At 43.4% G+C, this 57,671-nt stretch carries 44 protein-coding genes, 1 tRNA gene and 1 other RNA gene (1 of these 46 cut by a window edge); 9 read left to right on the top strand and 37 right to left on the bottom strand.

Features of this window, described 5'->3' with window-relative positions; all coding sequences use genetic code 11:
- The 9 genes from EPB74_RS04880 to coaD all read right to left on the bottom strand — a co-directional run.
- Positions 1 to 118 carry the 5' end (the start) of a DUF4845 domain-containing protein gene (locus EPB74_RS04880; RefSeq protein WP_274903083.1) on the bottom strand. The gene continues 278 nt to the left of window position 1, outside the view, so the window shows 118 of its 396 coding nt (coding positions 1-118); it begins with the start codon at positions 116 to 118; the stop codon falls past the left edge of the window.
- 160 nt (positions 119 to 278) lie between these two features.
- Positions 279 to 1,181 carry a signal peptidase I gene (lepB, locus tag EPB74_RS04875; protein ID WP_274903082.1) on the bottom strand — a complete coding sequence of 301 codons (903 nt, stop codon included), beginning with the start codon at positions 1,179 to 1,181 and terminating at the stop codon, positions 279 to 281.
- 80 nt (positions 1,182 to 1,261) lie between these two features.
- On the bottom strand, positions 1,262 to 3,058 hold the full coding sequence (gene lepA, locus EPB74_RS04870; RefSeq protein ID WP_274903081.1) for a translation elongation factor 4: 1,797 nt from the start codon (positions 3,056 to 3,058) through the stop codon (positions 1,262 to 1,264).
- Between the two features lie 417 nt (positions 3,059 to 3,475).
- Positions 3,476 to 3,552, bottom strand: a tRNA-Met gene (locus tag EPB74_RS04865).
- A 175-nt stretch (positions 3,553 to 3,727) separates the two neighbouring features.
- Positions 3,728 to 4,110: RNase P RNA component class A (gene rnpB / locus EPB74_RS04860), an RNA gene on the bottom strand.
- Positions 4,111 to 4,176: 66 nt separating this feature from the next.
- On the bottom strand, positions 4,177 to 4,896 hold the full coding sequence (gene bioD / locus EPB74_RS04855) for a dethiobiotin synthase (protein WP_274903079.1): 720 nt from the start codon (positions 4,894 to 4,896) through the stop codon (positions 4,177 to 4,179).
- Positions 4,897 to 4,898: 2 nt separating this feature from the next.
- Positions 4,899 to 6,230 carry an adenosylmethionine--8-amino-7-oxononanoate transaminase gene (gene bioA, locus EPB74_RS04850; RefSeq protein WP_274903078.1) on the bottom strand — a complete coding sequence of 444 codons (1,332 nt, stop codon included), beginning with the start codon at positions 6,228 to 6,230 and terminating at the stop codon, positions 4,899 to 4,901.
- Between the two features lie 3 nt (positions 6,231 to 6,233).
- Positions 6,234 to 6,482, bottom strand: a complete 249-nt coding sequence (locus tag EPB74_RS04845) for a YfhL family 4Fe-4S dicluster ferredoxin (RefSeq protein WP_011279634.1) — start codon at positions 6,480 to 6,482, stop codon at positions 6,234 to 6,236.
- An 81-nt stretch (positions 6,483 to 6,563) separates the two neighbouring features.
- A complete protein-coding gene (coaD, locus tag EPB74_RS04840; RefSeq protein WP_079690860.1) occupies positions 6,564 to 7,073 on the bottom strand; it encodes a pantetheine-phosphate adenylyltransferase in 510 nt (169 codons plus the stop codon).
- A gap of 252 nt (positions 7,074 to 7,325) precedes the next feature.
- On the opposite strand from coaD, the gene smpB reads away from it, so the two are divergent.
- Positions 7,326 to 7,799: an SsrA-binding protein SmpB gene (smpB, locus tag EPB74_RS04835; protein ID WP_079690859.1), complete on the top strand. Its 474-nt coding sequence runs from the start codon at positions 7,326 to 7,328 to the stop codon at positions 7,797 to 7,799.
- 122 nt (positions 7,800 to 7,921) lie between these two features.
- On the opposite strand, the gene rarD is transcribed toward smpB, so the two are convergent.
- Positions 7,922 to 8,944: an EamA family transporter RarD gene (gene rarD / locus EPB74_RS04830; RefSeq protein ID WP_274903075.1), complete on the bottom strand. Its 1,023-nt coding sequence runs from the start codon at positions 8,942 to 8,944 to the stop codon at positions 7,922 to 7,924.
- A gap of 243 nt (positions 8,945 to 9,187) precedes the next feature.
- Between rarD and EPB74_RS04825 the strand changes: the two genes are divergently transcribed.
- The 5 genes from EPB74_RS04825 (at position 9,188) to EPB74_RS04805 (ending at position 14,828) form a co-directional block, all read left to right on the top strand.
- On the top strand, positions 9,188 to 9,655 hold the full coding sequence (locus EPB74_RS04825) for an Lrp/AsnC family transcriptional regulator (protein WP_274903074.1): 468 nt from the start codon (positions 9,188 to 9,190) through the stop codon (positions 9,653 to 9,655).
- A 179-nt stretch (positions 9,656 to 9,834) separates the two neighbouring features.
- On the top strand, positions 9,835 to 10,593 hold the full coding sequence (locus EPB74_RS04820) for a hypothetical protein (RefSeq protein ID WP_079690856.1): 759 nt from the start codon (positions 9,835 to 9,837) through the stop codon (positions 10,591 to 10,593).
- Between the two features lie 231 nt (positions 10,594 to 10,824).
- Positions 10,825 to 13,266 (top strand): YgiQ family radical SAM protein, encoded by a 2,442-nt coding sequence (locus tag EPB74_RS04815; protein ID WP_274903072.1) that lies wholly within the window; start codon positions 10,825 to 10,827, stop codon positions 13,264 to 13,266.
- A 360-nt stretch (positions 13,267 to 13,626) separates the two neighbouring features.
- On the top strand, positions 13,627 to 14,037 hold the full coding sequence (locus EPB74_RS04810) for a hypothetical protein (RefSeq protein WP_274903070.1): 411 nt from the start codon (positions 13,627 to 13,629) through the stop codon (positions 14,035 to 14,037).
- Positions 14,038 to 14,297: 260 nt separating this feature from the next.
- Positions 14,298 to 14,828 (top strand): hypothetical protein, encoded by a 531-nt coding sequence (locus EPB74_RS04805; RefSeq protein WP_274903069.1) that lies wholly within the window; start codon positions 14,298 to 14,300, stop codon positions 14,826 to 14,828.
- A gap of 97 nt (positions 14,829 to 14,925) precedes the next feature.
- Here EPB74_RS04805 and EPB74_RS04800 read toward each other — a convergent pair whose 3' ends face one another.
- The 6 genes from EPB74_RS04800 to EPB74_RS04775 form a co-directional block, all read right to left on the bottom strand.
- Positions 14,926 to 17,190, bottom strand: coding sequence for a tetratricopeptide repeat protein (locus EPB74_RS04800; RefSeq protein WP_274903068.1), 2,265 nt, complete (start codon positions 17,188 to 17,190; stop codon positions 14,926 to 14,928).
- Between the two features lie 6 nt (positions 17,191 to 17,196).
- Positions 17,197 to 19,302 (bottom strand): NAD-dependent DNA ligase LigA, encoded by a 2,106-nt coding sequence (gene ligA, locus EPB74_RS04795; protein WP_274903066.1) that lies wholly within the window; start codon positions 19,300 to 19,302, stop codon positions 17,197 to 17,199.
- A 359-nt stretch (positions 19,303 to 19,661) separates the two neighbouring features.
- Positions 19,662 to 20,687, bottom strand: coding sequence for a cell division protein ZipA C-terminal FtsZ-binding domain-containing protein (locus tag EPB74_RS04790; RefSeq protein WP_274903065.1), 1,026 nt, complete (start codon positions 20,685 to 20,687; stop codon positions 19,662 to 19,664).
- A gap of 190 nt (positions 20,688 to 20,877) precedes the next feature.
- Positions 20,878 to 24,831 carry an AAA family ATPase gene (locus tag EPB74_RS04785; RefSeq protein ID WP_274903063.1) on the bottom strand — a complete coding sequence of 1,318 codons (3,954 nt, stop codon included), beginning with the start codon at positions 24,829 to 24,831 and terminating at the stop codon, positions 20,878 to 20,880.
- Between the two features lie 187 nt (positions 24,832 to 25,018).
- On the bottom strand, positions 25,019 to 26,989 hold the full coding sequence (locus EPB74_RS04780) for an alkaline phosphatase D family protein (RefSeq protein WP_274903062.1): 1,971 nt from the start codon (positions 26,987 to 26,989) through the stop codon (positions 25,019 to 25,021).
- Between the two features lie 317 nt (positions 26,990 to 27,306).
- Positions 27,307 to 28,110, bottom strand: coding sequence for a sulfite exporter TauE/SafE family protein (locus EPB74_RS04775; protein WP_274903165.1), 804 nt, complete (start codon positions 28,108 to 28,110; stop codon positions 27,307 to 27,309).
- A 204-nt stretch (positions 28,111 to 28,314) separates the two neighbouring features.
- Here EPB74_RS04775 and EPB74_RS04770 point away from each other — a divergent pair, with 204 nt between their 5' ends.
- A complete protein-coding gene (locus tag EPB74_RS04770; protein WP_274903061.1) occupies positions 28,315 to 29,292 on the top strand; it encodes a biotin--[acetyl-CoA-carboxylase] ligase in 978 nt (325 codons plus the stop codon).
- A 37-nt stretch (positions 29,293 to 29,329) separates the two neighbouring features.
- Positions 29,330 to 30,058, top strand: coding sequence for a pantothenate kinase (locus EPB74_RS04765; protein WP_274903059.1), 729 nt, complete (start codon positions 29,330 to 29,332; stop codon positions 30,056 to 30,058).
- Positions 30,059 to 30,145: 87 nt separating this feature from the next.
- On the opposite strand, the gene EPB74_RS04760 is transcribed toward EPB74_RS04765, so the two are convergent.
- From EPB74_RS04760 to EPB74_RS04710, 11 genes are all read right to left on the bottom strand, one after another.
- Positions 30,146 to 31,333 carry an isovaleryl-CoA dehydrogenase gene (locus EPB74_RS04760; RefSeq protein ID WP_274903058.1) on the bottom strand — a complete coding sequence of 396 codons (1,188 nt, stop codon included), beginning with the start codon at positions 31,331 to 31,333 and terminating at the stop codon, positions 30,146 to 30,148.
- Between the two features lie 211 nt (positions 31,334 to 31,544).
- A complete protein-coding gene (locus tag EPB74_RS04755) occupies positions 31,545 to 32,465 on the bottom strand; it encodes a hydroxymethylglutaryl-CoA lyase (RefSeq protein WP_274903056.1) in 921 nt (306 codons plus the stop codon).
- An 80-nt stretch (positions 32,466 to 32,545) separates the two neighbouring features.
- The gene (locus EPB74_RS04750; RefSeq protein ID WP_274903055.1) at positions 32,546 to 34,699 is read right to left on the bottom strand and encodes an acetyl/propionyl/methylcrotonyl-CoA carboxylase subunit alpha; all 2,154 of its coding nucleotides are present in this window, start codon (positions 34,697 to 34,699) and stop codon (positions 32,546 to 32,548) included.
- A 187-nt stretch (positions 34,700 to 34,886) separates the two neighbouring features.
- Entirely contained in the window at positions 34,887 to 35,768 is an 882-nt protein-coding gene (locus tag EPB74_RS04745) for an enoyl-CoA hydratase/isomerase family protein (RefSeq protein WP_274903054.1), read from the bottom strand.
- A gap of 92 nt (positions 35,769 to 35,860) precedes the next feature.
- Positions 35,861 to 37,471, bottom strand: coding sequence for a carboxyl transferase domain-containing protein (locus EPB74_RS04740; protein WP_274903052.1), 1,611 nt, complete (start codon positions 37,469 to 37,471; stop codon positions 35,861 to 35,863).
- A gap of 126 nt (positions 37,472 to 37,597) precedes the next feature.
- Positions 37,598 to 39,355, bottom strand: coding sequence for an AMP-binding protein (locus EPB74_RS04735; protein WP_274903051.1), 1,758 nt, complete (start codon positions 39,353 to 39,355; stop codon positions 37,598 to 37,600).
- A 353-nt stretch (positions 39,356 to 39,708) separates the two neighbouring features.
- Positions 39,709 to 40,941 (bottom strand): FAD-dependent oxidoreductase, encoded by a 1,233-nt coding sequence (locus EPB74_RS04730; RefSeq protein ID WP_274903050.1) that lies wholly within the window; start codon positions 40,939 to 40,941, stop codon positions 39,709 to 39,711.
- 219 nt (positions 40,942 to 41,160) lie between these two features.
- Complete coding sequence (locus EPB74_RS04725) at positions 41,161 to 41,880, bottom strand: amino acid ABC transporter ATP-binding protein (RefSeq protein WP_274903164.1); 720 nt, start codon at positions 41,878 to 41,880, stop codon at positions 41,161 to 41,163.
- Between the two features lie 196 nt (positions 41,881 to 42,076).
- Positions 42,077 to 42,748 (bottom strand): ABC transporter permease subunit, encoded by a 672-nt coding sequence (locus EPB74_RS04720; protein WP_079690836.1) that lies wholly within the window; start codon positions 42,746 to 42,748, stop codon positions 42,077 to 42,079.
- Entirely contained in the window at positions 42,745 to 43,491 is a 747-nt protein-coding gene (locus EPB74_RS04715) for an amino acid ABC transporter permease (protein ID WP_079690835.1), read from the bottom strand. The genes EPB74_RS04720 and EPB74_RS04715 overlap by 4 nt, the downstream gene beginning before the upstream one ends.
- A 108-nt stretch (positions 43,492 to 43,599) precedes the next feature.
- The gene (locus EPB74_RS04710) at positions 43,600 to 44,541 is read right to left on the bottom strand and encodes a glutamate/aspartate ABC transporter substrate-binding protein (protein WP_413771836.1); all 942 of its coding nucleotides are present in this window, start codon (positions 44,539 to 44,541) and stop codon (positions 43,600 to 43,602) included.
- Positions 44,542 to 44,974: 433 nt separating this feature from the next.
- Here EPB74_RS04710 and hslO point away from each other — a divergent pair, with 433 nt between their 5' ends.
- Positions 44,975 to 45,955 carry an Hsp33 family molecular chaperone HslO gene (hslO, locus tag EPB74_RS04705; RefSeq protein WP_274903048.1) on the top strand — a complete coding sequence of 327 codons (981 nt, stop codon included), beginning with the start codon at positions 44,975 to 44,977 and terminating at the stop codon, positions 45,953 to 45,955.
- A gap of 116 nt (positions 45,956 to 46,071) precedes the next feature.
- Here the strand turns inward: hslO and EPB74_RS04700 are convergent, their stop codons facing one another.
- From EPB74_RS04700 to EPB74_RS04655, 10 genes are all read right to left on the bottom strand, one after another.
- Entirely contained in the window at positions 46,072 to 47,535 is a 1,464-nt protein-coding gene (locus EPB74_RS04700; protein WP_274903046.1) for an esterase/lipase family protein, read from the bottom strand.
- A 183-nt stretch (positions 47,536 to 47,718) separates the two neighbouring features.
- Positions 47,719 to 49,932, bottom strand: a complete 2,214-nt coding sequence (locus EPB74_RS04695; protein ID WP_274903045.1) for a PhoX family protein — start codon at positions 49,930 to 49,932, stop codon at positions 47,719 to 47,721.
- A gap of 264 nt (positions 49,933 to 50,196) precedes the next feature.
- The gene (locus EPB74_RS04690; protein ID WP_274903044.1) at positions 50,197 to 50,913 is read right to left on the bottom strand and encodes a fumarylacetoacetate hydrolase family protein; all 717 of its coding nucleotides are present in this window, start codon (positions 50,911 to 50,913) and stop codon (positions 50,197 to 50,199) included.
- A gap of 81 nt (positions 50,914 to 50,994) precedes the next feature.
- On the bottom strand, positions 50,995 to 51,720 hold the full coding sequence (locus EPB74_RS04685) for an ABC transporter permease (RefSeq protein ID WP_274903043.1): 726 nt from the start codon (positions 51,718 to 51,720) through the stop codon (positions 50,995 to 50,997).
- A gap of 13 nt (positions 51,721 to 51,733) precedes the next feature.
- Positions 51,734 to 52,468, bottom strand: coding sequence for an ABC transporter permease (locus EPB74_RS04680; RefSeq protein ID WP_079690827.1), 735 nt, complete (start codon positions 52,466 to 52,468; stop codon positions 51,734 to 51,736).
- A 415-nt stretch (positions 52,469 to 52,883) separates the two neighbouring features.
- Positions 52,884 to 53,885 carry an ABC transporter substrate-binding protein gene (locus EPB74_RS04675; RefSeq protein WP_274903042.1) on the bottom strand — a complete coding sequence of 334 codons (1,002 nt, stop codon included), beginning with the start codon at positions 53,883 to 53,885 and terminating at the stop codon, positions 52,884 to 52,886.
- Between the two features lie 90 nt (positions 53,886 to 53,975).
- Positions 53,976 to 54,923, bottom strand: a complete 948-nt coding sequence (locus tag EPB74_RS04670) for a transporter substrate-binding domain-containing protein (RefSeq protein ID WP_274903041.1) — start codon at positions 54,921 to 54,923, stop codon at positions 53,976 to 53,978.
- Positions 54,924 to 55,052: 129 nt separating this feature from the next.
- Entirely contained in the window at positions 55,053 to 55,850 is a 798-nt protein-coding gene (locus EPB74_RS04665; protein ID WP_446740017.1) for a transporter substrate-binding domain-containing protein, read from the bottom strand.
- Between the two features lie 337 nt (positions 55,851 to 56,187).
- Positions 56,188 to 56,985: an ABC transporter ATP-binding protein gene (locus EPB74_RS04660; RefSeq protein ID WP_274903039.1), complete on the bottom strand. Its 798-nt coding sequence runs from the start codon at positions 56,983 to 56,985 to the stop codon at positions 56,188 to 56,190.
- A gap of 197 nt (positions 56,986 to 57,182) precedes the next feature.
- Positions 57,183 to 57,533 carry a hypothetical protein gene (locus EPB74_RS04655; protein WP_274903037.1) on the bottom strand — a complete coding sequence of 117 codons (351 nt, stop codon included), beginning with the start codon at positions 57,531 to 57,533 and terminating at the stop codon, positions 57,183 to 57,185.
- Between the last annotated feature and the right edge of the window lie 138 nt (positions 57,534 to 57,671).

Here is a 57,671-nt window from a genome sequence, read left to right as displayed (position 1 = left end):
GTGCTGGTACAATAGCAACGATCAATTTGATAGCCACGCCTAAAGCGATGATAATAAAGACGATGCTAGTGACACTAGCGCCGCGCTGTGTAGACAAACCAGATAACTGTTGCACCATAATACCTCTCAACGGGAAAGTTGCTATATTGGTAATTTACCATGCTTATAAATTACCATGTTTTAGTCCCTATCTATCATCTAGATAGTAGTGCCTTAAATAGCCATGATATTATCACAAAACTATTATCGATAACTTAATCCGTCGAGTATTGATAATATTAATCGATAGCACCGTTACGTTTAAAGGTCGGTAAGTTAAGACCAGGCGGTTTATGCATCCAAATATAAACGGCTTTGCCCGCTAAATTATCATCAGGGACGAATCCCCAAAAACGGCCATCCGCACTACGATCGCGGTTATCACCCATCACAAAGTATTGACCTTCTGGCACCTTAATATGCCACTCATTACCTTCTGAGCTAACAACTTCGGGCGACTGTTGCTGCAAAAATGGTGCATATTGCGAGCTGTTCATGCCACTCAAATAGCGAACGATATATTCATGCTTCCCTTGGGTTTCTTTGAAATACTGCGCTTCGCCTTCTTCTTGCTGGCCCATTGCAGCGGCATTCTCTTCTGTGAGCATTTGACCTGGTGCCACTTGACCTGCCGAATACAGCTGTGATGTCAGCTCAGCATTAGCGTCAAAATCAACGGCGACAGTGTTCACAGGGACGTCGTTAATCGCAAGCGTACCTTGGTTATAACTGACGGTATCACCCGGCAGACCAATGACCCGCTTAATATAATAAATACTCGGGTTTTCTGGATAGCGAAAAACTGCCACGTCGCCATGCTCAGGCGCGCCCGTATCCAGCACTTTATTATAAGTTAATGGCAAACGCACACCATAAGCGTATTTATTGACGGCAATAAAATCGCCAGTATATAAGGTCGGTACCATAGAAGACGAAGGAATATTGAACGGCTCAATTAAGAACGAGCGTACAATAAGCACCACAGCTAACACAGGAAAAAAATCATACGCCCAGCGTACCAGCAAGCTCTCTTTACCGCGACCACGGGTTTTACGTTGTTTAAGCGTCAACTTATCTAATAGCCAAATAATACCCAAGCCGATGGTTAATGGCACTAAAATCAAATTAAAATCAAAATCCATACTTAATTGCCTATTAGCGAGCTACTTATCTGACTATTTTAATTTATAAGACTAGCGATGGTTATGCGTATATCAATCTCTTAATCTACTTGAAGTACTGCTAAGAAGGCTTCTTGTGGAATCTCCACATTACCGACTTGCTTCATGCGTTTTTTACCGGCTTTTTGCTTAGACAATAGCTTTTTCTTACGCGAGACATCACCGCCATAACATTTGGCTAAGACGTCTTTACGCATAGCTTTAACCGTACTACGTCCAATAATCTGGCTACCGATCGCCGCTTGAATCGCCACATCAAACATCTGGCGCGGGATCAGCTCTTTCATCTTCCCAACCAGCGCATTACCACGGTAGCGTGATTGGGTTTCATGCACAATCATGGCAAGCGCATCGACTTTATCACCATTAATTAATACGTCAACCTTAACCAATTTATCGACTTGATAACGCTCAAAATTATAATCAAGCGACGCAAAGCCGCGTGAGACTGATTTTAGACGGTCAAAGAAATCCATGACCACTTCACCCATCGGAATATCGAATATCAGCTGTACTTGACGACCCATAAAGCGCATGTCAACTTGCACACCACGGCGCTCGATACACAAGGTCATGACGTTACCCAAGTAATCTTGCGGTACTAAAATCTGACAGCGGGCTATTGGCTCACGAAACTCTTCGATATTATTCGGTTCAGGCAGCCGTGATGGGTTATCAACGTAAATAATCTCGCCATCTTTTTTCACAATCTCGTAAATGACCGAAGGCGCAGTGGTAATCAAATCCAAGTCATATTCACGCTCTAGACGCTCTTGAATAATCTCCATATGCAGCATACCGAGGAAGCCACAACGGAAACCAAAACCTAGTGCATCTGAAGTATCTGGCTCAAAAAATAACGACGCATCGTTAATCTGTAGCTTTTGCAGCGCTTCACGGAATTTTTCGAAATCAGTAGACTCAACAGGGAACATACCGGCATAAACTTGCGGGGTAATCTGTTTAAACCCAGGAATACGCTCAACATCAGGCGTACTGGCATGAGTAATCGTATCACCAACCGGCGCACCAGCAATGTCTTTAATACCGGCAATAATAAAGCCCACTTCACCCGCTTGTAAAATACCCGTCTCTACCGGCTTCGGGGTAAAGACACCAATTGAGCCGACTAGATGCGCATCTTTGGTAGATTTAATATAAAGTTTATCGCCTTTTTTTATCGTACCTTGGCGCACACGTACTAATGATACGACGCCCAAGTAATTATCAAACCACGAATCAATAATCAACGCTTGTAGCGGGGCGTCACGATCACCCGTTGGCGCAGGGATAAATTCAACCAACGCCTCAAGTAATTTATCAACGCCAAGACCAGATTTTGCTGAAACGCGTGGGGCATCAACGGCATCGATACCGATGATGTCTTCAATCTCTTGAATGACACGCTCAGGCTCAACTTGTGGTAAGTCAATCTTATTTAAGACTGCCATTACCTCCAAACCTTGATCAACTGCGGTATAACAGTTGGCAACCGATTGTGCTTCCACACCTTGCGCCGCATCAACGACCAATAGCGCGCCTTCACAAGCCGCTAGTGAACGCGATACTTCATAAGAAAAATCGACGTGTCCAGGCGTATCAATAAAGTTCAGCTGATAGCGCTCACCATTGGGATGGTCATAATACAGCGTCACCGATTGTGCTTTAATCGTGATACCGCGCTCACGCTCAATATCCATCGAATCGAGGACTTGCGCCTGCATCTCGCGATCTTGCAGCGCGCCACACATCTGAATAAAACGATCAGCAAGGGTCGACTTGCCATGATCAATGTGGGCAATAATAGAAAAGTTACGAATATTGGCTAATGCAGTCACAAAGCGCCTACTAAATAATGGAGGATGGAGTAATGAAAATAAATGCTGTTAGATGGAATCAATAGAATCTCCACTCATACTTAATATCAGCCAATACGCTAATACTACCGTATTAAGTTAAGAAACTATCTTATCAAATTAAAAGCCTATGGCGCTTATTACTAATTAATAGTACTTATTACTACGCGCAGGCATGTGAGAGTATTCTAGCAGTTTTCCACTGTAAAGTAAGGCGATTTTATCAGCAAGATTTTGATTAATAAATGAGTTTAATCAGACTGACTTCAAATACAGAACATTTACTAAGCTAGAACTGATAGATTCTGTGTATAGCCATTTATTATCAGCCATAAAACAGGCAAAAAAAAACCAATCATATAATGATTGGCTTTTTAAATTTGAGCAACTGCATATAAATGGTGGCGATGAAGAGACTTGAACTCTTGACCTCACGATTATGAGTCATGCGCTCTAACCAGCTGAGCTACATCGCCATTTAAGGCTCGGTATTATGCCGATATGAGTGACTTCCGTCAACCCCTAAAAAGCATTTTTTGCAAAAAACATTGAATTAAATTCAAAATAAGCGCAAATTTAAAATACCAAGCTGTACTGCCGTGTCTTTTTAAAGAAAAGATATTAAAAAGATACGTTGAACAAACTGCTAAAAAGGTTGGTAAACCGATAAGCCGGGTTCTGTCGTGGACAATCATTCCTCTAGGCGTATCATCGCTAATACGCTCAAGCAACCTACCCGCATCGAACGCGGGCCGCGCCATGCCGATGCCTATTTGGTCTTGCTACGCGTGGAGTTTACCATGCCGTGAACTGTTGCCAGCCACGCGGTGCGCTCTTACCGCACCCTTTCACCCTTACCGATGACATGAATATCTTGCGATACCCATATAAGCCAAAGGCGGTCTTCTCTCTGCTGCACTGGTCGTCAAGTTACCCTGCCCAGCCGTTAGCTGGCACGCTGCCCTATGTAGCCCGGACTTTCCTCCCCTGCATGTCTGTTGCCAGTGTGCAGCGGCGATTGCCTAGTCTACCAAGCGCGCTAGTATAGCAAAATTAATACTTATTTGGGAAAGTGTTTTTAGCTTATTTTTAGCGGTGATTTATATAAAGTCTTGAGGAAGTATATAATCTACATTATTAAAGCCATTATCCTCTTGCACAGGTAAAGACAACCAATGTGCACTTGGATAATGCTGCTGAAGATAACTTTGCAAAAATTCTATCGTACTAGCTGCTATCTGTTCATCCGTCTGAGCAGAATTATCATGAATGTGGTTGTAAATAACACTATGAACGTTTAAACCACGCGACTTTATCGCTTCCAAACTCAGCAAGGTATGATTGATACTACCCAAGCGGCCGGAAGTGACTAGAATGACCGCATAGCCTTGAGCAGCAACATAATCTAAGGTTAATAACTGCTCAGTGATTGGAACTAACAACCCGCCAGCCCCTTCTAATAACACCACGTCATACTTACTTTGCAAACGGCGTGTCGCGTTGGTAATCACTTCAGGGTCTAACACCTTATTAGCAAGTTTCGCGGATAAATGCGGTGACGCAGGCTTCTCATAACGATAAAGACAAGTGGTAAAATCAAGATCGCAAGGCTGTAGTGAAACGCCCATCAATTGGCGGTGAGTAATAATATCGTCGGCAATATCCATTTCGCCAGTATGTGGATTAACTGTCACGCCCTTTTGTACCAGCTTTTGGGTGATGACATTAATACCTTGCTGCATAAGCGCTTTAGCAATCGTCCCAGTAGCATAAGTCTTGCCAATATCGGTATCAATACCAGAGATAAATAGAACGCTCATAGCTAATCTTCTTCAGTCAAAAAATTTTGCGCTAAATAAATACTGACCACTTTTAATAACGCTTGGCAAAGGGTAATAAGTTCGTCATCTGTAATCACATAAGGCGGCATGATATAGACTAACTTACCAAACGGTCTAACCCAAATGCCATTTTCAATCAGCAAAGATTGGAAGGCCGGCATATCGACAGCGTCATATAACTCAATCACCGCTACCGCACCCAAACAACGCACTTCTTTAACACCTTCTAGCCTTGCAGCTGGGTTAAGTTGCTGTTCCATGACAGCTTGCATATTTGTGGTGCGCGCTTCGATATCATAAGACACTATCAAATCAATCGATGCACAAGCAACGGCACAAGCCAATGGATTGCCCATAAAAGTGGGGCCATGCATAAGGGCTGGATAATCACTTTGACTAATGGTATCAGCAATTTTTCGCGTACATAAAGTCGCGGCAAAGGTCATATAACCGCCAGTCAATGCTTTGCCTATCGTTATAATGTCGGGACTAATACCCGCATGCTCACAAGCGAATAATTTACCACTACGACCAAAGCCAGTGGCGATTTCATCGGCAATCAGTACTACGTCGTATTTATCACATAGCTGACGCAACAGTTGCAAATACTGAGGGCTATAAAAGCGCATACCGCCTGCGCCTTGAATAATCGGCTCAATAATAAAACCTGCCAGCTTATCGCTATTTTTAGCAAAGAACGCCGTTAATTCATCACGCTCGCTTTGGATCAGCTCACGCTCAAAACCCAATGGCGGCGCTGCTACAAAATGCTGCATCGGCAATTGATTGCCATACAAACTATGCATGCCTGCTACTGGATCGCAGACACTCATCGCATGCCAGGTATCGCCATAATAACCTGAATGAGTCGAGGTAAATTGCTGTTTAGCTGGGCGCTTGGCGGCAATTTGATATTGCAATGCCATTTTTAGTGCCACTTCTACCGCAATGCTGCCACTATCGGCATAAAAGATAGCATCAAGTCCAGCCGGAACGATTGACAGTAGTTTTTTACCCAAGTCTATCGCGGGCTGATGGGTCAAACCGCCAAACATGACATGCGCCATTTTGCCCAATTGTTCAATAATCGCAGCGTTTAGCTTAGGATGATTATAGCCATGCACGCTTGCCCACCATGACGACATGCCATCAATCAGGCGCGTGCCATCTTCAGTGACGATATAAATACCTTCAGCGTGGTCAATCATGATATTGGGATAACTGGGCGGCAAGCTGGCATAAGGATGCCAGAGATGTTGCTGGTCAAAACTGTTGGCAGATGAAAGTTTCGTAGATAATAGTGATGTTGTCATGTTTTATTTACCGGTAATACGCTTATACTTTGACATCAAATCGCTTTCGGTTTCGACATGATTAGGGTCGTGAGGGATACAATCGACGGGGCAAATGACCACGCATTGCGGCTCATCAAAGTGTCCGACACATTCGGTGCATAAATCAGGGTCAATCACATAAATATCATCGCCTTCTGAGATGGCTTCGTTTGGGCAGGCAGGCTCACACACATCACAGTTGATGCATTCATCCGTAATTAATAACGCCATAAACTGCTCCTTTTTTTTCCATAAGGCATTTGTATCTATTATTTGTATAAAAAACCACGCAATCTAACACAGCTACGCGATCTACTTACTACCGAGCTTTTGAATAAAAGCTTCAGAAACACAAGGTGGCACAAATTTAGTCACATCACCGCCAAGCTTAGCAATTTCACGAATCATAGTAGACGAGATAAAAGAGTAATTTTGCGATGGTGTTAAAAACACCGCTTCAAAGTTTTCATCGAGCTCACGGTTCATATTCGCCAATTGAAATTCATACTCAAAATCTGACATCGCACGCAAACCACGCAATACTGCTGTGGCATTTTTTTCACGCATAAAGTCAACGAGTAAGCCTTCAAAGCCAATTACTGATACTTGCGGTAAATCGGCAAATACCGTTTCGACCAAAGTAACGCGCTCTTCAAAGTTAAATAATGGCTTTTTATGATGTCCTGAGGCAACAGCAATCACCACCTCATCAAACAATTTGGTCGCACGCGTGACTAAGTCCACATGACCATTAGTAATGGGGTCAAAGGTGCCAGGATATAAAATTTTGGTATGCAATTTTGAAGAAGTAGGAAGGCTCATAGCAGGACCAATATGGTTGGTGATAACGTGGTTGGTAATAATAAGGTATATGCTAGCAAATTTTGCCCAAACTTAATACTTATCTGCTACATTTGTCCTAACAGCCGACTTACCTTTACACCGACTGCTTTGCTACAATAGTCGGTTCGACTCATCCCTCTTATTACTTAATAAAAGACAATCCATATTAAAGGGTTCGGATGAGGACTGTTAGACAAGGGCAATATATTTTGAAGTCCTTATGGAGAAATTATGTCAAAAAAATCAAAAAAACCGGAAAATCAAATATGTGCCAATAAAAAGGCTCGTCATGAGTACTTTATTGAAGAGACTTTTGAGGCAGGACTGTCGTTACAAGGCTGGGAAGTGAAAGCCATTCGCGCGGGTAAAATGACCATTACCGAAGCTTATATTATCTTTCGTAATAATGAAGCTTTCATATTTGGCGCGCATATTCAGCCGTTGCTGAGTAGCTCAACGCATGTCAGCCCTGATAGTATCCGTACGCGTAAGCTATTACTTAATCGCCGCGAAATCGAAAAGTTAATGGGTGCAGTCAATCAAAAAGGTTATGCTTGCGTGCCGTTATCCTGCTACTGGAAAAACTCGCTGGTGAAATGTCAGATTGCTTTAGCATTAGGTAAAAAGCAGCACGATAAACGCAAAACGCTTAAAGACCGTGATTGGGAACGTGATAAGCAGCGTGGCTTTAAAAATGCCGACTAAATTTATTGGTTTAATACTACTGTCTTAAATTGATTATTTTTAGCGCGATAAAAAAGGACGATTCAACCAATTGGCTGAATCGTCCTTTTTTTATTTGGTTTACTCATCGTTTGTATAAACGCTTAAGCCGCGTGAGAAGCTTTTGTCATTTTCGACTGTTTATGAGAACGGCGCGATTGACGTACACCATGAACAATCAAACAAACAATCCCAAGCCAAATTAACCCATAACTATAGATCATCGCTGACTCAAATGGATTACCTAATACAGTGATTGCCAAAATAAATAATAACGCCGGCTCTATATAGCTCATCATGCCATAGACGTTCATCGGCAGCATCTGACTGGCATCGACGTTGGTTTTCATTGCCAATACACTTAAGATACCCAAACCTATTAGCATCATGATAAAAAACCCTGAACCACCAACTAAGCTTAAGCTACTTGGCGCGACGAAAACTAAATACGCCAAGGCAAACGGTGCAAAAATAGTTAAATCGACCAATAAGCCAGTAATCGCACTGATACCTTGCAGACGACGTAAAATATAATAAATAGGATAGGTTCCGCAGACCCAAAGTGTTGCCCATGAAACGCTTTGCGTGCGCACAATCTCGCTGCCCACCCCTAATGCGGCAAAGCCCACTGCCAACCATTGCAAACGACTTAACTTTTCGCCAAATAGCACGCAACCAAATACCACCATCATCAGTGGGAATAAAAAATAACCCATTGCTGTCTGTACACCTTGACCATTTACTGGCGCCCACATAAATAGCCAAAACTGACTGAGAAATATCGGCGTTGGTAATAGTAACCAAGCCCATTGCTTAACAGAACCTAAGGTTTTTAGTTTGTCGATATGAGTGCCTAAACGCCCACTAATGATTGAATAGCCTATTAATGCCGCCCACATTGCTAGCATACGCCAGATAAATACTTGCGTGCCTGATAACGGCGCTAAAAAGCTACTGTAAGCATAAAGCACACCAAATAAAACGTTTGACAATATCGCCAGCATCACACCCATGATTAAGGTGCGTTGCTGTGCGCTACCTGCTGTCCACATCGCAGGCAGTGGCAAGCGCGAAACGGTGGTTGCTAGCGTATTCGTGAGTACAGTAGATAGGACTGAGGTTGACATAAAAAGCACCGTAAATAGTAGACCTTAAACAAACCAACTATTGATGGTTGTGCTTGTTGGTCAGCTTTGATTGATACGGTGTATTTTAATGTAGTGCTATGAAATATAATTTCTATATAATCTTTATTACGAATATAATTATCCTTTTTTATCTTAAATCTTAGATATTTTCTCATAAATTTATTTATAGTGATAATAACGATAGATAAATATTTTACGCCATACTATTTAGGAAAAAACACTGTGAGCCAGCTTTTAGATGATACTGATAAAGCGATTTTAAACTTGCTACAAGCGGATGCGACATTGCCATTGAAAGCTGTGGCAGAAAAAGTACATATCTCTATCGCTACTGCCCAGCGCCGCATTCAAGCGTTAACTGACCACGGTGTAATCACCAAGCAAGTCGCTATCGTTGATCCAAATAAGGTTGGATATGGGCTAACAGCGGTGGTGATGATAGAGATGTTGCGCTCTAATAACTCAATGCAGCATCGATTTGAGCGCTTGATGCATGATCAACCGCGAGTCATGAGCTGCTATGAAGTATCGGGTGATGCGGATTTTATGTTGATGGTCAATGCCAAGAATATGAATGATTATCATGAATTTACACGCAATCTGCTGACGTACGAGAATAATGTGCGCAGCTTTAAAAGCCAGTTTGTGATGAACTTTACCAAGAGTGGCACCAAGATTTTACTGGATTAAGTTTTTCTGTAGGATATAGCTTTTATTAAATATAGTCAGTTCTAAATAGAAAATAGACATTTATATTAACTTGCCTATATTGCTTTAAATAATCGATATTAGTAATGAATAACTGCTAATATTAATAATAAGTAAATATAGTCAATTCAATTTAAAAATACGGACAAGGATGCCCTCTTATGATTAAAAGTACCGCTCATATTAATATAGAAAAACCTATTCATTCACTTCTAAAACGTATCAATCCAAAAACCGTAATATCAGGCGCTTTGTTTGCCGCCTTGCTAGCCAGCTCAGGCTGTGCCACCAGCTCATTATTAGAAAATAACAATCAGGTCAGCAGCACGCCTAGCAATAATGTCTTATCCGAAGATCAAATCGTCGCTTTTGGTCGTCCTGCACAAGCATTACCAAAAATGCCAAACGCTACGATGGTGATCGTCGGTGAAAAAAACAGCTATGTGCTGACTCAAGGGGGAACGGAGATGGTGAATTTATTGACCAATCTAACCCCAAAAAATATCCAAGTCGATAATGAGATGAAGTTTTATGTACCCAACAATGATGGTTATTTTCAAGGAGAAATGAAGCTTTCTTACGCCAAACTAAAGGATGAGTTTAAGCGTTCTGACTATCAGTTCTTTTTACAAAATAACGGTAAAGAATGCACGTCAGCCAGTGATCAGCGCATCAATGCTCAGCGCTTTTGTTTTAGCGTTCCTGTGAAAGGCGCCATCTACCCACAAGTGAGTAACTTAAGCTTAATTCAATCAAATTATCGCGCCTTAAGCAAACCTTATATGGTGAGCTTTTACACCCAAACCCAGCAGACTCAAGTCTCGCGTAATGGACCCAATAGCGCTCAAAAACTGGTCTTACTACCCTTTGCGCTAGCCTTTGACGTGATTACTTTCCCTTTCCAGCTACTAGAGCAATAAATTTACTCTATTAAAGACTGCTTAAAATAAGGAGTTTTCTAATTTTTTAGAAGCCTCCTTACTGGTATATTATCTTACGCTATCAATAACTTATCGCCAATCGTTTATCATCGTTTATGACATAGTGAGTGCAATTCATGTTAAAATGAGCGCTTTTAATTTAGCCATTATTATCCTTTGTTAATAGGGGCTATATTTTCAGTGCAATTTTTCTAATTAACAGGTCCGCTCATGTCTGCCGATACCATCGCCCGCACCGCCTTTAAACAAGGTACTAAACCCCTTTACGACTACGACAAACATTGGGCGAGCTGCTACGAGCCTGCGCCTTATTTACCGATGAGCCGCAAAGAGATGGATGAGCTTGGCTGGGATGCCTGTGACGTCATTATCATCTCAGGCGATGCGTATGTCGATCATCCAAGCTTTGGTATGGCAATTATCGGACGCTTGCTAGAAGCACAAGGCTTTCGCGTCGGTATCATTGCTCAGCCAGATTGGAAAAGTAAAGACGCCTTTATGGAGCTTGGTAAGCCGGTCTACGCTTATGGCGTGACTGCCGGTAATATGGACAGCATGATTAATCGTTATACCGCTGACCGTAAAATCCGTAGCGATGACGCTTATTCACCGGGTAACGTCGCTGACAAACGCCCTGATCGCGCCGCTATTGTCTATAGCCAGCGCTGCCGTGAAGCCTATCCTGATGTGCCTATTATCTTGGGCGGTATCGAAGGCAGTCTGCGCCGTATCGCGCATTATGACTACTGGTCGGATAAAGTGCGTCGTAGTATTTTGATGGATGCCCGTGCCGATGTTTTATTATATGGTAATGCAGAGCGCGCCATCGTCGATGTGGTACATGGTTTATCTAAAGGCTATAGCTTTGAGCAAATGAGTAGCTTACGTGGCACGTCTTATTTATTGACCCCAACCCGTCGTCATTGGCAAGCGGGCATGACCGAAGTTGCCAGTAATGATGTCGATACGGTTGGTCGTGTTGATCCGATTATCAACCCATATGTGATGACTGAAGACGTTGACCAATGTTCAATTGAGCAAGATAAACCTTCTGATTCACCGGTTGGACAAGCCATGTCGGGAATGACAGGAATGGCAGGGCAATATCCGGGCTTCGTGTCTGAGCCAGTGGCAAATAAAATACTCAACGCAGAGCAAGTTGACGAAGAAACCCAAGTGGTACAAATGCGTGGCTTTGATAAACCGCAAACCGCTCGTAAACATAAATTTAAAATGCCACCGCGCGAGCAAACCGTCATTCGTCTGCCCGATTACGAGCATGTCAAATCCGACCCTGTACTTTATGCCCATGCCAGCCGTATTTTGCACCTTGAGACCAATCCGGGTAATGCACGCGCGCTGGTACAACGTCATAGTAGCGGCGCGGGTAACTCGCACACCTCTATCGATGTATGGCTAAATCCACCACCGATTCCTCTCTCAACCGAAGAGATGGATTACGTGTTTGACTTGCCTTATGCGCGTCTTCCGCATCCAAGCTATGGCGATGCGCGTATTCCTGCGTATGACATGATTAAATTTTCGGTCAATATCATGCGCGGCTGTTTTGGCGGCTGTACTTTTTGCTCTATCACCGAGCACGAAGGACGCATTATCCAAAACCGCTCAGAAGAATCTATCTTACGTGAAGTCGAAGCGATTCGTGATACTGCACCGAACTTTACTGGGGTGATATCTGACCTCGGTGGGCCAACCGCTAATATGTATCGCCTAAACTGTAAAGACGACACTATTGAGAAAAACTGCCGTAAACCATCTTGTGTTTATCCTGATGTTTGCGAAAATCTGATTACCGATCATAGTAATTTGACGAAGTTATACCGTAAAGCGCGTGATATCAAAGGCGTGAAAAAAATCCTTATCGCCTCAGGTCTGCGTTATGATTTGGCGATTAAAGACCCTGAATATGTCAAAGAATTGGTCAGTCATCATGTCGGCGGTTATCTAAAAATTGCCCCTGAGCATTCAGAAGAAAACGTGCTATCAAAAATGATGAAACCTGGCATGGGCAATTATGACAAGTTTAAAGCCATGTTTGAGCAGTACAGCCAAGAAGCGGGCAAAGAGCAGTATTTGATTCCTTACTTTATCGCCGCCCATCCGGGCACCAAAGATGAAGACATGATGAATCTAGCGCTATGGCTAAAAAGCAATGGCTACCGCGCTGACCAAGTACAAGCGTTTTACCCAAGCCCGATGGCGACCGCGACGACTATGTATCACACTCATAAAGACCCACTGCATAAAATCAGCCGTGACGAAGGTGATATGGATATCGTCAAATCTGGTAAACAGCGCAAATTGCATAAAGCCTTTTTACGCTATCACGACCCTAAAAACTGGGTAATGTTACGTAAAGCGCTGCAAGATATGGGCCGTGGTGATTTGATTGGTAAAAATCGTGGCTGCTTAATTCCACCATTTAATGCCAGCTTAGAAGGGCGTGAAGCCGCACAAGATAGCTATCAATCGGCACGTAAAAAGAACAGCCGCTTAGGTAATGATTCTGTAAAGCGCAATAATAATAGTGCGAGCGCGGCGAAAAACACCTCGGGTAGAAATGCGAAAAAAGTAACTAAAGGTAATTTCCAAACTCAGCATACTGGTCTACCGCCACGCAAAACTAAGTAGCTAATATAGTAGATCATGCTGCCAAATTAAGTCGTTTTTAAAGCAGTCACAACCTCTTAAGTCAGTTCAATAATAAGCGTCTATCGGCTCTCCAGTCGATAGACGCTTTCTTATTTAAAATTGATTATGTCTTAACGCACTCATTGTTCAGTTTGTTAACACTTAGCGGTTTTTAAATACCTTAAATAATAAACACCTTAAATAAACCGTTACATTATTCAGTCGTTAAGTAACTAAATGAACACGTAACAAACAATTTCTAACATTATTTAAGGGCTGTTTTCGTTAGTATATGCGCTATATGCTTAACGCATAGTTAATAACAAATACATGATAGCTTTTATACCTTTGGAGAAAACCATGAATACCCTCACTAAAATTGCTACTGCTCTACCTGCCCTCGCCCTACTAAGCGCCTGTGCCACTACTGCTCCTACTACGCCAAATACTCCTGCTTCAGAAAGCGTTACTGACGCAGCTTATGACCGTATGGCACCAGCACCTTATACCTGTACTGATGGCAGCACTATCAACGCAAAACAGTCAATCAACAAAAAACAAGTAATGCTAAACGCCACCTTGCCTAAAGTAAATTGGGCAAATCAGCCAGTTATCTTAAATGGCGCAGTACAAGGCGATACAGCAAGCTACGTCAATGAGTCAAACCCAGAAGTTGTCTATGCATGGCACATGAAAGGCGACAAAGGTATCTTTGCTATGAAATGGGCTGACGGTAAAGAATACCAAGTGAATTGCCAAGTGGGTAGATAATGATTTCGGTTTAATCGTGCATTGATAACGATAAACCTATCATTGTTAAACTTAGCATTACTATAAACAGTCATCATTTGGTGGCTGTTTTTTTATGCCTACCATTTTAAATAGTCTTATAGATGACAATACGCATTATTTAATTTTACGATAATAAGAATCAGTATTCTGACGCATTTAGCTAGAGAAGCGCCAAGAAAGCTGTCAAAATAGCCCATGTATAAAAACATCTTATGATAAACAATAGAGAGAATACGTCGATGTCAAAGCGCCTAACGAATATAGTAATAATCGCTGCTGCAAGCATGTGGGCGCTAACTGGTTGCGATAATAGCGCTGATACTGCTAATAAAAACTCTGACGCAGCGGTAACGATGGCAGACGCAGCGGCGGCAAATACGGTTGACTGGTCAGCAATGGCAAGCGGTGAACAGCCAGCCGATCTCGCTAATTATCAGTATCCGTTTGCGCTTGATAGCCAAAATGTCCGCGACTACGCCGAGTATTTCAAGGTTGATAACGCCACTGCTCAGCATAACCTAACGGTAAGTATGGCAAGTAACGAAGCGCTGTCAAAAGCATTGGATCAGCTCAGTGAAAGCTATGTCTCACATCAGTTGACCGATGATAAAGACATGACGCTTATCATTCATACCACACCCGATGTCGCTGCCAGCAGTTATGATTATGTGTTGGCTGGGGATTTTGCAAAAGGGTTGGTGTTACCTATCGTAATTCAGCCGGATGGTAAGAAGGGTGATGTGAAGGGGCATGAGGAAATGGCGGAGTGAAAGTCACCTATAGTATAGATAGATGGCAATCCAAAAAATGAGCAATTAATATAGATTCTGGGTTGCCACTAATACTTGACTGCACATTCTACTTCAACTATCGAAATACATTCCCTGATACCTCAACTGGTACATCAACATCTTTTAGAATGTGGTCGAAGTATCGTTTATGATGAAGCGCAGCAGGAGCTATATAAATTTTATCGAGATGGTCTTTAACGCTAGGTTCGTACTCGACATATAGAAAACTACCATACTCCATTGTCACTTCAGGCCTATCAACCGAAGTGATATAAATCATCCTACACTCTTGCTCTTCACGAAATGCTGAATGTTTGATTAAATATTTTAAAGGCAGAAGTATTTCTTCAGTAAACTCACTTAGCTCCTCAGCTTTAGAAACATCAAGGTTCACTCTTATGCTATCAATTTCTTGCTCTACTTCTTTATAAATAACTTTAAGCGCGTCATAGGCTTTTTTGAACTTGCTAGTTATGTTACCTATATATTTTTCATAGAGTTCCCACTCATATTCAGCTTTAGGTCTCTCAATACCATTTACAACTATAACTTTATCACCAAACTCTCTGAAAAATGTTAAGCGATTACGTTGTGCTAAATGGAAGTACTCTGAAGTTGGGTCTAAATATACACACCTCATAACGGATCGTTTTAACACCTCTTTACTTCTCTTTCCATCTTCAAGTTTTACACTATGTAGATTTACGTTATTTTTATTTGGATCACTTATATTCTCACTCGTATCTCTACCAATAGAAAGATGAGAAATACCTCCTATGAAATTTTCAGACTGAAAAAAATCTTTTCTGAATACCAAGCTCATTCCAGAAGCCTCTTTGTCGTTTTCTTTACCATATAATCTAAACTGATTTAAACTATCATGGTTAAAAGTAAAGCAGCTAATAAAAGCATGGAATCTCTCATTAAAATCCAGTGGATAAAACTCATTACTCTTAATTTCTTTTAACTTTCTAACAAGCAACTGGCCTTCGCTAGGATCATTAACATTATTTATTGTGTTGAGTCTAAAAAGGCTTGGAGATCTTTTTTTCTTATCATCACCTATTAGTAAATTAGATGTATATGTCGAAGTATAATGAGCAAGTTTCCTCTCAAACGGCTTTTCCTCATTATCATACTTATTAAAATCCAAGGTTAGAATTCCAATTATATTTAACACTATGTTTAATAATTTTAGTGAGCTTAGACCAAAGCTTTCTGTTTCTAAAAAATTCAATATTTCGCAAATTCTTATATAACATTGAGCTTCATATGGGAACATTTCTCTTGCTAATTCAAAAGAGGTTTTAGCAGCGCTATAGTCTGTAAGGGGGCTATAACTAATTAATATTCCTCCTATAGCATACTGTGCTTTACCGTATGCCTCTATATCATTATCACATTTGATGTTATGAAATGCTTTCAAAGCACCTTCTATGTCACCATTTTTATTTAATAAAAAACCAATATTGAATTGCGCTTTAGCATACGCTTCAGCATCATCTATAAGCTTAATAAGCTGCAACTCTACGATTGCTGCTTGAATATATTCAAAATCTATTAGAAAACTTGCAACTTTAAACTGAGCTTTGGCATATGCTTCCAAATTATCTTTCCGTTCAACGTTGCACCATGCTAGTAGTCCACCTTGATAATCCCCTCTTTCTGTTAAAGTAGTTCCAATTCTTAGTTGAGCTTTGGCATATGCTTCTGGATTATCAAACTTATCAATATTACGCCAAACAGTTAACGCTTCTTCAGTTTTATTAATTTCCAGCAAATTACTCCCAACATTAAATTGCGCTTGACCATATAGCTCTAGATCATCTAAACGACCTATATTCCTCCATGCAGATATTGCTCCTTCAATATCGCCACTTTCTTTTAAATAAAAACCTATATCAAACTGAGATTCAATATATGCTTTTATATTATCGGAACGCTTAACAGCACTCCATATGGATATTGCTCCTTTAGTATCACTGCTTTCAGATAAAATAAAACCAATATAATATTGAGCAGCTGCGTATATTTTTGGATCATCAGAGTACTCTATGTTTCTCAAATATTTTAATGCCCTCTTTGTTTCTCCTTCATTTTCTAGTATCTCGCCTATGGTATATTGAGAAGCTGCATATAAAGTCGAATCATATGAACGTTGAATATTAGAATATGCTTTGATAGCACTGCTCTTAAAACCGTTATAAAGCAATAATTTCCCAAGAGTAACTTGAGCTGCTACGAATAGTTTGACTCCATCTTTCTCACTCGTCACTTTCTGCAATTCTTCAATCTGTTTCTGAGTCGCTTCATCTAAATTTTCGTAGCTATCTATGCTCATTTCTCCCTACTCCCCAACCAGCGCCAAAAACTCTTCCTCGCCCACAACCTTTACACCCAATTTTTCAGCCTTAGCCATCTTCGACCCAGCCTTTTCCCCTGCCAATAACGCGGTAGTTTTTGCCGAAATACTACCTGAGACTTTGGCACCGAGCGCTTGCAGTTTAGCTTTCGCTTCATCCCGCGCCATGCTATCAAGCGCGCCAGTGATAACCCACGTTTGCCCATCAAGTGGTAAATCACTAGATACTTTTTGCTCGACTTTATCCCAATGCACGCCTGCCTCACGTAATGCGGTGATGACTTCGATATTGTGCGGTGCACGGAAGAACTTATAGGCGAGCTCAGCGGTAATAGCGCCCACATCTGGCGTAAGTAGCAGCTTTTCGATACTGGCAGACATTAAACTGTCAAGATCGCCAAATTGCTGAGCGAGGTTTTGCGCCGTCGTCTCACCAACCCCGCGAATACCAAGTGCATAGATAAAGCGCCCCAGTGTCGTATGCTTGCTAGCTTCGATAGCGCTGATAATATTTTGCACCGACTTTTCGCCTAGTTTCTCAAGCGTAATCAGTTCTTCTTGATGATTGTGCAACTGATAGATATCAGCGACCGTCTTGACCAAACCATGCTCAAAGAAGCTAATCAACCAACTTGCACCTAAGCCATCAATATCCATCGCTCGACGCGAGACAAAATGAATAAGCGCTTCTTGCTGCTGCGCGGGACAAAACAAACCGCCAGTACAACGCGCCAACGCTTCATCTTTGGGTAGTACGACTGGAGAATCACATACTGGACAAGTGGACGGTAGCTTAACTGGTTCGGAGTCTTCTGGACGCTGCTCATGCCAGACGCGGGTGACCTTGGGGATGACGTCGCCAGCACGATGGACGCTGACCATATCGCCTGCGCGTACATCAAGGCGCTGAATCTCACCAAAGTTATGCAAAGTAACATTGCTGACGGTTACACCGCCTACTTTTACCGGCTCTAACTTACCAACTGGGGTTATTTGTCCAGTACGCCCAACTTGCCATTCAATAGAGTACAGGCGCGTCATGACGGTTTCAGCAGGGAATTTATAGGCAGTTGCCCAGCGCGGCTCACGTGATAAAAAGCCGAGCTGTTGTTGCAGCGCTAAGCTATTAACCTTAATGACCAAGCCATCAATCTCAAACGGCAAATCTGCGCGTGTATTTATCACTGACTCATAATAGGCTTGGGCTTCGCGTGGGTTCTGCACTACCTCAACCGCACTAACGGTAAAGCCGATGTCTTTTAGCCAAGCTAAGGCTGCTGATTGGGTGTCGATGGCAATTGGTAGCCCTTGATTCACTGAATAACAATAGAAGGCTAGCGGACGGCTGGCGGCTATACTTGGGTCAAGTTGGCGTAAGCTACCAGCAGCAGCATTGCGCGGATTGGCAAAAGTCTTTTCTTCTTTTTCTGCGGCAAGTCGATTAAGGCGCTCAAAGCCTGCCTTTGGCATTAATACTTCGCCACGTACTTCTAACAGCGGGATATCAGTAGCAGCAGCAAGCCATAGCGGCAAATTACGAATGGTTTTGGCATTTTGGGTAATGTCCTCACCCGTTTGCCCATCGCCGCGCGTGACTGCTTGTACAAACTGTCCATACTCGTATTTTAGTGAGACCGCCAAGCCATCAAGCTTTAGCTCTATCTCATATTCGGGATTTTTCTGAGAGTCGCTTAGACGGTCATTGACACGGCGCATAAAATCGCGCAAATCATCATATTCAAAGACATTACCAAGCGACAACATCGGCACATCATGCCTGACTTGGGTAAAAGCAGATAGCGGCATATCGCCAACTTGATTAATCGGGCTGTCAGGCTGCACCAAATCTGGGTATTCTTCTTCAAGCTCCAATAAAGAGCGACGCAACTGATCGTATTCGCTGTCTTCTAAGATGGGATTATCGAGCACATAATAAGCATAGTTATGCGTTTTGAGCGACGCAATAAGCGTGCGCATCTGGGCAACGATTTCGCTTTGAGCATTGTCAGTATCGGTTTCATTGGCAGGTTGCGCAGTCGTTTTTTGAGTGTTTTTAGTGTGAGCAGCGGTTGATAAGGTAGGATCAGTCATAGTCGGCGTCTTTACGATTCAAGATGCCGATATGATAACAAGTTTGCAGGATACTCGGATATCATTTTGTAGAAAATTAGAATGTACTTAGTGTTTTACAAATAAAACGCAGCGCTGCTGGGATAGATTTCTCGAAGCCTCTGGAGTGCATAGCACACAGCAAGCGAGGAAAATCTATCCCAGTAAAGCGATGTTAAATGGGCGACTTTTTTATTTTAAACTGACTATAAGTAAAAATGAAAAAAGACAAATAACGTCAATCGCTATTTGCCTTTTAGATTACTGCCAATATTAATCAGTCTTTGTATTTATTAAGCTTTGCCTTTATTAAGATTCGTAGCTTTTAAACTTCATGCCTTTTAAATTTCATAGTCGCGGACTTGGTTACGCAGTTGCTGCTTATATTCAGGTGTGATTGGTTCATTCTCTTCATCAAGCATAATGGCATCTAAATCGCTTGCCATCATATAGGCAACGCTCATCATGCTGTCAAAGCTGCGCAGCGCTTGCGGATGCGGCAAAGACAAGAAAACCACTACACCGTTATAACTATTGGTCGCTACGCTATGCGGATCAAAAGGCGCAATACCACTATCGGTGATGCCCATCATACTGAACCATAGCATGCCTGTACCGTCTTTTTGCTCATAGCGATGGAACATATTCATCGCCCCATAGCGCAGACCATATTTATCAATTAATGCCAATAAATCACGACCACGAATCACCGCTGCTGGACGGTCGCGATACTGATGCGGCAAAATGGTGATATTGATATTGTCTTTGGCGTTGATTAATGGCGCGTTCTGAACGTCATCAACAGGCTCTGACAGATGCTGGTCGAGTATCGGGCTATTATCATTAAAGCTTGGCTCTTCTGCCGTATCAATCGATGGCATCAGACTGTCCGTCGCCGACATAAGGCTAGAAAACGCATCAGGCTCTTGCTCGATATGCATTTGCTGAGCCGCTTCTGCAAACTCAGTATTATCGGCATATTGTTGCTCATCCTGCCAGCGCGCATAATCCTCATTATTTACATGGTTGTTATCGTTATTCACATTACCGTTTATAGGATTGTGGGCAGCCGTCAGCTGTGCATCGATATTGGTATGGGGTTGGGTCAAAGGCTCTTCTTCAACGACCGCATTTAAATAACTGCGATCAGGGCCGATGCTCGTCTCGCCAGCGACCGTATCATCCAAGTCTGGCTGATCGACGATATTGCGCTCATGACGCGGTATAATTGGAATACCGTTTTTATCATAATTAACCGCTAAAGCTTCAGCGTTTTTGCGGCGCTTAAAGCTACGAATGACCATAAATAGCCCTGCAAGCACAATAAATGCGGCAATGGCAATCAATATAAACTGAATAGCGGTCATGAGAAATACATCCTAATATATGACAAAAGGGAATACACAAGAGGGGATAAATGGCAATAGTCTAGCATGGCTAATTAATATCGTCACCATCTAGTCATCGTTTACCGTCAGCCCGACATACTTGCGTTACGTTATAGCCTTAGCCCTAACTATAACACTGACCATCGCTGCCAGTTATCAATTATTTGCGCTATTGAGTAATATAGCGTGCGGCCTCATCCAGCGAAACGCTAACCAAAGTAGAAATTCCCGCGCTTGGCATGGTAACGCCTTTTAGCTCATCCGCAATCTGCATCGTCAGCTTATTATGACTGATAAAAATAAATTGCAAATCATCTGCTAATTCATGAATCAAGCTAGTAAATCGAGCAACGTTAGCATCATCAAGTGGCGCATCGACTTCATCAAGCACACAAAACGGTGCCGGATGCTGCTTGAATATCGCAAAAATTAAGCTCAACGCGGTCAAGGTTTTTTCACCGCCTGACAGTACAGCAAGGCGGCTATTACGCTTACCTTTTGGTTGTGCCATCAAGGTTAACCCTGCCCGCCACTGTTCTGACTTATGTTTATCAGCGGGTATATTGGCTGGCATATCGTCAGTGTTCAAGGTCAAACTGGCTTGCCCACCGCCAAAGACTTTGGCAAATAAATTAGCTAGCTCATTATTGACCGCATCGAGTGTCTGCATAAATAGCGTCTTGGTGGTTTCATCAATAGAAGCAATCGCTTCGGTCAACGTCTGCATACTAGCGGCAATATCTGCTGTCTGCTGCGCCAGTGGCTCTAGACGCTCATTAACCTCCGCCAATTCAGCCACTGCTGCTAGATTGACCGCGCCTATTTTACTTAATTGCTGCTCAAGCTTGCTACGCTCAGACTCAAGCTCAGCAATTTTATCTGGGCGCACACGGCGATCATGGGCAATAAAATCTGCTAATAAGTTTGAGACACTCATTGTTTGCTGCGGATGCGGCGACATGTCCGATTGCGCTTTATATTTATGACTGACGCGATAGTATGCGTCTAGGGCATCTTGCGTATGGCTACTGGCATCCTCTAAACGCGCCGCACTTAGTGCCAGTTCAGTACTATGATGAGCAAGCTTACTTTGTTGATTTTGCAATGACTGTTGCAGCGTATCTAATTCAGTCTGCTGCTGATTATATGCTTGCTTAAGCTCGGTTAGTGCCGTCTCGCGCCCAGTCAATAATACTTCTTGCTCATTGCGCGCAGTTTGTGCTGTTTGCAATGCGGTCTGCAAAGCTGGCAGTTTATGTTGCTGCTGCTCATAAGTTGCTTTTAAGCTCTGCTCGCTTTGTAATGACTTGTCATGTTGTGCGGTCGCACGCGTAAGACTGCTAACGCTGTGCTCTAACCGCATCTCGCTCTGCTGAATACGCAGTTGTAATGCTTGCCAAATATCGTCATCTGCTTGGCGTCTGTGATTTAGCTCATTACGCTCAGCTTGCAATTGCTGGCTTGTCGCACGGGCATCCACTATTTTTGGTGCCAGCGCTGTTATCTCGCTTTGGATATGTTGCTGCTCATCATTAAGCGCTTGTTGTTCTTGTTCTAATTCTTGTTGCTCTTGCTCAAGTGCGGCTTTATCAGTATTTAGGCGCTGGCTATCTGCTTGCAAGCGCTCAGCGTTAGCTTGTTTGGTGGTGAGTTGCTGTTGATATTGATGTTTATCGCGGGTCAACTGTTCAGCTTGGGCACGCGTTTCTTGCAGACTGACCGTCAGTGCATCATTGTCACGCTGGTTTTTGGTAATAGCCTTTTGCTGCTCTTGTATTTTAGTTTCAAATTCATCAAGCAATTCTTCTAATGTTTGTAAACGAGTGCGCTGCTGTAAACGCTGTGTTAGAAATTGACTACTGCTATCACTTTGACCATTTTGCGCGCCAGCAAACTTGCTTAGATTGATCGTACCTTGACGACTGATAAGCCAACCGTCAGACGTTAGCAGAATGGCTGACGATGGCAACACTTGTAAGATATTGGCAATTTCTTTGAGAGTTTGTTTATTATCGCTCTCAGGTTGGGCGATATACAAGTAACACTGCTGCCAAAGTGCCAATGCTGGCTGCGTAATCAGCTGGGATAAAGGCAATACTTTATCAGCCAAGTTATCTGGTAAATCACCAATAAATAGCTCTGCATTCACGTAATTTTGCGTAGCAGATAACCATAAGCTATGACCCGTTTCTATTGACGACTTATCTTTAATATTAACATTCTGGTTTTGCATAGCTTGATACGTAAACACATCAGTTAAATCTTGCTCAAGCGCCTGCCATAAGCTACTCGCTTTTTGAGAGTCATTGTCTGCGTTATTAACGCTTGATTGGTTGGCTTGATTTGAAACCAGCACATGACTATCCAGCCATAGCGCCAATATACTATCGAGTAGCTGCGAGTGCTCACGTCCTTTTTCACTTAGTTCAATCTGTTCACGCAAGGTTGCAACAGCCAAATTGTGATCGTTATTGACAGCATTGCTTTCTAAATCAGTCTGCTCATTAAGAGGTTGTTGAGATTTTGGCTGAGGTTTAGGATGCAATATCTGCTGTAAGGTATCGTATTCACTTGCCAATACGGCGTGGCGTTTTTCAGACTCGCTCAATTCGCGCTGCTGCGTGTTTAAGCGCTGTTGTAAATCATACGCTTGGGGTTGTAGCTCTGATAATCGCTCAGCAACGCTGTCTTGTTGGCGCTCAATCTGCTGCAATTGCTTATTTAGCTCAGTAACCTGCGTCTCTAAGGTCTGCTGTAAATTGTTCGCATCAATTTTCTCGCGCCCATCAGCACCATTATTAGTATCAATAGGCAATAGTGAATGTTGTAACTGCTGCCATAAATTCTGCCAATGTTGCTGACGGCGCTGCCACTTATCATCGCTTTGCTGATGGCGCTTTTGTGCTTGTGTGTTAATAGCTTGCTGCTGCTCAAGTGTGCGGGCATTGTCTTGCAGCCGTGATAGCTGGTTTTGCGCTTCATGCCAAGCGCGCTGTAATGGTTGCTCGTTACGTTTGTGCGATTCACGTTTGCTTGTCAACTCAGTAAGCTTGGGACGCAGTTCTTCTAATATATCCTGCTGCTCAGCTTGCTCAAATTTTAAGCGCTCAATCTCATTGACTGTCTGTACACGCTGCTCATCCAAACTGGCTAGTTGCTGCTCAATGACGGTCAGTTGTGACCTTGCATCATTAAGTTGATGCTCGGCTTGTTGATAGCTTAGCTGCTGCTGATAGTGGGCACTTTGGGCATCGTCTTTGAGCCATTGTTCTTGATTGATATGCGTTGCAAGCTTATCTTGCTGAGCTTTTAGCATTTCATAGTTCGCTTGCAGGGCTGCGACTTCGGTAGCGCTACGCTCGTGAGCTATTTTTTGCTGCTGCTGGGTATGCTTGGCTTGATATAACTGCTGAATGGCGAGCTGTTGCTTAATATCAGCAAGTGTCAAGGCTAGCGCTTCGTAACGCTGAGCACCTGCTGCTTGTTTGGACAATCGCTTTTGTTGGCTGACCAGCTCGCTTTGCATATCATACAAGCGCGCTAAGTTATCTTGGGTCTTCTCTAGCTTCTTTTGTGTTTCTTCGCGGCGCGCTTGATAGCGTGACACCCCTGCCGCCTCTTCAATAAATTCACGCAGCTGCATGGGGCTAGACTCAACAATTCGCCCAATCATGCCTTGCTCGATGACTGCATAGCTGCGTGCGCCAAGCCCCGTGCCCAAGAACACATCAACGACATCACGGCGACGACAGCGCGTGCCATTGATAAAATAGTCCGAGCGACCGTCTTTATTTACCTGACGGCGAACAGAGAGTTCTTGATATAAATTAAACTCATGTCTTATGCCATTTTGCTCATCTTGCGTATGCTCAAAAGTTAGCTCGACACTGGCGACACTTTTGGCGGCTTTATCTTGCGTACCAGCAAAGATGACATCACTCATCGCCCCGCCACGTAACTGCTTGGCAGAGGTCTCGCCAAGCACCCAACGAATAGCATCAATCACGTTAGATTTGCCGCAGCCGTTTGGCCCGACAATGGCAGTAATGCCATGACGAAAGGTAAAGGTGGTTGGATTGGCAAAGGATTTAAAGCCTGCCAGCTTGAGAGATTTTAGGCGCATGAAGGATCAGTAAACTTAGCAAAAACAGGCGGCTATTCTACCTTAAATTGTGGGGGATTTTTAGGGTTTGTATTGTCTGTATTCGAAGTTATAAGTAATAACATAAAAAGACGCTCATCTCTTTTAGAAATGAGCGCCTTTATCATGAGTCATTACATCATTAACAGTGATAAAACTAAACTAGCAACTAGACACTCAGCTTATTCTCACCAGCCACCACTTTTAACGTTTGTCCTACTGAGCTGCTATAAGTTTGTTTAAGAATATCACTGACAAATATCCATTCTGACTGACAGGACTCAGGGGTAATGGTAATTGCCATATATCCTCGTTCATTAGGATTCATATATTTCAAACCCCCTATTAGTTGAGTCAGTACCGCTTTGACCTGTGCTGGTGGATTAGGAATATACTCTTCAAAGCCTGGTGAACTGACAGAGCTAGTCGCAAACTCAACGCCAGCTGCTACGCCGTCATCAGTAGTCAGATTATTCGCCCAAGCATTGTGTGAGTCCCCAGCGAGTACTACTAAATTCTTATTATAACTTCTAGCCGCCGTTAATACCCTTTGACGTGCTGAGCCATAACCGTCCCAAGCATCGATATTGTAAGGAACAGCTGGCTGTTGTATAAGAGCTGCTTCCTTAGCCGTCAAACCTTGTGGATTGGTTTGTGCTTTCTGTACTAAAGCTAAATAAGCATTAATATCGAGCCCAAGCCTAGGATCGGCAAGGTTTAAGATCACGGGCGCTGGTATGTCCATGCGTCCCATCAGAATTTGCTGACCGAGTATTTGCCATTTGGCGGTCGATTGCTGCATCTGACTAACCAGCCAGTTGCTTTGGCTAAGTCCTAGCAGCTCCCTGTTAGTGTCATTAGTAGCTGCTCTAAAAGCAGTGGTGTCAATATAGGCACCGACAATACTATCTTGTCTAATATAATCCACATAATTAAGCTGCTTATCACGCCCGATGACACGGGTGTCTAGCATATTCAGACTCAGTAAGTCACCGAACTCAAAGCTACGATAGATCTTGCTTTGTGCTTCACTAGTGCGTATTGGCATCCATTCATGATAGGCGGTGACTGCGGCTAGCTTACGAGCATCCCAGTCTCCTTCCTTATCAGGTTGATGATTATCAGCGCCATCTTCGTAGGTGTCATTTGCCAGCTCATGATCGTCCCATATCGCAATCATTGGCGCAATAGCATGTAAGTCTTGCAAATCTGTATCGGTCTTATATTGAGCATAACGAGTGCGATAGCTACTGAGAGTAAAGGCTTCCTGTGCTGGCAGGACTTCACGATCGATAATCGCCGCGCTTGCCGAAGCATAGGCTGGTACAGTATTGCCTTGAGCATCAGTAGTAGTGCGGCCATATTCGTAAATATAATCCCCTAGATGGATTAAAACATCTAAATCATTACGCTTAGCAGCATCCGCATAAACATGAAAAAATCCTGCTGGATAATTAGCACAGCTGAAAACAGCCATTTTAACTTGATTTACTTGACCCACGGGTAAGGTCTTTGTTTTGCCAACCCGGCTGACCTTTTTGCCAACTGCAAACTGGTAATAATAAACGGTATTGGGTTCTAAAGCGTCAACATCAATCTTAACCGTATAATCTTTTACAGCGCTCGTAGTTACCTCACCTTGTGTAACCAAATCCGTCATTTGCTGATTACGCGCCATAAACCACTTAACGGTGAATTGTTGAGAGCCTGTTTTTTGCGGTGTCACTCGTGTCCATAATATGACGCGATCAGATAAAGGATCACCACTGGCAACGCCATGATCAAAGCTAACGGTCTCACCTACCTCCGTATTAAAGCTATCATCGTCAGAGCCACAACCTGTTAAGCCTAAACTAGAGGCCCCTACAGCCGTTATACCTATTGTGCCGAAACCTTTTATAAAGCGGCGTCTATCAAGGCCTGCCGTATTCTGAACACTGTTTTGGACGTTACTTTGAACATTACTATCGGATCGTTGAGATAAGCTGGGATTAATAGGAGGTCTAGAAAGAGGGGTATTAATAGGTTTTTCTAAAGTATCAACAAAAACATTATGAATAACTTTTTTGTCTGTGACTGTGTTTGTAGCACTCTCTTCATTGACAGTCACTTTCGCGGTTTTATCATTTGGCTTACTCATGGTCAGTGCTTCCTCGTACTGTATGTAGTAACCTATTATCAATAGGGCTCATGATTTTTTTAATAGCTATCTTCAATGATGACCTTCCATGATCATCTATCTCATTTATTGATCTTACTGACTTAAGCAAATAGAGATAAGCAAATAGAGATAAGCAAATAGAGATAAGCAAAATATTATCATAAACATCTAGGCATATGTACAGTATTATTCATTATGTAAATTTTCTATCTGTCTAATAACTATTCGTTTTATTTAGTAGCTTTTGTTTTTTTAATTAATGTTTCTAATGCTCAAAATATTTCTCTATACTAAACCTAAATCACCCCAATGCCACTTAATAACAACTGCCCACCAGCAAACAATAACAACACCCCAAAGGCGCGTTTAAGCATTAAAGCTGGCAATTTATACGCAAGCTTGGCGCCGACTTTTGCCATAGCGAAGCTGGCAACCGAAATAAATATAAAGCCTGTGATATGGACAAAGCCTATCGTACCCTCAGGTAGGTTGACCACGTCTTGACCAAACCATGCAAAGCCTACCGCGCCAGCCAGCGCAATCGGCAGACCGCAAGCCGCTGAAGTACCGACCGATTGCTTCATCGGTAGCCCCGCCCAATTTAAAAACGGTACGGTCAAACTGCCACCACCAATCCCAAAGATAGATGATGCCATACCAATACCCGTACCCGCACCAAACTGCACGCCCGTAGACGGTAACGGCTTGCCCAATTGCGCTTTATTAGAGAAAAATAGCATTTTTATAGCGACTAATAACGCACCGATACCAATGATGGCTTGTAATGCCTTGCCGTCAATCATATCGGCGATACCGGCACCGACCAAACTACCGATGACCAATCCCAATGCCATTTTGCGCCACACTTCCCAGCGTACGCCGTCGCGCTTATTATGCGCAGTCATTGAGCTGATTGAGGTCACAACGATGGTCGCTAAAGAAGTTCCGATTGCCAAATGGGTCACCACTTCAGGCGGAAAATTATAAGCGGTAAAAATCCATACCAGCGCCGGTACAATAATCATGCCGCCACCGACGCCAAACAAGCCAGCGCTAACACCAGCAAACGCCCCTGCAATAACAAACCACACATATAACATCATAGAACGAACCTTTTATAATAATCTCGTATTGCGCTTATTTTATCTCGTACTTATTCGCGTATCAGCGTTCTCAATTGCATTTGCCAAATCGCAACCTGAGCTTTATGCTGTCTACTTGATAGTGCTTATTGGCGACAATCGCTCAGTATATCAAAGATTACCCATGTTACATTTGCTACATTAACCACATCGACTAAACTTATGACGTCACTTGCCAGCTTGTCTCGCCAGCTACCCGAGCTTAACCATCGCCATCTAACAACTAGCGCCTCGACCAATACTGAGCTCATAGAAGCAGTGCAAAACGGTGTGCTAAACGCAGCAGTCATGCACCTGTTAACGGCTGAGAGCCAAAGCGCAGGACGCGGGCAACGAGGACGCTCATGGCAATCGCCGCGCGGCAATGTCTATCTGTCGTTATATCATCCGGTACATATGCCGATTAGTGGTTTGTTATCGTTAATCATCGGCGTCGAGCTGGCAAAAATGCCCATTATACAAACGCTAAATACGCAATTGCGGGTGCAAGGCTTGACACCAATCGGTGTCAAGTGGGCAAATGACTTAGGTTTTTATCAACATCGAAATCACAATCGACATCAGCATCAGCATCAGCATCAATATCAATCTGCCGTGGATAAATCTTTATTGGATAACCAAACACTGCCCTTTAATAAACTCGCTGGTATTCTGATAGAGCCAGTATCACAAGCGGGCAAATTGGTCGGCGTGGTGATGGGCGTTGGTCTCAATGTCCAAGCCACACCAAAGCTAACCGCGCAAACGTGCGAAGGCATGAGTTATCAAGCGATTAGCTTACAGGATATTGAACAGATGCTGGTGCCAAAACAACGAGCTAGCAGTCTGCCAAGCTTACAAGTGATTTATCAGCAAATGAGCAAGGCATTAATGGCGGCTATGACGCGCTTTGAGCATTTAGGGTTAGAGAAGCCCACTGGTCAAACGTATAATTTGGACAGCTTCTTAAAGCAGTTTGACTCGATGGATGCGCTGACAGGTCTGCGCTTGCACGTCACCCAAGACCATAATAGTGAAGAGCAAATAATGACCGGTCATGCTTGCGGTATCGATACACATGGATGTTTGCAATTAAGGCAAGATAACGGTAATATTTCTGCGCTTTTTACCGGACGCATTGACGTTATTGATAAGGCTTAAAGCACTTACTTAACGAGCACTCTATAAAGGGACTTTTATGCTCTGGCTTGATCTTGGAAATACCCGCCTTAAATACTGGCTTACCGATGATATCGGACAAATAGTCTCACATGATGCCAAGCAGCATTTGCAAGCGCCTGCTGAATTACTTATGGGTCTAACCGATCGCTTTGAGCGTTATGCGCCTAGTTTTATCGGTATCTCATCGGTGCTGGGCGATGACCTTAACATGAAGGTCTCAGAGACTTTAGGTCAGCTTAATATTCCGTTTGAATTTGTTCATGTCGATGCTGAGCACGCTTTGATGAAAAGCGCTTATAATGATGAACAGTTAGGCTGTGATCGCTGGCTACAAATGCTGGGTGCCGTTGATAAGACAAAACGTCAATGCGTGATTGGCTGCGGTACAGCAGTGACGATTGATTTGATCGATCATGCTGAGCATTTGGGCGGCTATATTTTCCCTAGTATTTATCTACAACGCGAATCATTATTTTCTGGTACCAAGCAAATTACTATCTCTAATGGCACCTTTGATAGTGTCGGTCAGGGCATTACCACAAAAGATGCGGTACATCGCGGGATTATGCTGTCTATCGTCGGTGCAATTAACGAGATTAGCACGCGCCATCCCAACTTCGAGATCATAATGACCGGTGGCGACGCAGCCATTATCGCCCAACACGTCAACCGTCCAGTACGACTGCGTGATGACTTATTGTTAAATGGTCTTGCACGCTATTTTGACCATAGCAAACGATTTTAGGGATTTGACCGCCTTTATAAAATAAACATTAAAAAAGCAGGACGCTTAAAACGTCCTCCTTTTTTATTAACTCAAACCACACTACTTTTATTTGGTCTCGTTAAACAATTCACGACCGATTAGCATACGGCGAATCTCACTGGTGCCCGCGCCAATCTCATATAGCTTCGCATCACGCCATAAACGACCAAGTGGATATTCGTTGGTATAGCCATTACCGCCAAATATTTGTATGCCTTCACCTGCCATCCACGTGGCTTTTTCCGCACACCATAAAATAACGCTGGCGCAATCTTTACGTACTTCTCGGCTGTGACCTGCGCCGCGTTGATCCAACATATCAAGGTTTTTTCCGACCGTATATAAAAAGCTACGACCAGCTTGCAAAATGGTATACATGTCTGCGACTTTACCTTGAATCAGCTGAAACTCACCGATAGCCTGTCCAAACTGTTTACGATCATGGATATAAGGGACGACATTGTCCATCACCGCTTGCATGATACCAATAGGACCGGCTGCCAAAACTGCGCGCTCATAATCTAAGCCACTCATCAATACTTTAACGCCGCTATTCAATTCACCTAAGATATTTTCTTTAGGAACCTCAACGTTATCAAAGGTCATTTCACCAGTATGGCTACCGCGCATGCCGAGCTTATCGAGCTTTTGCGCCGTACCAAAGCCTGCCATACCTTTTTCAACGATAAAGGCAGTCATACCTTTAGCGCCAAGCTCAGGATTGGTCTTAGCATAAACCACCATCACATCCGCATCAGGACCATTGGTAATCCACATTTTGCTGCCGTTTAAAATATAGCTACCGTCTTTTTCTTCGGCTTTCAGCTTCATACTAGTAACGTCAGAACCGGCTCCAGTTTCACTCATGGCAAGTGCGCCAATAAATTCGCCACTGAGTAGCTTAGGCAGGTATTTTTGTTTTTGTGCTTCACTGCCATTACGTTTAATCTGATTGATACATAAATTTGAATGGGCGCCATAGCTGAGCGCAACCGAAGCCGACGCGCGGCTAATCTCCTCCATCACGACCATATGCGCGACGTAGCCCATATCGACACCGCCGTAAGCTTCTGGAACGGTGATACCATGCAGACCTAAATCACCCATTTTTTGCCATAAGTCCATTGGGAACTGATCGCTGCTATCAATCTCAGCGGCACGCGGGGCAATTTCATTCGCAGCAAATTTTTGCACCATATCACGTAGCGCATCGATATCTTCGCCAAGCTGAAAATCTAATCCGGGTAAACTCATAACTATTCCTTGTATTTTGAGGTTTAATTTCTTAATAGCGTTGGGTCAATTTAAAAAGAGACAATATAGCTGAGACAAATTTTCCTAGCTTGCTGTGCGACTTCGTCACTCCAGATGCTTCAAAAAAATTGTCCCAGCTATAAATCCATATAACTATTCATTTAGCTTATATTACTTAGATTATGATTAACTGTATTTGTAATGCTATTCATTAAGATTGACGTTTATTAATCAGTGCTCGTGCGACGTTTGAGCCATTAGGACGACCCAAAAACGCGCTAATACGTTCGCCAGCGCTAACCAGTTTATCTAAATCAATACCGGTACTGATGCCCATGCCGTGTAACATATAAACCACGTCTTCAGTCGCTACATTACCCGTTGCACCCTTGGCATAGGGACAGCCACCAAGTCCTGCAACAGAAGTATCAAACTCACATACGCCCATTTGTAAGGCGGCTAAAGTATTGCTTAACGCCTGACCATAAGTATCGTGAAAATGACCCGATATTGCCGCTATATCAACGTATTCAAGGGCTGCTTGTAAGGCACGCTGTACTTTAATCGGCGTACCAACACCAGTCGTATCAGCAATACCAATTTGCTCAGCGCCAATTTCAACCAAACGCTTGGTCACATACGCCACTTGGCTGGGGTCAATCTTACCTTCATAAGGACAGCCGACGGTACAGGAAATGACACCGCGTACTTTGATACCATTCTCTTTTGCCGCAGCAGCAACGGGCGCAAAACGCTCGATACTCTCATCAATACTACAATTAATATTTTTTTGGCTAAAAGTTTCACTCGCTGAACCAAATATCACGATTTCATCAGGAAGATGCAAAATCGCATTTTCAAAGCCGCGCATATTAGGTACTAACACGGAATAACAAACATCATCATGCCGTGTGGGTTTAAGCGCATCCAACAGCGCGCTATTATCACCCATTTGCGGTACCCATTTTGGCGAGACAAAACTAGTCACTTCGAGCTTTTTAATCCCAGCGGCAATCAGGTCTTCGATCAGTGTTTGCTTGATGGCAGTCGGTATGGTTTTGGACTCATTTTGTAAACCATCACGCGGACTGACGTCAACGATCAAGACGTGATCGGGGTACGAATGATTCATGCTTGCCACCCTTTTATTAATGTATTTATTAAGCCGAAATCTATCGTTTTGAAATTATAATGAAGCTTATACTTGAGGGTTTATGCCTCAACCACACTCTCAAGCCGCAACAACTCATCACCATCGGCCACCAAATCGCCAGCTTTAAATAGTAGCTCGGCGACGATGCCATCGGTTGGCGCGGTAATAGTATGCTCAATTTTCATCGCTTCAATCACCGCTAATGGTTCGCCTTGCTTGACCGTATCGCCAACCGCTACTTTAAAGGTAATAACTTGCCCGGGCATTGGTGATTTTAAACTGCCAACGGCAGCATTATCTTCGCCGACATGCGCTATAATATCAATTAGCGTAATCTGATCGCGCCCAGCATCTGTAAAGATATGAACCGTTTCATTATGAAGCCAGCTTTGTACCTGTACGCGGCTTTTACCTAACCATAACGTATGGTTATGGGCATCGTCGCTGATATAACTGACCTGACCATTATGCAAAATATTGCATAGTGGTTTGGTTTGGTCGGTGGTTTGATTAGGGCTGGTTTGATGAGCAGTACTTTGGACATCATTGTTGGTCGTATGCTGCTCAATAACGATATTAAACTGGCTGGTTTTGTCATTGATTTTATTACTAGCATTAGCAGCATTGTGCCAATCACTAATCAGCGCCAGATAAGACTGCTCGTTATACACTAAGCTAAACTGCCGCGTATAATCGGTATAAGCACGGAATCCTGAAGGCTGACTAAAAGGGTCATTGCTATTAGCAGTTTGGTTAACAAGCGACTCAGTCGTCAGCTGTTGTACTACTGCCGTTGCAACAAGCGTCGATAGCTCAAGAGGATGCTGATCAAAGAGATTTGCTTGCTCACGCTCAATCAAGGCGGTATCTAAATTAGCCTGACTAAATGAATCGGTATTAATAATATAGCGTAAGAACGCTACGTTATTCGGTAGCCCAACGATACGCGTTTGCGCTAGTGCCCGATCAAGCTTCGCTAATGCTTGCTCGCGGGTTGGCGCATGGACAATAAGTTTTGCAATCATTGAGTCATAAAACGGGCTGATAACATCGCCTTCGCGAACACCATCATCGATGCGCACATCGTTGCCACAGTTTGTAATAGAAAAAGTACTGTGTTCAGGTTTTTGATAGGCAAATAACGTCCCTGTCGCTGGCAGAAAATCATTGTCAGGGTTTTCAGCGCAGATACGCGCTTCAATAGCATGACCATTGATAACCAGCTGATCTTGGGTTTTTGGTAGTGGCTTGCCAGCAGCAACCAAGAGCTGCCATTCAACCAAATCCAAACCAGTAATCGCTTCAGTGACCGGATGTTCAACTTGCAAACGGGTATTCATCTCCATAAAGTAAAAATGCATGGATGTCTCACGCTGCTCAACGATAAACTCGACCGTCCCTGCGCCGACATAATTCACCGCGCGCGCCGCTTCAATAGCTGCGGCACCCATCTCCTCGCGCATGCTGACATCAACGCCGGGTGCTGGTGCCTCCTCTAACACTTTTTGATGGCGGCGCTGAACCGAACAATCACGCTCAAATAAATGTACGTAATTGCCATGGCTATCGCCAAATACTTGGATTTCGATATGACGCGGTTTTAAGGCATATTTTTCAATCAATACTTGGTCATTACCAAAACTGGTAATCGCTTCACGGCGGCAAGATTCTAGTAAGCCGATAAAATCCGCGCTTTGCTCGACGATACGCATACCTTTGCCGCCACCGCCAGCACTGGCTTTAATCAATACCGGATAGCCGATTTCATCAGCTTGCGCCTGTAAGAATGCACCATCTTGATTGTCGCCATGATAACCAGGAATGAGTGGTACGCCAGCTGTTTCCATTAAGCGTTTAGATTCAGACTTGCCGCCCATAGCACGAATAGCAGCTGCCGATGGACCAATAAATACGATGCCTGCATCCTGACATGCTTGCGCAAAATCAGCATTTTCACTCAGAAATCCATAACCCGGATGAATCGCCTGCGCGCCAACTTCAAGAGCAATCGCAATAATAGCATCGCCTTTTAAATAGCTATCTTTTGGGGCAGAGCCGCCCAAATAAACCGCTTCGTCACAGACAGCGACGTGTTTAGCATGGCGGTCTGCATCAGAGTAAACCGCAACCGTACTGACACCCATACGCTTCGCCGTTGCTGCTACTCGGCAGGCAATTTCACCGCGATTGGCGATCAAAATTTTAGAAAACATAACTATCCTTATTATTTTGCCCTATATTTTTATCGTAGCATCAGCCTTTATTGATAGACTTCCCTGACTTGTCGATGCTGATTATTTAATACTAATTTGGTTAATATCTATCTACTTAGTGCTTATCTACTTAGTGCTTATCTAATTAGCAAGCATCTGGATTTCATTATTCATAATTTACTGTTGATTATTTATCTTCAGCTTGCCAACTAGGCTTACGTTTTTGTAAAAAGGCTTGTACACCCTTTTTACCTTGTTCGGAGGCGCGAATATCGGCGATTCCTTTGACCGTACGCTTAATAAGCTTTTCAGTAATAGGTTGTTCGGCTACTTCATGAAGTAAGGTTTTGCAGGTTTTTACCGCGTCTGGACTGTTTTTGACAACATTTTCACAGAACGTTGCTACCACATCATCAAGCCATTCTTCGCTAACGCGCTCATGGATAAAGCCAAGTTGGCGTGCTTTTTTAGCATCAAAGACTTCCGCACTCAAAAAGTAACGCTGCGCTGCTCGTGCACCCATCGCACGAATGACATACGGGCTAATGGTCGCAGGCGCCAAGCCTAGTCGCACTTCACTTAAACAGAAATTAGCAATTTTAACGGCAAATGCAACATCGCATGCTGCTACCAAGCCCATACCGCCAGCATAAACATCACCCTGAATAGCGGCAATCGTTGGCTTTGGACATTGGTAAATAGTTTTAAGCATTTGCGCTAATTTATCGGCATCGGCTAAGTTTTCTTCATAGCTATAATCTGCCATCGCGCGCATCCAGTTAAGATCGGCACCTGCGCAAAATGCTTTGCCAGCAGCGGCTAAAACGATGACACGTACCTCGTCATTAGCACCAAGCGTCTTGAAAGAATCGGTTAACTCGGCAATCATTTCGTCATTAAAAGCATTACGTATTTCAGGACGATTTAAAGTAACCGTCGCAACGTGCTGCTTAACGTTAACCAATAGGCTTTTATAATTATTTCCAGATTCAACGCTTTTTATCGGAGCGGCTGCTTTAGCCTTATCAATAGCTGATGATTGCGTTTTATTTTTGATATCGTTTACCATGAATGTCTCTTTAACTTTAAATCGTGATGAAGGTTTTGACATATTATTATGCATCTAACAGTGGTCTAACCAGACACTGTATACCTTACATATTACATTCTAAAGACACCGAAAGTCGTCTCTTCAATCGGCGCGTTATGAGCCGCACTAAGCGCTAATGCCAACACGTTACGCGTATCAGCAGGATCGATCACGCCGTCATCCCATAAACGTGCAGTGGCATAATAGGGATGACCTTGCTCTTCGTACATGTCACGAATCGGCGCTTTAAACGCTGCTTCATCTTCGTCGCTCCACGCTTCGCCTTTACGATCAAAGTTGTCGCGCTTGACGGTCGCGAGTACGGAAGCTGCTTGCTCACCGCCCATCACAGAGATACGCGCATTTGGCCACATCCATAAGAAACGAGGACTATAAGCACGGCCACACATGCCGTAGTTACCCGCACCGAATGAACCACCAACAATAACGGTGAATTTTGGTACTTTGGCATTGGCAACCGCCATGACCATCTTGGCGCCATGACGAGCGATACCTTCGTTTTCATATTTACGACCGACCATAAAGCCGGTGATGTTTTGCAGGAACACCAATGGAATTTTGCGCTTACAGCACAGTTCAATAAAATGCGTACCTTTTTGCGCCGACTCACTAAATAAAATACCGTTATTGGCAATAATACCGACTGGCATGCCTTCAATATGGGCAAAACCGCAGACTAAGGTCGTACCAAAGCGGGCTTTAAACTCATCAAACGCGCTATCGTCAACGATACGGGCGACGATTTCTTTAATATCAAAAGGTTTACGCGTATCGGTTGGAATAACACCATATAGCTCTTTAGCATCATGGCGCGGTGGACGTGGAGTAATTTGATTGGCGATTTGTTTGGCTGGACGATTAAGATGACTGACGATATTACGCGTTAACGATAACGCATGGGTATCGTTTTGCGCTAAATGATCGACCACACCTGACAGACGCGTATGCACATCAGCACCGCCCAAGTCTTCTGCAGTCACTTCTTCACCAGTGGCGGCTTTTACCAGTGGCGGACCACCCAAGAAGATAGTCCCTTGGTCTTTGACAATAATAGATTCGTCGCTCATTGCTGGTACATAAGCGCCGCCTGCGGTACAGCTACCCATTACCACGGCAATTTGAGGAATACCTGCTGCACTCAAATTGGCTTGATTAAAAAAGATACGGCCGAAATGTTCTTTATCGGGAAACACCTCATCTTGATTTGGCAAGTTTGCACCGCCCGAATCTACTAAATACACACAAGGCAGATGGTTTTCTTGGGCTATTTCTTGGGCACGCAAGTGTTTTTTAACGGTCATCGGAAAATACGTACCGCCTTTTACTGTGGCATCATTACAGATAATCATACATTCAGTACCGTTGATACGACCGATACCTGCAATCACGCCAGCAGCAGGAATATCTTCGCCATACATATCGTATGCCGCCATCGGAGCCACTTCTAAAAATGGTGTGCCAACATCAAGCAAACGCTCAACACGCTCACGTGGTAGCAACTTGCCACGAGCTAAATGCTTGGCGCGCGCGCGCTCCGATCCACCTTGGGCAATTTTACGCAAATGCTCATGTAGATCGTCGACAACCACTTGCATGGCGGCGCTGTTTTGCTGAAATTCAGCAGCGTTTGGACTCAATTTACTGGTTATGATGGCGCTCATGGTATCCCTTTTTATACTTGTCTTTTAATTATGATCTAGTGACGTTACCTTTTTACAGTGGCTTATTCTTATTGACTGCTAACAGTTATTAGCCGCTCACAGTTATTAGCAGCCGATAGCAGCCGTCTAGGTCAAGCCCAACTCCGCTTTCATCTGTTCAACGATTTTAAATTTTTGAATTTTACCGGTAATGGTCATTGGATATTCGGTCACGAAGCGATAATAGGTCGGTACCTTATAATGGGCAATATGCTCGCTACAGAACTGACGCACTTCTTCTTCGGTCAGAGTGTCAGGATGTTTGGGAATAATCCAAGCAGCTAGCACTTCACCATAACGCTCATCAGGTATACCAACGATTTGCACGTCACGAATTTTGGGATGACGGTATAAATAGTTCTCAATCTCGACAGGATAGATATTTTCACCACCACGGATGACCATATCTTTACTACGACCGACGATTTTGACATAACCATCTTCATCCATGGTCGCCAAATCGCCAGTATGCATCCAACCATCTTGAATCGCTTCACGCGATTTAAAGCGACTGCCCCAATAGCCTTTCATCACCGAATAGCCACGGGTTAATAGCTCACCCGTCTCACCAATTGGTACGATTTCGCCAGTGTCGCTATCGATAACTTTTACTTCAAGCGCTGGTTGTACCAGTCCGACTGTCGAGACCTGCTTATCAAGCGGCGTATGTTCATTGGTTTGGCAAGAAACCGGACTGGTTTCAGTCATACCATAAGCAATCGTGACTTCGCTCATATGCATTTTATCAATGACGCGGCGCATCACCTCAATCGGACAGCTAGAGCCAGCCATAATGCCGGTACGTAAAGTGGATAAATCAAAGTTAGCAAAATCCGGATGGTCGAGCATCGCGATAAACATCGTCGGTACGCCATGCAATGCGGTACACTTCTCTTCTTCAACTGTTTGTAATACGGTAAGCGGATCAAAGCCGTCATTTGGATAAAGGATACAACCGCCATGGGTTAATACTGCTAAGTTACCGAGCACCATACCAAAACAATGATAGAGCGGCACTGGAATACACAATCTATCTGTTTCGGTTAGGTTCATTGCCTCACCGATAAAGTAACCGTTATTAAGAATATTACGATGGCTTAAAGTTGCCCCTTTTGGCGTACCCGTGGTACCACTAGTGAACTGCACATTAATAGAATCGGTATTTTTAAGCTGCGCTTGCCGCTCTGCTACTCGTGGATCGTTGGCATCGCCCTCTGCCATCCAAGCAGAGAACTTTTGCATAAAATTAAAGTTCTCATCACTATCAGGCTCATCAATCCAAATGATACGCTCAATCGTAGGAATTTCGACCAGATCCAACTGCTGATAGTTTTTATGATAAATCTCAGGGCATAATTCACGGATAAGCTGCGCGTAATCGCTACTTTTAAAATGGCGCATCAATACTAGTGCTGAGCAGCCTAATTTATTTAGGGCATACTGAAGCTCAAAGGTACGATAGGCAGGATTGATATTAACCAAAATTACGCCAACTTTTGCGGTTGCCAACTGTATAAGTAGCCATTCAGCATTATTGTGCGACCAAATGCCGAGACGATCGCCAATCTCAAGCCCCATCTCAATCATGCTACTCGCCAATTGATTGACCTGCTGTTGTAGCTCGCGGTAGGTCCAACGAATATTTTGATGACGAGAGACTAACGCTTCTCGCTCAGGATATTTGGCAACAATGGCATCAAAAAAATCACCGATGGTTGCTTCAATCAGTGGTACATCAGGACCTTTATCATAGCTTTGGGTGAGTGGTGCATTTACTGAGCGTGCACCCATATTGATACTGGGAATATTATTTAGAATGCTATCGAAGTCAATAGTTTGAGTCATAACGAGTCCTTTCGTTTTACTTTTTACGGCACTTATTAATCGTGCTTATTAATCGCCTGTAGACAAGTCTTTCTTCCTTGAATAGGTCTTACATCGTGTGAACTACTATAACGCTATCAATGAAAGCCTGTCAATCATAGCAATACAATATGTATCATTTAATTAGCATCTACCAACAATACCTTATTAAAGATAGCATAAAAATATGGTAGATATTTGATACAAAAAAGCCAGTCACGCTATTGATACGTGGCTGGCTTTCAGTTAAGACTAAATTTCAGAATACTCTTAACTTAAAAATATATGGCAGATTAAAAAGCCAAGACAGTTGACTGAAAGTATTCTTACAATTATTAAGCTGATACTATTGGTGGCGCTTTAATAGTAACTGTCGCACTGACTTCATTATTATCATCTAACAAATCCATGATAAGCTCAGCATCACTTTCAGTGGTTACTTGCCAATTGCCATTCGCTTGCGGTACACCTGTTACCAACACCGAAATCGCTTTATTTTTTAGGCGAATCATCGGTGGTTTATGGTCATAGCCATCATGTTCATGTCCTAAAATATCATCGGCAATCGTTGCGGCCTGTGCACGCAGTGGTGCTACATAGCGGCAAGCAACGCCATTTATAGACATACAATCACCAATGGCATAAATATTATCAGTAGTGGTACGCAGCGTCGGTGCGTCAACCTCAATACCAGTGCGGCGATTAAACTCAACCCCTGCCGCTGTTGGCAATTTATCATCAACAGTTAGACCCGTACTGGCAATCACATGATCAACGATTAATGTCTCAGACTGCTCAGCCTCTGCATTTTCTGTGCTAGAAACAACTGGCTTATAGCTAACTTGCAACTCACCTTCACTATTACGAATAACACTAGAGACCTGACAACCACCCAAAAAGTTAATACCTTGTGATTTCACTGCTTGGGCAATACGCGCAGTCGCTTTTAGCGGTAGCATTTGCGATAGCGGCGCATCATTTAAATCAATCAGCGTCACATGATGACCGGCTTTTAACAAGTCTTCAGCAATTTCAGTGCCTACCATACCGGCACCAATAATGGCGACACGCTGACAGCCAACTGCCAGCTGCTCTTGTAGCTGCCCAAAGCGCTCGATATGGTTGACATGCCAGACTAGCTCTTCTGGTAAGCTTTTTGGAAAAATAGGATGGGCACCCATTGCCAAGACTAGCTTGTCATAGCTGATAGTTGCATAATTGGTGTAAACCGGATCTGAGCGCAGCGCAGAGATAAGCTGTAATTGTTGCGTGGCAGGGTCAATATCGCTGACATTGGTATTCGCCAATAAAGTTATCCCTGCTGCTGTTGCGGCATCAACGCCAGTCGCTCGCACTAAATCTGATGCGCGCTTATTTTGGCTAATCGCCATGGTCAGCATGGGCTTATGATAACGATCGCCACTATCGGCAGTTATTAGAGTAATAGGAATGTATTTGTTTTTAGTACGAATCGCATCAATGACATGCCAGCCGGCTAAGCCTGCACCAATGATAACGATACCTTTAGATTCTGTTGTGGTCGATGAAAGCGTAGTTTCTGAGCTCATACTGACTCCATGATGGATGAGAGATTGTTTTATTTTTTATGATAGTGGCTGTTTACAATAGAGACTGTTTGTAATAGTGGTTGTTATTGTATCAGTAAACAGGTATTCACTCACGCATTCAGTCACCTGCTCATTTACATAGTTATTTGCACAGTTATTTGCAATAAAAAAAGCGCCTAAAAATAGACGCTTTTGATAAAAAAAATTTAAATACTATCTTTAATGATTCAGAATCTTTGATAAGAACATTTGCGCGCGGTCACTTTTTGCGCCTTCAAAGAACTCATCTTTGCTACAGTTTTCGACGATATGACCTTCATCCATAAAGATAATACGATTGGCAACCTGATTGGCAAAGCCCATCTCATGGGTCACGCACATCATGGTCATGCCATCACGGGTGAGCTCAACCATGACATCAAGCACTTCTTGAATCATCTCAGGGTCGAGTGCTGAGGTTGGCTCATCAAAGAGCATCGCCACAGGATCCATCGCTAGCGCACGAGCTATCGCTACACGCTGCTGCTGACCACCGGATAACTCAGCTGGATATTTCGCCGCCTGAACAGTTAGCCCTACTCGATCTAAATAGGCCATTGCTTTTTTCTTAGCTTCGTCTTCTTTACGACCTAATACTTTGATTTGAGCAACGGTCAAATTGTCAATAATCGTCAGATGCGGGAACAACTCAAAGTGCTGAAACACCATCCCAACTTGACTACGTAGCTTAGGCAAATTAGTTTTCGGCGCACCCACTGAGATACCGCTAACCATTATCTCGCCCTTTTGAAAAGGCTCAAGCCCATTGACGGTTTTTATCAAGGTCGATTTACCACTGCCCGATGGACCACAGACTACCACGACATCGCCTTTATGCACATGCGCGGTACAGCCAGTCATCACCTGAAAATCGCCATACCATTTACTGACATCGGTCATTTTGATGACAATCTCATCGCTTGCATGACCATTGTCGGTGACCAGTCCACCAAATTCATTTATATACGTGTCAGCGTTATTTATCACCGGCTCATTCATCACTGGCTCCTAACCACATTATTTTCGTAATTATTAAATAAAGCTATTCTTACGCAGGTTTCAATTACCCAAGTTTCAATACAGAGGTAGCAAAACCTTAAAACCTTAGACGTTTTTGCAATTGTTGCACACCAATAGAGGCGCTTAAACTGATGATGAAATAGACCGCCCCTGCCCCAAGTATATATGGTGTCAGTAAGCCCATCAGCTCACCGCGTACATAAGCGGCACGGAAAAAATCCGTCAAGCCAATGGCAAAAACCAATGTCGTATCTTGGAATAAAATAATACATTGCTGCAAAATCAGCGGCAACATCTTGCGAAACGCTTGCGGTAAAATAATCAAGCGCATTGTCTGCCCATAAGTCATGCCCAGTGCTTTGGCAGCATTAACCTGACCACTGCCGATAGATTGAATACCGGCGCGCACTACCTCTGAAAAATAAGCTGCCTCAAACATCATAAAGGCGACCACACAAGAGGTAAAGGCTGTATCTAGTTGTAGATATTTACCCGCTATCCAAAAGTAAATCATTGGTACGGCAAAATAAAACCACAGTAACACGAGTAATAATGGCACAGAACGAAAGTAGTTGACGTATAGCTTAGCGGGTATCTCAAGCGCTTTGATACCAGACAAGCGCATCAAGGCCAATACCGTTCCTAAGCTGATACCACCTAAGATAGCTAAAAACAATACCTTTAATGTCGTTAGCATGCCACCCATTAAACCGGGATAAGCCGTTGCAAGTTCAGTCATCATATTCATTTTTGACTCCCTGCAATCAGCCCAGGCACGCGCAATTTACGTTCAATCAAACCCATAATGGCAATCAAAGACAGATTAAACACCAAGTAGATAATAGTCGCATAAGTATAAATCTCGAGACTGTTTTGGGTATATTCACTGATGGTTTTGGTTTGGCTAATCAGCTCCATTACCCCCACTAAAGACGCTACCGAGGCATTTTTAAAGCAGTTGGTCAGCTCCGAGCTCATTGGCGGTAAGATAATCCGAAATGCTTGCGGCAGCAGCACCTCTTTATAGGCTTGCGGGATGCTAAAACCGAGCGCATAAGCGGCATTGATTTGTCCTTTTGGTAGCGACTCGATACCGGTACGTACTTGTTCGACAATACGGGCAGCAGTAAACAAACCAAGACCGATACTCGCTGATAGCATGGCGGAAGTATTTGGAGACAAGTCTTTATACCACCACTCTTGTATGGACGGCGTCAGCCAACCGGGAGCGATATAAAACCAGAAAAACAATTGTACTAATAAAGGAATATTACGGAAAAAAGTCACATAAGCGGTGCCAATAGCACGCGCGCCTTTATTCGGTAAGGTGCGCATAATACCAAAGATGGTACCAACCACCATGGCGATTGCCCAAGCAATACTGCCAATCAATAACAACCAGCCGAGACCCGTAATCATCCAATGGATATACAGCTCATTACCGATACCGGTCTGCTCAAAGAGCACACCCCAGTTCCAGCTATAATTCATAATTGTCTCTCCGAGCAACGGTTAAAAAGCTCACGCCTCAGACTGCCATCAAGAAATTTGACAAACAATCTGAACGCGTAAGCATGCTATGTTGAGGGACAAGGATGGTTATTGCGCAGTCGCTACTTTTGGCTGATCGCTATCATGTGGATTGGCAATCAAAGCTTTTAAGTTATCTGACATCTCAAACTTTAGATTGACGTTTTTCGGTGGAATAGGATTCATAAACCATTTGTCATAAATAGTATTAATTTCGCCTGATTTAAAGACATTGGCTAATGCTTCATCGACCACCGCTTTAAATTCAGGGTCGTCTTTACGCATCATACAACCATAAATCTCAAATGACTGTGGCGTACCAACGATAACCCAATCATCAGGGTTTTTAGCTTTGGCTTTTTCACCCGCGAGTAGTACGTCATCCATCATAAACGCATCAGCACGACCGTTCTCTAACATCAAGAAGCCTTCGCCATGGTCTTTTGCTGAGATAATGTTGGTATTCATCTTTTTATCATCATTATACTGACGGATATAACGCTCTGAGGTAGTACCAGCAGTCGTCACTAAAGTCTTACCTTTCAGGTCTTCGAAGTCTTTAATACCAGAGTCTTTTTTGGTTAATAGACGCGTACCGATTTCAAAGAAGCCGTTAGAGAATGCCACTTGTTTTTGGCGCTCTTCATTGTTGGTCGTTGAACCACACTCAAAATCTACCGTGCCGTTTTGTACTAATGGAATACGGGTTTGTGAGGTGATTAGGTTATAGCGAATTTTTAGATCCGGCATATTCAATTTTTCTTTCACTGCTTCAACCACTTTCATCTCTAAATCATGGGCATAACCGATAGGCTGATTAGGGTCGTCAGCGATATAAGAAAACGGAATAGAGGAGTCACGGTGACCGACCACGATAGTGCCTGAATCTTTGATCTTTTTTAAGGTACCATTGGCATTTGCTGCCGCTTCTGTGGTCGCTTCGCCATCTGCTGGTGTAGCCTCAGAGGTAGTTTGATTACTGTTGTTACAGCCTGCCAATCCTAGCGCCATAAAGGCAACCAATGTTAAGGGTTTGGAAATAGAGGTAGAAAGAGAGTAAGTCATGAGATACATCCTTTTATCACATTATCACAAAATTTGAAGGGAACTTAGGCGTTATAGATTTGTTGTAATCCAATTTATCGCCATGCGTCCGTGCTGTTGCTGTTATTTATCACTATGCAACTCAATGTTACTGTACAACAAATTGACTGATTGGGGTAAACTTTTTTTAATGAGCCTTATATTTTAAAGGTTTCTATTTTTCAAACTTAAATGACCATCAACGAAAATGGGCTTTGGCGCAAATAATACGTATAGTGATTAAGACGAGTATTTATCCTTAATAAACGCCCTAAAACTGTCAAGAAATCTAGCACATATGATTGATAAATCCGTATCAATCCCCATAAAGCTAGCAACTTCTCAATCTTATAAATGACCTATGACACAAGATACTCAAGCCCCAAACTCCGCTGACCAAACTGTTGGCAATACTCCCGATAACGACTTACGCCAGCGCTTTTTTATCGAAGACTCGCCGGTGCGCGGTGATGTGGTACGCCTATCACGCAGCTATGCGACGACGATTGCGCAAAAGCCCTATCCTGAAGCAATTAAACGCTTATTGGGTGAAATGCTGACGGCAGCAAGTTTGCTTATCAGTACCGTTAAAATCGATGGTCGCTTGTCGATTCAATTGCAATCATCAGATAGCGATAGCTTGCTCAATTGGGCGATGGCTGAATGCGATCAAAACGGTATCATCCGCGCTCTTGCCAGCTGGAAAGGCGAAACTGATGAGCAGATACAAGCGTGGGACCAGATGACCCATGCCAAAGAAGCCTTTGCTGAACTTGGCGCTATGGGTCAAGGCGTATTATTTATTAATATCCAGCCTGATGGCGGCGAGCCGTACCAAGGTATCGTTGAGCGTAGCCATGACAACTTGGCTGACTGCTTAGCACATTATCAAAAGCAATCGGCACAGATTCCAACGCTGATTAATTTGGCATCTGATGGTTTGCAAGCAGGTGGTATATTGGTACAAATGCTACCTCGTACGGCCGAAGAAACCTACGAAGTCGAGCAAAATGCAGACGCTGGTATCGATGATGATTTATGGACACGCTTGTCTGTATTGACACGCACACTAAAAGCGGAAGAGTTGACCACACTGGATACCAACGAGATTCTTTATCGCTTATATAATGAAGAAAAAGTCGTTGCTCCTGACCCTGTTTCTTTGTCATTTGGTTGCACCTGTTCACGTGAAAAGTGTGAAACGGCAATCGAGCAAATCGGTGAAACGGAAGCATTGGATATCGTTGCAGAACAGAACGGTACTTTTGAGATGGATTGCGGATTTTGCGGTGAAATTTACAAATTTAACAAAGATGATGTTGCGGTAATTTTTGCTGAATAGTCTTTAGTTTGATTTGCTTGGCCATTTGGCCATAAAAAAACCTTCAAGTGTCATGCTTGAGGGTTTTTATTTATCCGTTTTATTATTCTTAGGCTATGAATAGTGATTAAAAAACCTTAATCTGCTGCTTCATGTTGCTTTGGAAAAGAATAGATACGACTATCAAGCGCATATTTCGCTTCATGAGCATCACCCAACCTATTATCTAACAGCCAAGCAAGGATTTGCTGATGCACTCTACCGCTGTAGATTAAATTCATATGATTGACCCCATAAAAAATCGCTTTATGTCCCTCTGGTACTGCCAAAGTATGCTCTTCGGTATACTCACCAAGTGCCGACTCTACTGAAACCAGTCCATCACCCAGTAAGCTTGTGGTTTTATTTTCATAATGTGTTTCAATCAAAGCCGCCGCGACTAAATACGTATTCACATGCAAGGGCAAACGCGTCGGATGACGAAACTCTGCTGGGAGGACGCTGCGCCCTTCTAAAGACTTCCAGTCAGCATCCCGAATACTGCCATAACGCAAATCAATAATACCAGCACTACGCAAATCGCCCAATGTCGCCAATGACCCTGCAAATGGCAGCTTCGCGATTTTATCTTGGACAAAATTACCAATGCGCTCTAAGCTTGCGCCATGATGCGGCGAGCCTAAAGTAACGAGATTACCCACGCGTTTTACCCAGCTAAAACCCTGTTCCTTACCATAAAACAGCGCACTACGGCTCACCAAACCACCCATACTATGACCGATTAGATCAATCTGATTGATGTCTGGGTTATCTTCAACTAAGTTTTGCAGAACTTTAGCAAAGTTACGTCCGTTACTTGAGATACGGCGACCGGTATTGTAATTTAAATAGAGAACGGTCGAATTTGGCAAGCTGCTGACTAGCGTATTACCTAGATTATTCTCTCCAGATATCTGCCAGCTTAAGTGACTCATGCAAAGCCCGTGGCATAAAACAATTACTCGCCCTGACAATGCACCGCTTTGCACATAATTATTCTTATCATACAAAGTCATCGAAACTGCTAGTGGATTGTCATGATTGACCAGATGATCGCCCATCACCCCATTTAAGATATTGACCATGCGTCGCAAGTTTTTCGGTAGCGGTTGTACTTTTTTTGGTTTCAGAATATTGTTATAAAGGCGAAGACCAACAGCGATGTTATTTCCAACCAATTGCATCGTATTGCGTACTGCGCCATAAATTCGTCCGGTGATACCGCGCTGCCACTGGTCAAGATTACCATCATTAAAACGCCCTAAAGGACGCAATAGAATCTCGCGGTGGACAGCCTCTACAATATCAGTAACCTCAACCACACCCATCGTTGCCAGTTGAGCCAAGCCTTCAAAAAAATCAACCAAAGAAATTGGCTGATACGGCTGAGTGTCACTGTTATCTACGTTTTCTGCGCTCAGCTCATCCACATAAATATACTCAAGTTTATCCAACTCTTCATAGACATCGCCTTGAAAGTCAGATTCGCTATCGGCACCAGGTGGACGCCGAGTCGTGGCAAATAAATCATGAATGGAATTTAGAGGTTTTGGACTGCGCATAGTTTTCATATATCAAGTAATGAAGGGAGTTTGCTATATTATCCTGTAAAGGCGACAAACAGAAGAAGATGATTTAACCATCAAGTACGTTTATTGTCAAAGAAGTACTCAATCTTCTAACATCAAAGCTTGCACATTAGCGACTATTGCCCAAAACATATCCGTACTGATGTAAATATTTAACTAGACAAACGACTCTGCCAGTATGACATCGCCATCCTCGCGTGTAATCATCACGGTTGCTGAGCGCGGCGTACTGCCTCCGGCAACAGCGCCCCAATTATTACCCGGGTGCTGAATATTAATAAATAATGTTTTAAAGTCTGGAGTCATGGTAATACCTGTGACTTCGCAGCCTTCAGGACCGACAAAGAAACGTTTGATATTGTCATTATTAGCAGGCATACCGACTCGGGTGTGTTGTCCTGCCGAAGTCGTGGTAAGCGTGCCATCGCTGACATTACCGGGTAGCGCCGCCAGCAACATACAGCTGCTGGTATCGGTATAAGCGCCATCATCCGTTTGAATCCACAATACGCCACGTGGATCGAAGTACAAACCATCGGGTGAAGAAAAATCGTTATTATCATTCAATTGTGATAAGTTTTCTGCTGGCAAATCACTCGGCGCAGCAAATAAATAAATATCCCATTCAAAACTCGTTGCTGCATGGTCGCCACCTGCTTCCGCCCAGCGAATAATATGACCATTGTCATTGCCGCGCGCTTTGCCACCAGTATCATAACTGCGCGGATTGGACGCTGAGACTGGCTGATCATCACGTACGCCGCGATATTTATTATTGGTCAATGTGACATACACATCGCCAGTCATAGGGCTAACCGACACCCATTCTGGTCGATCCATTTTAGTGGCACCAACCGTATCTGCCGCCGCACGGGCAAAGACCAACACCTCATCTTGTCCATTAAAGGGCAAAACAGTATTGGAGGCATCCAGTCCGTTTTGACCATGGATCAGCGCTTTCCATTCGCCACGACCATTTTCATTAAAGATGGCAACATAGAGCGTGCCATCATTCAAATACTTGTCGCCCGCTTTTAACCCACCACCGATATCATTATTTGACCATGTGGCTTTGGAAACAAACTTATAGATATATTCGCCTCGAGCATCGTCTCCCATGTAAAAGACCACGGGTTTTCCTTGCTCAACAGGGGCATAGGCGCAGTTTTCATGAGCAAAACGCCCCAGTGCCGTGCGTTTTTGGGGTATAGATTTTTGATCAAAAGGGTCAATCTCGACGATGTAACCAAAGGTATTAAAGCCATTACGATAATCATCAGCAGCGCTAGCACCGACGGCGGTCATATCCCAGCGTGAAAACTCGTCTGCTATCTTGGCATCTTTGGCTTCAGGGGTATGCCATAAATACTCCCAACCAGGGAAATTCTCTGTCGCCCCGTAGCGTTCGCGACCATAGTTATGCCCAGCGCTTAATTGGGTAGCATCTTGCCCACGTGCGAACACACCTAAGAAATTCTCTTCTGTCGTCAAATAGGTGCCCCAAGGTGACAAGCCTGCACCGCAATTATTATTGATACCACGAGTCTGAAGGCCTGTCGGATCAAACTTGGTCTTAACCAAATCAGAACCGGCAACTGGCCCAGTTAATTGTGCGGTCGTACTGCTGGTGATACGGCGATTGTATTTCGAATTAGGTACCATCTCATAGCCTATGCCATCGGCGCGTCGGCTCATCTCCACCACAGCTACCCCATGGCAGTTGACCTCTCGGCGCACGTCGCTCGCGAGGCGGCGATTTTGAAAGATTGGCGCGGCGTTATTATCTTGAACCACATGATAGCCAAATGGGCTCAGCTCGCTACTATTTACATATTCATGATTCATCACCAGCAGCCCGTTTTCTGATGCTTTGGCATCATAGGCACCTTCCTTTTTGCCAAAGAACCACATGCCATCATGGTTATCACCCATTCGCCATTCGAATGATTCTGCTGACTGCTCTCGATTGTCTTTCCAATCATCGATACCAGAAATCAGCGGCGTACCAAGAGGCAGTATAATCTCTGCTTTATAGCCTGCTGCCACGCTCATCGTTTCGGCAGTGGAATGCGCCACTGCTGTAAACTTCAAAGTTTCGGGGCGCTTGAGATCACCTTGTGCAGGGATAGCAACATTATTATCGTTATTATTGTTGTTATTGTTGGTAGGACTGCTGTCATCGTCATCACTACAGCCAACCAAAGGTAGCGCGCCAAAGAACGCCGCTGCCGTTAATCCTGTGCCACCTTTTAAGATACTACGACGGTTTAAACGACGATTAATAATGGTTTGAAAATCGATATTGTTGGTCGGATTGGAATCTTCAACGACTTCATGGGCAAGTGGTTGTTTGTTATTCAATAATGTCATTATCAGTCACCTTGCTGTTGGGCTTGATTGGCATAAAAGAGTTGATTGCGATCTTATAGTTGCAATCATTAAAATACGAATTACGCCCAAGTCTACTGAGTGTTTATGACAGTACGTTGACATCCAAATGATAATTTGATGATAATCTAATGACAGTCCTGTTTGATGACCTTATAAAACAAAAAAATCCCAAGCATTAACTTGGGATTTTTTGATAGCGTCGATGCACTTAAAGATTAAAACCATACTGCTGCTACCGTAAATTTATCGAACTCGCGCTTGCCATTCATGCGCGCCGAGTTTTAGCGTTAGCGCATCACCTGCCTGCAATACACCAACGCCACTTGGCGTACCGGTCATTATGACATCACCAGCTTGCAGACTAAAAGCATGGCTAATATTGACCAATAATTCATAGACTGGAAATAGCATCAAGGCGCTATCGCCATCTTGCTTTAGCTCATCATTGATATAAAGCTGATATTGGACATTGCCAAAGTCACCGAACGCTTGCGGCTCAAGCCAATCACCAAGTACACAGGCGCCATCAAAGCACTTGGCGCGCTCCCATGGATGACCCTTTTCTTTTAGCTTGGTTTGCAAGTCGCGCAAGGTTAAATCCAATCCTAGCGTCACGCCACCGATTGCTTGTTGTGCTTGCTCAATAGTCGCTGCCGATAAATCCGCTGACAGCTGAATACACAGCTCGGCTTCATAATGCGTCTCACCAAAAATTTCTGGGTTTGGGCGCACAACGCCATGACGCATAGAAACGACCGCAGAGGTTGGTTTCATAAATAGCATTGGCGCTGTTGGCACCTCATTACCCAATTCACGAGCATGCGCTGCATAGTTTCGACCAACGCAAACAATCTTGCCAATAGGTGCACGTAAGCGCTCATCAACGTTTGTCATAGCTTTATCGTCATTGACACCAGCAGCAATAGCATTCGCTAACGACATATGGGGTGATTGGCTCATATTAGGCTCTCACAGCAAATTATGGATATTTTTATTGGGAATAGATGCAGCACTATCTATAGCCATCTCAATGCCAAATAATTAAGGAATTGTCTTGGTTAGCACATCTGGTGGCACATAGCTTGTGTGACGATTCATTCTTTTTTCAAACAATCTAAAGCTAAATAAGATAACCCAAGACAATAGGAGATAGACAATACCCGCAGCAAAGAACAGCTCCATCAAGGTATAAGTCCGTGCACTAATCGTACGAGCAACGCCAGTGATATCCATCAAAGCAATGGTTGAAGCCAGCGCACTGCCCTTTAGCATAAAGATAACCTCATTACTGTAGGCTGGAATCACGATACCAAAAGCACGCGGTAAAGTAATACGCGTCAGTTTTTGCCATTTTGACATCCCAATTGCATCGGCAGCTTCGAGCTCACCCACTGGAATATTTTGGATAGCCCCGCGAATAATCTCTGCCAAATAAGCACTGGTATTTAAGGTAAAGGCGATAATAGCGCACCAATACGCTTGACTCAGTACTGGCTCCCATAGGAACGACTCACGTACCGCTTCAAACTGCCCAAGACCGTAATAAATCAAAAATATCTGTACCAGTAGTGGTGTGCCACGGAAAAAGAAAATATATAAAAATGGTAATATCTGTACCATCCAGTTTTTGGACAACCGTAACAGTGCCAAAACCAAACCAAAAAACAGCCCGATAACACCTGATATCACAACCAGCTGTACAGTCAATACTGCACCACCGAGTAAATCAGGAATATGATCAAAAATAACCTGCCAATTCCAATCCATAGTATCTCTCCTCTTATCCTATGGTCGATTGACGGTGAGTGGTTTGACGGCTCAGATTTTTAGCATAACGCGCCGCCGGATTGGCACGCCATTCAAGCCACATCATAAAGCCAGTAATCAGCATGGTCAGACCCAAATAAATAATCGCCGCCGCCATATAAAAGGTAAATGGCTGCTGTGTTGACTGCGCCGCGCGCGAGGACTGATACATGATATCTTTGAGACCAACGACTGAAACCAATGCCGTGTCTTTGAGCAGAACCAAGAATAAGTTTCCCAATCCTGGCAAAGCAATCTGCCATACTTGTGGTAAGGTAATACGATAAAAGGTCTGAAAAGGACGCATACCTATCGCTTGTGCAGCTTCACGTTGTCCTATCGGAATCTCTTGAATCGACATGCGAAAAATTTCAGTCGCATAAGCACCAAAAGCGATAGACAACGCCATCACACCGCCCCAAAAAGCACTAATCTCGACATAGTCGTTATAGCCGAACTTTTTGAGAATGCTCATCAGTAATATAGAGCCACCATAATAGATAAACAGTACCAATAGCAGCTCAGGAATACCGCGCATCGTGGCGGTATAGACAGTCGCAAGCTTACGCAGCAGCCAAATATTAGACAGCTTCGCTGTGGCACCGAGCAAACCTAAAGCCATACCGATGACCAAGCTGGTCACGGCAAGCTGTATGGTGACGGTAGCGCCGCTCAATAAAAGCGCGCCAAATCCTTGTAAATCAAACACAATTATCCACTCAGTCTCTTTATATTAGCAAGTTGCAAAATATGAGTTAAAAGAATCAGCATCAATGGCTGAGCGCTGCTAATAAGCGTATTTTAGACCAAATAGATATTGATCGCTTGCGTCATAGATTGACGCTAGATTCATACGATTATTGCCGCGGTAATTGACGCAGTAGAAATGAGCGCCGATTTTATCATATTCGTCCGCCGCTATGTTAATACTGACGCGTAAAAGCCGTGCCTAAATAGACACTTATACTGTTAAATACCAAATAAAACAGCTAAACCTGACTAAATTTGACAGTCAGTGACGCCTAAAATAGTAGCGTTACAGTAAAGATTTCAGCAAAAAATAAAAAAAGACATCGCTATTTAAGTGATGTCCTTCTCATGATTCATACCATTTTATTTAGCTGCTATTGAACGCTGCTATCTGCCACTGCTTGCTCAGAGGTTTTCACAGTATTGCTTGTAGTATCTGTATTTGTATTTGTATTTGTATTTGTTGCCACAGTACTCGTAGCAGATGCCGGCACAGCAAAGTATTTTTGATTGATTTTATCGTAAGTGCCATTGGCTTTTATATTGGCCAATGAGGTATTAATTTTTGCTTGTAATTCATCACCTGGGCGTACAGCGATAGCAAAGTTATCATTGATATCAATCTCTTCGCCTTTTAGGGCATAATTACTACCTGATGGTGAGCTTAGCCACTCTATCGCTGGCAGTTTGTCAGATATCATGGCATCGACGCGACCAGCACCCAAATCTAAAAAAGCATTACTTAAAGTATCATATAGCTTCATATCGGCTTTTGGATAAGCTTTTTCTAACCATTGCGAAGAGATGGTTGAACGCTGCGCGGCAATAGAGTGAGAATCAATATCGCTGCTATTGGCTGGATCAAAGGCACTGTCTTTTTTGGCCAAAAAAACCAAGGCATTGCTAAAGTAAGGGTCCGTAAAGGCAACCTGTTGCGCGCGCTCAGGAGTGACTGACATCGCTGCAACAATGGCATCATATTTACCAGCTTTCAGACCGGGGATAATACCGTCCCAATCTTGCGCCATGATGTCACAAGTCATTTTCATATCATCACAGATAGCATTGGCGATCTCAATATCAAAGCCACCCAATGTCCCATCTGCATTGGTATAGTTAAAAGGAGCGTAAGCCCCTTCGGTACCAATACGCAGCACATTATCATCTGTCGAAGCTGCTTTTTTTTCAGCAGTTTCAGCAGCATCTGAGCTGACACTGCCGTTAGACTCATTTTGACCATTACTACAACCAACTAAAGCTAAGATCGCAGCCATTACTAGCATCGGCTTTGAGAAATGCTTACCTGCTACCAACATAGTAGCAGAGGTGCTGGTCATTGAAACTGCAACTGCAACTGGGACAAAATGGTTGCTCATAATCATCCTTGATTTGATTACTAAGTAAAATACTAATAGGCAGTGGTTAAAATAGGTATTGGCTAAAATAATCATTAACCAAAAACAGTATTAGTTCGTCGCTGCTTCTGCTTGCTCTTCTTTGGCAATCACAGCGTTAGCAGTATTGGCATCAGCATTAGCATCATCAACGACCACTACTTCTTTAACGCCACTCGTCACGCCTGCTTTTTGCACAGCAGCGGTTGAGCTGGTTCCAAAGTAACTACCCGTAATTTGATCATAAGTACCGTTGTCTTTTAGCTCAGCCAAGGCTTTATTAAATTTAGCGACTAATGGATCGCCTTTGCGGAAGGCAATACCCATCGCATCGTCACTGGTGCTGATTTCTTGCCCTTTGACTTCGTAGTCTTTACCGGCTTCTGTTTTTAGCCAGTCAAGACCTGTTACTTTATCAGACATCATCGCCCGGACACGACCGGACGTTAGATCTAAATAAGCATTGTCTTGAGTGTCATAAAGCTTAATATCAGCATCAGCATGTTTTTCTTGCAAATACTGCGAGGCAACCGTTGAACGCTGTGAAGCAATTGGCTGACCTTTTAATGCTTCTACATTGACATCATCGCCTTTTTTACCAATTAAGATGATGCCCGTATGAAAATAAGGGTCGCTAAATTCGACGACTTCTTTACGTTCAGGCGTGATGGACATACCCGCAATAGCAGCATCAAACTTCTGCGCATTCAGTCCTGGAATCAAACCATCCCAATCTTGCGAGATGACTTCACATTTCGCTTTCATTTGTGCACATAAAGCATCGACCAGCTCAATCTCGTAGCCGATCAGTTTGCCATCAGCATCAGTATAGCTAAAAGGCTTATAGCTTGATTCTGTCGCGATTTTTATGTTCAAAGGCGCATCAGCAGCAGCATCCGTTTCGGTACTGTCTACGGGTACTGAGCTATTATTACAGCCTGCCAGCATAAGCATTGCTGCGCTAAGTGGCGCTAACCACAAGGCTTTTTTACTTATCGATGATGTCATTGAAATGATCATATTTATTATTCCTTAATATATTTACCAGCCGTGTATTAATCCGCCATTTATGAATCAAAGGCTATTCATCAACGCTATTAATGATAAGCATTGATGAATAGCCATAGATTCAAAGTTAGCAATCAAAGCTTATTGACCAAAGTTCTGCTGTTCAAGACGTGCAAGCTCACCATTACTACGGATTTCGCTAAGCGCTTTATTAAAGTCTTCTTTAATTGCATCACCTTTACGGACAGCAATGGCAATATTATCGTCATTATCAATTTCATCGCCAACGATACCAAACCCTTGTGGGTTGTCTGCTAACCATGATTTGGCTGACACTTTTTCAGCTAACACCGCATCACTACGACCAGATTTTAGGTCTAAATAAGCATTGTCATAGTTATCATATAGCTGAACGGTATTGCCGTCTTTGCCTTCATATTTGTCTTGCAAATAAGCGCCAGGCGTCGTTGAGCGTTGACCACCAAGCGTCAGGTTTTTGATTGATTTAGGATCAAAACTGCCTTTGGTATCGGTCAGCCATACCATAGTGTTGGCAAAGTAAGGCTCGCTGAAATCAACTTTTTCTTGACGTTCGGTAGTGATAGACATACCAGCAATCACCGCATCGTACTTTTGTGCCAATAAGCCTGGAATAATACCGTCCCACTCTTGGGCGACTATTTCACATTTGGCTTGCATCTGCTCACATAAAGCATTGGCAACGTCGATATCGAAACCCGCCAAACTGCCATCGGCATTGGTATAGTTAAAAGGAGGATAAGCGCCCTCGGTGGCGATACGAATGGTCTTGCCAGCTGTTCCTGCTGCGGGTGCATCAGCATTGGTATCAGTGGCTTCATTGGCAGGCTGACTACAAGCACCAAGCATTAGCGCGGCGGTGACGGTCATCGACGACCATAATAGGCGAGAATTCGACATCATGTGTTCCTTAAATTCTGATGGATTTTTTAGTATAAAGGTCTGATATTTTGTGCTCTGACATCCCTGTCCGATGAGTCACTCAGGTAATAGAAGATAGAGGCAGGTGCCATTAGCAACTACCTATAAACCTTTTGATAATACCTGAGTAAAATATCAAAAACAAACGTTTTGCCTACCGGCTGTGATTATAGGGTAATAAAACTACTAACAGAGTTACTCAGGCGTAATCTTGGCCTCTCAAATGTCGCTACAGTGACTGTAACAACGATAAAGCTGTCATCACATAAGATAACATTCGTTTTCTAATTTTGACGATGCTTAGTTTTGACAATGATTAGTTTTGACGATGCGATGCCATAAAATCTTTGACACGCTCAGATTTAGGATTATCAAAGACTTGTTCAGGAGTACCAATCTCTTCAACAACGCCTTGATGTAAGAACACAACCTTGCTCGAAACTTCACGAGCAAAACGCATCTCGTGGGTCACAATCAGCATAGTGCGTCCCTCTGCTGCCAGCTCTCGCATGACGGCAAGCACTTCATTGACCAGCTCCGGATCTAATGCAGAAGTTGGCTCATCAAACAATAGAACCTGAGGCTGCATCGCGAGGGCGCGGGCGATAGCGACACGTTGACGCTGTCCGCCCGATAGATTTGCTGGATACGCATCTTTCTTATCGAGCAGACCAACCTTATCGAGCAGTTTTTCAGCATCGCTAATAGCTTGGTCTTTTTTTATTTTTAAAACTTGCATTGGCCCTTCGATTATATTTTGTATAATCGTTTTGTGCGGCCATAGATTAAAATTTTGGAAGACGAAACCCACGCGCGCGCGCAAGCTTTCTAACTGCTTGATATCAGCCGCTTGCAACTCGCCTGACTTAGCAGGCTTTAGCATCAGCTCGTCATTACCGATGATGATGCGACCCTGATTGGGCTTTTCAAGCAGATTAATACAGCGCAGCAGGGTCGACTTACCTGAGCCGGACGAGCCTAAAATAGAAATGACGTCGCCATCATAGGCGGTGAGAGACACCCCTTTTAGCACATCCAATGAGCCGAAGCTTTTATGGAGGTCTTGTAAATCTAAGGCGATAGGCCGAGTCGGATTCTTTGCAGTATCAAGCATGGTTTAGCAGACTTCCAATAAATATGAGTGAAAATATGAATAAAAAAGAGAGGTAGAAAAATGGCAAGATCTATAGCTGCTGATCTTCAGCTTTTGGACGTTAAAATAGCCTCTATAAAATAAAGCCCATAACGCACAATCAGTTATAGGCCTCATTTTATCATCTTAATACTGTTAGCGCTGTTTTATCTACTGAATTAGTAAGTTGAAATATGCTCTTCGCTCTCGCTACCATCCATTATTTCTGCATCATCAGCAGTCGCCACGGCGACATCATCATTACTACCGACGGCCATACCTTCGTTAGTGTTGGCATCTATACTGTCATCGGCACTTGCAACAGCAATATCATCAGAGCTGCCTGCAGTGGCAACGCCCGTCGCCTCCTCTTCTACCGCAGTCTGTGCATCGACTGCTGGTGCAGCTTCTATAGGAGCCTCTTCTTTTTTACCGCAGGCGCTTACCGTTAATGCCACTGCTACCAATCCCACAGTCAGCCAGCTTTTATATATGCCAGCTTTTTGCACCTGATTATTGTCAATTGCCATTTTTATTCTCCATTTTCAGTATTGAGCATTTAAGCATTATTATTAACAGTTACTTAGAAATTGCTGAAAAACCATGTAACCGCTTATGACTTACTATACTCACGATTGATAACCACTACCTTAGCAATTACAGCGGAC

The organism is Psychrobacter sp. DAB_AL62B, from assembly GCF_028895345.1.
In the GTDB taxonomy this organism is placed as follows: domain Bacteria; phylum Pseudomonadota; class Gammaproteobacteria; order Pseudomonadales; family Moraxellaceae; genus Psychrobacter.
The sequence above is the reverse complement of the archived record's forward strand: the minus strand, read 5'-3'. Positions and strand labels throughout refer to the sequence as shown.

Bases quoted from the DNA above. Each gene is read 5' to 3' on its own strand.
- lepB (WP_274903082.1), bottom strand. From the start codon at position 1,181: ATGGATTTTGATTTTAATTTGATTTTAGTGCCATTAACCATCGGCTTG.
- bioD (WP_274903079.1), bottom strand. From the start codon at position 4,896: ATGAGCGTTCTATTTATCTCTGGTATTGATACCGATATTGGCAAGACT.
- bioA (WP_274903078.1), bottom strand. From the start codon at position 6,230: ATGACAACATCACTATTATCTACGAAACTTTCATCTGCCAACAGTTTT.
- EPB74_RS04845 (WP_011279634.1), bottom strand. From the start codon at position 6,482: ATGGCGTTATTAATTACGGATGAATGCATCAACTGTGATGTGTGTGAG.
- coaD (WP_079690860.1), bottom strand. From the start codon at position 7,073: ATGAGCCTTCCTACTTCTTCAAAATTGCATACCAAAATTTTATATCCT.
- smpB (WP_079690859.1), top strand. From the start codon at position 7,326: ATGTCAAAAAAATCAAAAAAACCGGAAAATCAAATATGTGCCAATAAA.
- rarD (WP_274903075.1), bottom strand. From the start codon at position 8,944: ATGTCAACCTCAGTCCTATCTACTGTACTCACGAATACGCTAGCAACC.
- EPB74_RS04820 (WP_079690856.1), top strand. From the start codon at position 9,835: ATGATTAAAAGTACCGCTCATATTAATATAGAAAAACCTATTCATTCA.
- EPB74_RS04815 (WP_274903072.1), top strand. From the start codon at position 10,825: ATGTCTGCCGATACCATCGCCCGCACCGCCTTTAAACAAGGTACTAAA.
- EPB74_RS04810 (WP_274903070.1), top strand. From the start codon at position 13,627: ATGAATACCCTCACTAAAATTGCTACTGCTCTACCTGCCCTCGCCCTA.
- EPB74_RS04805 (WP_274903069.1), top strand. From the start codon at position 14,298: ATGTCAAAGCGCCTAACGAATATAGTAATAATCGCTGCTGCAAGCATG.
- EPB74_RS04800 (WP_274903068.1), bottom strand. From the start codon at position 17,190: ATGAGCATAGATAGCTACGAAAATTTAGATGAAGCGACTCAGAAACAG.
- ligA (WP_274903066.1), bottom strand. From the start codon at position 19,302: ATGACTGATCCTACCTTATCAACCGCTGCTCACACTAAAAACACTCAA.
- EPB74_RS04790 (WP_274903065.1), bottom strand. From the start codon at position 20,687: ATGACCGCTATTCAGTTTATATTGATTGCCATTGCCGCATTTATTGTG.
- EPB74_RS04785 (WP_274903063.1), bottom strand. From the start codon at position 24,831: ATGCGCCTAAAATCTCTCAAGCTGGCAGGCTTTAAATCCTTTGCCAAT.
- EPB74_RS04780 (WP_274903062.1), bottom strand. From the start codon at position 26,989: ATGAGTAAGCCAAATGATAAAACCGCGAAAGTGACTGTCAATGAAGAG.
- EPB74_RS04775 (WP_274903165.1), bottom strand. From the start codon at position 28,110: ATGTTATATGTGTGGTTTGTTATTGCAGGGGCGTTTGCTGGTGTTAGC.
- EPB74_RS04770 (WP_274903061.1), top strand. From the start codon at position 28,315: ATGACGTCACTTGCCAGCTTGTCTCGCCAGCTACCCGAGCTTAACCAT.
- EPB74_RS04765 (WP_274903059.1), top strand. From the start codon at position 29,330: ATGCTCTGGCTTGATCTTGGAAATACCCGCCTTAAATACTGGCTTACC.
- EPB74_RS04760 (WP_274903058.1), bottom strand. From the start codon at position 31,333: ATGAGTTTACCCGGATTAGATTTTCAGCTTGGCGAAGATATCGATGCG.
- EPB74_RS04755 (WP_274903056.1), bottom strand. From the start codon at position 32,465: ATGAATCATTCGTACCCCGATCACGTCTTGATCGTTGACGTCAGTCCG.
- EPB74_RS04750 (WP_274903055.1), bottom strand. From the start codon at position 34,699: ATGTTTTCTAAAATTTTGATCGCCAATCGCGGTGAAATTGCCTGCCGA.
- EPB74_RS04745 (WP_274903054.1), bottom strand. From the start codon at position 35,768: ATGGTAAACGATATCAAAAATAAAACGCAATCATCAGCTATTGATAAG.
- EPB74_RS04740 (WP_274903052.1), bottom strand. From the start codon at position 37,471: ATGAGCGCCATCATAACCAGTAAATTGAGTCCAAACGCTGCTGAATTT.
- EPB74_RS04735 (WP_274903051.1), bottom strand. From the start codon at position 39,355: ATGACTCAAACTATTGACTTCGATAGCATTCTAAATAATATTCCCAGT.
- EPB74_RS04730 (WP_274903050.1), bottom strand. From the start codon at position 40,941: ATGAGCTCAGAAACTACGCTTTCATCGACCACAACAGAATCTAAAGGT.
- EPB74_RS04725 (WP_274903164.1), bottom strand. From the start codon at position 41,880: ATGACCGATGTCAGTAAATGGTATGGCGATTTTCAGGTGATGACTGGC.
- EPB74_RS04720 (WP_079690836.1), bottom strand. From the start codon at position 42,748: ATGAATATGATGACTGAACTTGCAACGGCTTATCCCGGTTTAATGGGT.
- EPB74_RS04715 (WP_079690835.1), bottom strand. From the start codon at position 43,491: ATGAATTATAGCTGGAACTGGGGTGTGCTCTTTGAGCAGACCGGTATC.
- EPB74_RS04710 (WP_413771836.1), bottom strand. From the start codon at position 44,541: ATGGCGCTAGGATTGGCAGGCTGTAACAACAGTAATCAAACTACCTCT.
- hslO (WP_274903048.1), top strand. From the start codon at position 44,975: ATGACACAAGATACTCAAGCCCCAAACTCCGCTGACCAAACTGTTGGC.
- EPB74_RS04700 (WP_274903046.1), bottom strand. From the start codon at position 47,535: ATGCGCAGTCCAAAACCTCTAAATTCCATTCATGATTTATTTGCCACG.
- EPB74_RS04695 (WP_274903045.1), bottom strand. From the start codon at position 49,932: ATGACATTATTGAATAACAAACAACCACTTGCCCATGAAGTCGTTGAA.
- EPB74_RS04690 (WP_274903044.1), bottom strand. From the start codon at position 50,913: ATGAGCCAATCACCCCATATGTCGTTAGCGAATGCTATTGCTGCTGGT.
- EPB74_RS04685 (WP_274903043.1), bottom strand. From the start codon at position 51,720: ATGGATTGGAATTGGCAGGTTATTTTTGATCATATTCCTGATTTACTC.
- EPB74_RS04675 (WP_274903042.1), bottom strand. From the start codon at position 53,885: ATGAGCAACCATTTTGTCCCAGTTGCAGTTGCAGTTTCAATGACCAGC.
- EPB74_RS04670 (WP_274903041.1), bottom strand. From the start codon at position 54,923: ATGATCATTTCAATGACATCATCGATAAGTAAAAAAGCCTTGTGGTTA.
- EPB74_RS04665 (WP_446740017.1), bottom strand. From the start codon at position 55,850: ATGTCGAATTCTCGCCTATTATGGTCGTCGATGACCGTCACCGCCGCG.
- EPB74_RS04660 (WP_274903039.1), bottom strand. From the start codon at position 56,985: ATGCTTGATACTGCAAAGAATCCGACTCGGCCTATCGCCTTAGATTTA.
- EPB74_RS04655 (WP_274903037.1), bottom strand. From the start codon at position 57,533: ATGGCAATTGACAATAATCAGGTGCAAAAAGCTGGCATATATAAAAGC.